Origin of the sequence: Sporosarcina contaminans, from assembly GCF_042679045.1 — a bacterium.
GTDB lineage: Bacteria > Bacillota > Bacilli > Bacillales_A > Planococcaceae > Sporosarcina > Sporosarcina contaminans.
Genome location: NZ_JBHTLT010000027.1, coordinates 1 through 57,671 on the forward strand (window position 1 = coordinate 1; position 57,671 = coordinate 57,671).

Annotated in this window: 58 protein-coding genes, 1 pseudogene, 1 riboswitch and 1 other annotated feature; of the genes and pseudogenes, 16 read left to right on the plus strand and 43 right to left on the minus strand. The window is 42.1% G+C overall.

Features of this window, described 5'->3' with window-relative positions:
* Positions 1-261 precede the first annotated feature (261 nt).
* Positions 262-477: a binding site (T-box leader), on the plus strand.
* A 65-nt stretch (positions 478-542) separates the two neighbouring features.
* Positions 543-2,207 carry an arginine--tRNA ligase gene (gene argS, locus ACFQ38_RS05360; RefSeq protein ID WP_336823534.1) on the plus strand — a complete coding sequence of 555 codons (1,665 nt, stop codon included), beginning with the start codon at positions 543-545 and terminating at the stop codon, positions 2,205-2,207.
* A 43-nt stretch (positions 2,208-2,250) separates the two neighbouring features.
* On the opposite strand, the gene ACFQ38_RS05365 is transcribed toward argS, so the two are convergent.
* The 26 genes from ACFQ38_RS05365 to ACFQ38_RS05490 all read right to left on the minus strand — a co-directional run bounded on the left by ACFQ38_RS05365 (position 2,251) and on the right by ACFQ38_RS05490 (position 26,853).
* Positions 2,251-2,883, minus strand: coding sequence for a hypothetical protein (locus ACFQ38_RS05365; RefSeq protein WP_381480030.1), 633 nt, complete (start codon positions 2,881-2,883; stop codon positions 2,251-2,253).
* Between the two features lie 153 nt (positions 2,884-3,036).
* Positions 3,037-3,212: riboswitch (cobalamin riboswitch) on the minus strand.
* A gap of 51 nt (positions 3,213-3,263) precedes the next feature.
* The gene (locus ACFQ38_RS05370; RefSeq protein ID WP_336823535.1) at positions 3,264-5,366 is read right to left on the minus strand and encodes a methyl-accepting chemotaxis protein; all 2,103 of its coding nucleotides are present in this window, start codon (positions 5,364-5,366) and stop codon (positions 3,264-3,266) included.
* Positions 5,367-5,983: 617 nt separating this feature from the next.
* A complete protein-coding gene (gene mdh, locus ACFQ38_RS05375; RefSeq protein WP_381479975.1) occupies positions 5,984-6,925 on the minus strand; it encodes a malate dehydrogenase in 942 nt (313 codons plus the stop codon).
* Positions 6,926-6,946: 21 nt separating this feature from the next.
* Positions 6,947-7,306, minus strand: a complete 360-nt coding sequence (locus ACFQ38_RS05380) for a BMC domain-containing protein (RefSeq protein ID WP_381479976.1) — start codon at positions 7,304-7,306, stop codon at positions 6,947-6,949.
* Positions 7,281-7,583, minus strand: coding sequence for a EutN/CcmL family microcompartment protein (locus tag ACFQ38_RS05385; RefSeq protein WP_336823538.1), 303 nt, complete (start codon positions 7,581-7,583; stop codon positions 7,281-7,283). The genes ACFQ38_RS05380 and ACFQ38_RS05385 overlap by 26 nt, the downstream gene beginning before the upstream one ends.
* Before the next feature lie 15 nt (positions 7,584-7,598).
* Positions 7,599-8,456, minus strand: coding sequence for a phosphate propanoyltransferase (locus ACFQ38_RS05390; RefSeq protein WP_381479977.1), 858 nt, complete (start codon positions 8,454-8,456; stop codon positions 7,599-7,601).
* A gap of 61 nt (positions 8,457-8,517) precedes the next feature.
* On the minus strand, positions 8,518-8,802 hold the full coding sequence (locus ACFQ38_RS05395; protein WP_336823540.1) for a BMC domain-containing protein: 285 nt from the start codon (positions 8,800-8,802) through the stop codon (positions 8,518-8,520).
* A gap of 21 nt (positions 8,803-8,823) precedes the next feature.
* Entirely contained in the window at positions 8,824-10,287 is a 1,464-nt protein-coding gene (locus ACFQ38_RS05400; RefSeq protein ID WP_336823575.1) for an aldehyde dehydrogenase family protein, read from the minus strand.
* 68 nt (positions 10,288-10,355) lie between these two features.
* The gene (eutL, locus tag ACFQ38_RS05405; protein WP_336823541.1) at positions 10,356-11,006 is read right to left on the minus strand and encodes an ethanolamine utilization microcompartment protein EutL; all 651 of its coding nucleotides are present in this window, start codon (positions 11,004-11,006) and stop codon (positions 10,356-10,358) included.
* Positions 11,007-11,017: 11 nt separating this feature from the next.
* Positions 11,018-12,001, minus strand: a complete 984-nt coding sequence (gene eutC, locus ACFQ38_RS05410; RefSeq protein ID WP_336823542.1) for an ethanolamine ammonia-lyase subunit EutC — start codon at positions 11,999-12,001, stop codon at positions 11,018-11,020.
* 13 nt (positions 12,002-12,014) lie between these two features.
* Entirely contained in the window at positions 12,015-13,379 is a 1,365-nt protein-coding gene (locus tag ACFQ38_RS05415) for an ethanolamine ammonia-lyase subunit EutB (protein ID WP_381479978.1), read from the minus strand.
* Positions 13,380-13,393: 14 nt separating this feature from the next.
* A complete protein-coding gene (locus ACFQ38_RS05420; RefSeq protein WP_381480031.1) occupies positions 13,394-14,809 on the minus strand; it encodes an ethanolamine ammonia-lyase reactivating factor EutA in 1,416 nt (471 codons plus the stop codon).
* A gap of 222 nt (positions 14,810-15,031) precedes the next feature.
* Positions 15,032-15,541 (minus strand): EutP/PduV family microcompartment system protein, encoded by a 510-nt coding sequence (locus ACFQ38_RS05425; RefSeq protein WP_336823544.1) that lies wholly within the window; start codon positions 15,539-15,541, stop codon positions 15,032-15,034.
* A 15-nt stretch (positions 15,542-15,556) separates the two neighbouring features.
* The gene (locus ACFQ38_RS05430; protein WP_336823545.1) at positions 15,557-15,898 is read right to left on the minus strand and encodes a BMC domain-containing protein; all 342 of its coding nucleotides are present in this window, start codon (positions 15,896-15,898) and stop codon (positions 15,557-15,559) included.
* 23 nt (positions 15,899-15,921) lie between these two features.
* A complete protein-coding gene (gene eutH, locus ACFQ38_RS05435; protein WP_336823546.1) occupies positions 15,922-17,256 on the minus strand; it encodes an ethanolamine utilization protein EutH in 1,335 nt (444 codons plus the stop codon).
* Between the two features lie 261 nt (positions 17,257-17,517).
* Positions 17,518-18,087, minus strand: a complete 570-nt coding sequence (locus ACFQ38_RS05440) for an ANTAR domain-containing response regulator (protein WP_381479980.1) — start codon at positions 18,085-18,087, stop codon at positions 17,518-17,520.
* On the minus strand, positions 18,056-19,504 hold the full coding sequence (locus tag ACFQ38_RS05445) for a sensor histidine kinase (protein WP_336823548.1): 1,449 nt from the start codon (positions 19,502-19,504) through the stop codon (positions 18,056-18,058). Before ACFQ38_RS05445 ends, ACFQ38_RS05440 begins: the two co-directional genes overlap by 32 nt.
* An 88-nt stretch (positions 19,505-19,592) precedes the next feature.
* The gene (locus tag ACFQ38_RS05450) at positions 19,593-20,990 is read right to left on the minus strand and encodes an alanine/glycine:cation symporter family protein (RefSeq protein WP_336823549.1); all 1,398 of its coding nucleotides are present in this window, start codon (positions 20,988-20,990) and stop codon (positions 19,593-19,595) included.
* A gap of 1,411 nt (positions 20,991-22,401) precedes the next feature.
* The gene (locus tag ACFQ38_RS05455) at positions 22,402-22,707 is read right to left on the minus strand and encodes a hypothetical protein (protein ID WP_381479981.1); all 306 of its coding nucleotides are present in this window, start codon (positions 22,705-22,707) and stop codon (positions 22,402-22,404) included.
* On the minus strand, positions 22,708-23,001 hold the full coding sequence (locus tag ACFQ38_RS05460) for a hypothetical protein (RefSeq protein WP_381479982.1): 294 nt from the start codon (positions 22,999-23,001) through the stop codon (positions 22,708-22,710).
* Between the two features lie 68 nt (positions 23,002-23,069).
* Positions 23,070-23,426 (minus strand): VOC family protein, encoded by a 357-nt coding sequence (locus ACFQ38_RS05465; RefSeq protein WP_381479983.1) that lies wholly within the window; start codon positions 23,424-23,426, stop codon positions 23,070-23,072.
* Positions 23,423-24,211 carry a nucleotidyltransferase domain-containing protein gene (locus tag ACFQ38_RS05470; protein WP_381479984.1) on the minus strand — a complete coding sequence of 263 codons (789 nt, stop codon included), beginning with the start codon at positions 24,209-24,211 and terminating at the stop codon, positions 23,423-23,425. Before ACFQ38_RS05470 ends, ACFQ38_RS05465 begins: the two co-directional genes overlap by 4 nt.
* A gap of 144 nt (positions 24,212-24,355) precedes the next feature.
* Entirely contained in the window at positions 24,356-24,883 is a 528-nt protein-coding gene (locus ACFQ38_RS05475) for an isochorismatase family protein (protein ID WP_336823554.1), read from the minus strand.
* A gap of 98 nt (positions 24,884-24,981) precedes the next feature.
* Positions 24,982-26,292: a serine hydrolase gene (locus ACFQ38_RS05480; RefSeq protein ID WP_381479985.1), complete on the minus strand. Its 1,311-nt coding sequence runs from the start codon at positions 26,290-26,292 to the stop codon at positions 24,982-24,984.
* Between the two features lie 28 nt (positions 26,293-26,320).
* Positions 26,321-26,623, minus strand: coding sequence for a hypothetical protein (locus ACFQ38_RS05485; protein ID WP_381479986.1), 303 nt, complete (start codon positions 26,621-26,623; stop codon positions 26,321-26,323).
* A gap of 2 nt (positions 26,624-26,625) precedes the next feature.
* Positions 26,626-26,853, minus strand: coding sequence for a helix-turn-helix transcriptional regulator (locus ACFQ38_RS05490; protein WP_336823557.1), 228 nt, complete (start codon positions 26,851-26,853; stop codon positions 26,626-26,628).
* A 261-nt stretch (positions 26,854-27,114) separates the two neighbouring features.
* On the opposite strand from ACFQ38_RS05490, the gene ACFQ38_RS05495 reads away from it, so the two are divergent.
* Together ACFQ38_RS05495 and ACFQ38_RS05500 are read left to right on the plus strand one after the other, a co-directional pair.
* Positions 27,115-27,681: a uracil-DNA glycosylase gene (locus ACFQ38_RS05495; RefSeq protein ID WP_381479987.1), complete on the plus strand. Its 567-nt coding sequence runs from the start codon at positions 27,115-27,117 to the stop codon at positions 27,679-27,681.
* Between the two features lie 888 nt (positions 27,682-28,569).
* Positions 28,570-28,896 (plus strand): hypothetical protein, encoded by a 327-nt coding sequence (locus ACFQ38_RS05500; RefSeq protein ID WP_381479989.1) that lies wholly within the window; start codon positions 28,570-28,572, stop codon positions 28,894-28,896.
* 180 nt (positions 28,897-29,076) lie between these two features.
* Here ACFQ38_RS05500 and ACFQ38_RS05505 read toward each other — a convergent pair whose 3' ends face one another.
* Positions 29,077-29,616, minus strand: coding sequence for a DinB family protein (locus ACFQ38_RS05505; protein WP_381479990.1), 540 nt, complete (start codon positions 29,614-29,616; stop codon positions 29,077-29,079).
* Positions 29,617-29,860: 244 nt separating this feature from the next.
* A complete protein-coding gene (locus tag ACFQ38_RS05510; RefSeq protein ID WP_381479991.1) occupies positions 29,861-30,394 on the minus strand; it encodes a GNAT family N-acetyltransferase in 534 nt (177 codons plus the stop codon).
* Between the two features lie 124 nt (positions 30,395-30,518).
* Between ACFQ38_RS05510 and ACFQ38_RS05515 the strand changes: the two genes are divergently transcribed.
* The 4 genes and pseudogenes from ACFQ38_RS05515 to ACFQ38_RS05530 all read left to right on the plus strand — a co-directional run bounded on the left by ACFQ38_RS05515 (position 30,519) and on the right by ACFQ38_RS05530 (position 33,956).
* A complete protein-coding gene (locus ACFQ38_RS05515; RefSeq protein ID WP_381479992.1) occupies positions 30,519-31,271 on the plus strand; it encodes a class I SAM-dependent methyltransferase in 753 nt (250 codons plus the stop codon).
* 24 nt (positions 31,272-31,295) lie between these two features.
* Positions 31,296-31,811, plus strand: a pseudogene (locus ACFQ38_RS05520) (GNAT family N-acetyltransferase).
* Between the two features lie 95 nt (positions 31,812-31,906).
* Positions 31,907-32,617, plus strand: a complete 711-nt coding sequence (locus ACFQ38_RS05525) for a hypothetical protein (protein ID WP_381479993.1) — start codon at positions 31,907-31,909, stop codon at positions 32,615-32,617.
* Positions 32,618-32,729: 112 nt separating this feature from the next.
* On the plus strand, positions 32,730-33,956 hold the full coding sequence (locus tag ACFQ38_RS05530; protein WP_381479994.1) for a TolB-like translocation protein: 1,227 nt from the start codon (positions 32,730-32,732) through the stop codon (positions 33,954-33,956).
* A 632-nt stretch (positions 33,957-34,588) separates the two neighbouring features.
* Here ACFQ38_RS05530 and ACFQ38_RS05535 read toward each other — a convergent pair.
* From ACFQ38_RS05535 to ACFQ38_RS05550, 4 genes are all read right to left on the minus strand, one after another.
* A complete protein-coding gene (locus ACFQ38_RS05535) occupies positions 34,589-35,131 on the minus strand; it encodes an HAD-IIIA family hydrolase (protein ID WP_381479995.1) in 543 nt (180 codons plus the stop codon).
* Positions 35,132-35,158: 27 nt separating this feature from the next.
* Positions 35,159-35,857 carry an SRPBCC domain-containing protein gene (locus ACFQ38_RS05540; RefSeq protein ID WP_381479997.1) on the minus strand — a complete coding sequence of 233 codons (699 nt, stop codon included), beginning with the start codon at positions 35,855-35,857 and terminating at the stop codon, positions 35,159-35,161.
* Positions 35,850-36,164, minus strand: a complete 315-nt coding sequence (locus tag ACFQ38_RS05545) for an ArsR/SmtB family transcription factor (protein WP_381479999.1) — start codon at positions 36,162-36,164, stop codon at positions 35,850-35,852. Before ACFQ38_RS05545 ends, ACFQ38_RS05540 begins: the two co-directional genes overlap by 8 nt.
* A gap of 82 nt (positions 36,165-36,246) precedes the next feature.
* Positions 36,247-36,534 (minus strand): YciI family protein, encoded by a 288-nt coding sequence (locus ACFQ38_RS05550; protein WP_381480001.1) that lies wholly within the window; start codon positions 36,532-36,534, stop codon positions 36,247-36,249.
* A gap of 463 nt (positions 36,535-36,997) precedes the next feature.
* Between ACFQ38_RS05550 and ACFQ38_RS05555 the strand changes: the two genes are divergently transcribed.
* Complete coding sequence (locus ACFQ38_RS05555; protein ID WP_381480002.1) at positions 36,998-37,675, plus strand: hypothetical protein; 678 nt, start codon at positions 36,998-37,000, stop codon at positions 37,673-37,675.
* 425 nt (positions 37,676-38,100) lie between these two features.
* On the opposite strand, the gene ACFQ38_RS05560 is transcribed toward ACFQ38_RS05555, so the two are convergent.
* Together ACFQ38_RS05560 and ACFQ38_RS05565 are read right to left on the minus strand one after the other, a co-directional pair.
* Positions 38,101-39,447, minus strand: a complete 1,347-nt coding sequence (locus ACFQ38_RS05560; protein ID WP_336823567.1) for a GntP family permease — start codon at positions 39,445-39,447, stop codon at positions 38,101-38,103.
* Positions 39,448-39,462: 15 nt separating this feature from the next.
* The gene (locus ACFQ38_RS05565) at positions 39,463-40,593 is read right to left on the minus strand and encodes a glycerate kinase (protein WP_381480003.1); all 1,131 of its coding nucleotides are present in this window, start codon (positions 40,591-40,593) and stop codon (positions 39,463-39,465) included.
* A gap of 157 nt (positions 40,594-40,750) precedes the next feature.
* On the opposite strand from ACFQ38_RS05565, the gene ACFQ38_RS05570 reads away from it, so the two are divergent.
* The gene (locus ACFQ38_RS05570; RefSeq protein WP_381480004.1) at positions 40,751-41,845 is read left to right on the plus strand and encodes a CdaR family transcriptional regulator; all 1,095 of its coding nucleotides are present in this window, start codon (positions 40,751-40,753) and stop codon (positions 41,843-41,845) included.
* A gap of 159 nt (positions 41,846-42,004) precedes the next feature.
* On the opposite strand, the gene ACFQ38_RS05575 is transcribed toward ACFQ38_RS05570, so the two are convergent.
* The 8 genes from ACFQ38_RS05575 to ACFQ38_RS05610 form a co-directional block, all read right to left on the minus strand.
* Entirely contained in the window at positions 42,005-42,238 is a 234-nt protein-coding gene (locus tag ACFQ38_RS05575; RefSeq protein ID WP_336823570.1) for a glutaredoxin family protein, read from the minus strand.
* 114 nt (positions 42,239-42,352) lie between these two features.
* Positions 42,353-43,180 carry an undecaprenyl-diphosphate phosphatase gene (locus ACFQ38_RS05580; RefSeq protein WP_336823571.1) on the minus strand — a complete coding sequence of 276 codons (828 nt, stop codon included), beginning with the start codon at positions 43,178-43,180 and terminating at the stop codon, positions 42,353-42,355.
* A 6-nt stretch (positions 43,181-43,186) separates the two neighbouring features.
* Positions 43,187-43,798 (minus strand): DedA family protein, encoded by a 612-nt coding sequence (locus ACFQ38_RS05585; protein ID WP_336823572.1) that lies wholly within the window; start codon positions 43,796-43,798, stop codon positions 43,187-43,189.
* A 637-nt stretch (positions 43,799-44,435) separates the two neighbouring features.
* Positions 44,436-45,719 carry a DUF4139 domain-containing protein gene (locus ACFQ38_RS05590; protein WP_336823573.1) on the minus strand — a complete coding sequence of 428 codons (1,284 nt, stop codon included), beginning with the start codon at positions 45,717-45,719 and terminating at the stop codon, positions 44,436-44,438.
* Positions 45,720-46,046: 327 nt separating this feature from the next.
* Entirely contained in the window at positions 46,047-47,669 is a 1,623-nt protein-coding gene (locus ACFQ38_RS05595; RefSeq protein ID WP_381480005.1) for a long-chain fatty acid--CoA ligase, read from the minus strand.
* Positions 47,670-47,789: 120 nt separating this feature from the next.
* On the minus strand, positions 47,790-48,950 hold the full coding sequence (locus ACFQ38_RS05600) for an acyl-CoA dehydrogenase family protein (RefSeq protein ID WP_381480006.1): 1,161 nt from the start codon (positions 48,948-48,950) through the stop codon (positions 47,790-47,792).
* A 13-nt stretch (positions 48,951-48,963) separates the two neighbouring features.
* Positions 48,964-49,734 carry a 3-hydroxyacyl-CoA dehydrogenase gene (locus ACFQ38_RS05605; RefSeq protein ID WP_336825522.1) on the minus strand — a complete coding sequence of 257 codons (771 nt, stop codon included), beginning with the start codon at positions 49,732-49,734 and terminating at the stop codon, positions 48,964-48,966.
* Positions 49,735-49,751: 17 nt separating this feature from the next.
* The gene (locus ACFQ38_RS05610) at positions 49,752-50,900 is read right to left on the minus strand and encodes a thiolase family protein (RefSeq protein ID WP_336825524.1); all 1,149 of its coding nucleotides are present in this window, start codon (positions 50,898-50,900) and stop codon (positions 49,752-49,754) included.
* A gap of 295 nt (positions 50,901-51,195) precedes the next feature.
* Here ACFQ38_RS05610 and ACFQ38_RS05615 point away from each other — a divergent pair, with 295 nt between their 5' ends.
* The 7 genes from ACFQ38_RS05615 to ACFQ38_RS05645 all read left to right on the plus strand — a co-directional run bounded on the left by ACFQ38_RS05615 (position 51,196) and on the right by ACFQ38_RS05645 (position 55,467).
* Positions 51,196-51,342 (plus strand): hypothetical protein, encoded by a 147-nt coding sequence (locus ACFQ38_RS05615; protein WP_381480007.1) that lies wholly within the window; start codon positions 51,196-51,198, stop codon positions 51,340-51,342.
* Positions 51,343-51,631: 289 nt separating this feature from the next.
* Positions 51,632-51,979 (plus strand): lmo0954 family membrane protein, encoded by a 348-nt coding sequence (locus ACFQ38_RS05620; protein WP_336825527.1) that lies wholly within the window; start codon positions 51,632-51,634, stop codon positions 51,977-51,979.
* Between the two features lie 13 nt (positions 51,980-51,992).
* On the plus strand, positions 51,993-52,631 hold the full coding sequence (locus ACFQ38_RS05625) for a PspA/IM30 family protein (protein WP_336825529.1): 639 nt from the start codon (positions 51,993-51,995) through the stop codon (positions 52,629-52,631).
* A 210-nt stretch (positions 52,632-52,841) separates the two neighbouring features.
* A complete protein-coding gene (locus ACFQ38_RS05630) occupies positions 52,842-53,135 on the plus strand; it encodes a hypothetical protein (RefSeq protein WP_381480008.1) in 294 nt (97 codons plus the stop codon).
* Positions 53,113-53,814: a cell wall-active antibiotics response protein LiaF gene (gene liaF / locus ACFQ38_RS05635; protein ID WP_336825531.1), complete on the plus strand. Its 702-nt coding sequence runs from the start codon at positions 53,113-53,115 to the stop codon at positions 53,812-53,814. The genes ACFQ38_RS05630 and liaF overlap by 23 nt, the downstream gene beginning before the upstream one ends.
* A complete protein-coding gene (locus tag ACFQ38_RS05640; protein WP_336825532.1) occupies positions 53,811-54,860 on the plus strand; it encodes a sensor histidine kinase in 1,050 nt (349 codons plus the stop codon). The genes liaF and ACFQ38_RS05640 overlap by 4 nt, the downstream gene beginning before the upstream one ends.
* Positions 54,835-55,467 carry a response regulator transcription factor gene (locus tag ACFQ38_RS05645; RefSeq protein ID WP_336825533.1) on the plus strand — a complete coding sequence of 211 codons (633 nt, stop codon included), beginning with the start codon at positions 54,835-54,837 and terminating at the stop codon, positions 55,465-55,467. Before ACFQ38_RS05640 ends, ACFQ38_RS05645 begins: the two co-directional genes overlap by 26 nt.
* A 153-nt stretch (positions 55,468-55,620) precedes the next feature.
* Here ACFQ38_RS05645 and ACFQ38_RS05650 read toward each other — a convergent pair whose 3' ends face one another.
* Positions 55,621-57,432: a mechanosensitive ion channel gene (locus tag ACFQ38_RS05650; protein WP_381480010.1), complete on the minus strand. Its 1,812-nt coding sequence runs from the start codon at positions 57,430-57,432 to the stop codon at positions 55,621-55,623.
* Positions 57,433-57,671 lie beyond the last annotated feature (239 nt).

Here is a 57,671-nt window from a genome sequence, read left to right on the forward strand (position 1 = left end):
CCACCTGTTCTATTTTAGGGACTTATTGGACAGCCCCTACAGTTCTTTTAAGGTTTGTAGTCATGAGATAGGTGGTTGCCCAGCTTGGCTTGAAAACGCTTGTCAGACAAGGCGCGAAGTCGAGCGAAGACCCCACCTAACAGGATCGATAAGATATATTTCATTCCGAAACCTCCCACTTTTGAAGTTAGACGGATGAATCGTGTTGAAGTTACGACAATTCCCCATTGACACTCCATTCCCAATTTGATACATTCAATTACAATATCTACGATGAAGAGAGTAATGGACGATATTCCTTTAAGCGAATCGGGGGTGGTGGAAGCCCGATGGTAAACGTTCATGAAGCGCACTTCGGAGATGCTTTTCTGAATGAAGTAGGAGAAGCCGGTGTCTCGCCGTTAGGAGAAAGGGGCCTCTATCCAAACTTATAGAGGTAATTTGAGTGGTACCGCGGAACAAGCTTTCGTCTCATTTATTTGAGACGGAGGCTTTTTATATTTAGTCCAAGAAAAGCATGACAGGTGAAAGGGGTTCATCAAATGAAAAACGATATTCTTTCAGCATTGCAAGCCGCTAGTCCAGTTACAATAACAGAGCAGATGATTGAGCGTCCCTCGCAAGCGGGGTTAGGCGATTTTGCTTTGCCAACATTTCCATTCGCAAAGGAGCTGCGTACTCCTCCAAAATTGATTGCCGAACAGATCGCTAATGCGATCAACCATCCTGCTATTCAAAGAGCAGAAGCTGTAAACGGCTACGTGAATTTATTTCTCAATCGTTCATCCATCGCCCAAAACTTGCTGGACACGATTGGAGAGCAGAAAGCTTCCTATGGTTCTTTGAATGAAGGCAACGGTGCCAATGTACCGATCGATATGTCTTCTCCTAACATTGCAAAGCCTTTTTCCATGGGGCATCTCCGATCGACTGTTATTGGCAACTCCATTGCTTTGCTGCTCGAAAAGATCGGCTATCGTCCGATTAAAATCAATCATATCGGCGACTGGGGAACTCAGTTCGGAAAACTGCTCACTGCCTACCGCAAATGGGGAAATGAAGTCGAAGTCCGCCAAGCGCCTATTAAGACACTATTGCAGCTTTACATCCGTTTCCATGAAGAAGCGGAAGAAGATCCTACCCTCAATGATGAAGGAAGAGCTGCGTTCAAAGCACTTGAAGAAGGAGACGAAGATGCACTTTCGCTTTGGGAATGGTTTAAAACGGAATCATTAAAGGAATTTCAACGCATATATGATTTGCTCGGAGTTTCTTTCGACTCAACTAACGGAGAAGCTTATTACAACGACAAAATGGAGCCTGTCGTTGAAGAGCTATCCGCTAAAGGATTGTTAGTAGAGTCCGATGGAGCATTAGTCGTGGAGCTGTCGGAAGGGATGCCGCCAAGTTTAATCAAAAAATCAGATGGCGCTACTCTCTATGCAACTCGCGATTTAGCCGCTGCATTGGAACGGAAAAAAGTGTATGATTTCACGAAAGCGATTTACGTAGTAGGAAATGAACAAAGCCTTCATTTCACCCAATTAAAGCAAGTGTTGCAAAAGATGGGCTATGACTGGGCAAATACGATTCACCATGTCTCATTCGGCTTCATATTGAAGGACGGAAAAAAGATGTCTACCCGGAAAGGAAAGATCGTTCTGTTAGAAGAAGTTCTGTCGGAAGCAATTTCGCTTGCTGAGCATACAATTGCTGAAAAAAATCCTACACTGTTCAATAAAAACGAAGTTGCACAAGCAGTTGGCGTCGGCGCAATTATTTTTAGCGATTTGAAACAGCATCGCAAGCATGACATCGAATTCAACTTAAGCAGCATGCTTCAAACCGAAGGAGAAACCGGACCTTACATTCAATATACGCATGCAAGGGCAAATTCCATTTTGCGCAAGGCTGGTATTACCGGACCGTTTACAGTTGAACAAGTGAATGACTATGAATGGGCGATTTTCAAGCTACTATATGCTTTTCCGTCTGTCGTGAAACGGGCAGCAGAAGATTTGGATCCTTCCATCGTAGCTAAATATGCAATTGACCTTTCACAATCATTCAATTCATTTTACGGAAACGTCCATATCCTTTCCGACTTGCCGTTAAAAAATTATAGAATCGCACTTGTTCAAAGCGTTGCTACTGTCCTACAGGAATCATTACGCCTTTTAGGGATGAAAGCACCAAAAGAGATGTAATTCATTATAGGGAATAGAACTTGATTTTACCCACGGTGGCGTATTAAGTTCTTTCCCAGCTGCATTTTGTCATTTGAATGCCTAATCTCCAAGCATTCAAATGATCACGCAGCAAGTCTTCCTCTCGCAGCGATATTCGGCGTGGCAATATTCGTTGTTTGAAACTTCCATTCAACCAATGCTGCTCCGGAAAACGCAAAGTCTCCTTGCATTGATTTCCACATAATCGATTCGCGCTGTCCCGATAAAAGAATGCTGGCCCACCTGAAGCTATTTGGCATTGCAAAAGATGTTTCATAAGGCTGACGGCAGATACTTCAACTTTTCGGATTATAGGGTGCTGTACGCAGGCATCATACTTCTCGTGAAATGCACCGATTTCTTTTTCATCATAAACATCTGGTAACGAAAACCCCATAACCTCCTTAATCTGTCTTAAATCAAATATAAAAAATGATCCATCCGCTTCCACTTGCCGCATAAACAAGTCAGGAATGCAGACCCCTTTCAACGGCAACTCATTCGATAGAAAGGCGAAAACATCAAGATGGAAAATGTCTATATAAAGCCGACTGAAATTACTATTCATTGCCATCATCGCCTTTTGCAATGGAGCCTCTCCAACATACTCCATATAGAGCATTGAACTGAATTCTTCCGCGGTGTGCAGTCTCATCACATTGTCTCCTCCCACTAAAAAGCGATCTGTTCCACCAATCGGGTGGAGCAGATCGCTCATATTGTTCGTAGGAAACTAAACGGAATCGGCCGAAAAAATGCCATGCCGAAAAATCCGTTCGCTCCCCCCTCTCAACCCCCGAAGAAAGTGTCGCTTCAACGATAGACGGCAGGTCTCCTGGCTTTCGCTTCATCCTTCCTCCCTGCCTTCCCGTCTTTTGACAGTGGCATTTAGGGGGAAGTCGGCGATTACAGTTGCGGGGACAGCTCCGGATTTCCGGATTCCCTATTAAACCGATTTCGGTACCGCTCTATCGTTCATATTCGTATTCTTTTACTTCATTTTACCATCAATTGACCGCAATGCAATCCTATAACTTAAGATAGTTGGAAACGACCTACGATTTCGCGCAATTCACCTGCGATTTGTTTCATTCGATTTGTAGATTCTGCAACACGTTCAAGCTCGCTTTGCTGTGTTGCGGAAGATGCGCTCACTTGCTCTGCGGAAGCCGCAGTCTCTTCAGATACTGCAGACACACTTTGAATCGAAAGAAGTGCTTGATCGCGATGTGATAGCATTTCAGCAAGCTCTGACGAAAACTCTGCAATTGCTTCACTCATTCGCTCCGTCAATTCAGCATTGCGTGCAAAGGAAGCTTCCGTGCTTGAGACCGATTCGTTTTGACCTTCCATCAATGCTAAGTTAGAAGCAACGACTTGTACAGTTTGTTGAGATTCTTCTAAAATTTCCTGTACAGTTTTTTGAATCACTTCAGTTTCTATTCTCGACTGCTCCGCCAATTTGCGAACTTCCTCGGCAACAACCGCAAACCCTTTCCCATGCTCACCGGCACGCGCCGCTTCAATGCTTGCATTCAGCGCCAACAAATTCGTCTGTGCAGTAATATCGTGGATGGAAGCAATGACTTGATCGATTGAACTAATTTTCGATGCCAATGCATCCATTTGCTGACGAACTTTTTCATTCATTTCATTCATCGAACTATTATGTTCACGCAAATTCTCTACTTCAGACATACCCGTTTCAGTTGAAGCAACCGTTTGATTCGAAAGCTCTTTCATATTTTCTGAAAGAGTGGATAATGCATTGATCTGCTCAGCTAAATCGGCCATTCTACGCCCAGTCTCTTCCGTATCCTCAGACTGCTTCGAAGCACCTTGTGCGATTTCGTTCGTCGCCAATGAAACCTCTTCACTGGAAGCGACAACTTCTTCAAACGCTTGATGTACCCTTGTCGTGGAATCATTCAATTCGATCGATGACTCACGAACTGCATGAATCGCCTCGTTCGTTTGGCGCAGCATATTATTATACGCAAGTGTGACAGCACCGATTTCATCATTGCCTACCTTGCTTTCATCGACATAATGTGTCATATCCCCTGCAGCCGCTTGTTCAATCGATGTTTGCAGCATTGAGAGTGGTCTCATCTGTTTGAAAATATACCAAGCCGTTACAGCCGCCATTAAAATTACCATTACAATACCAAAAATCACTGTCATGAGAAGGACATAATTAAAGGTTTCCATTATTTTCGACTTTTTAATAGATGTTTGCACTGTCCACGTTTCATCGATTCCTTCTAACATGATCGGTGCAAGAACATTAAACGCCATTTCGTCCAAGTTATCCGATTCGGCATATAACGAACCTACTTGCCCTTCGTCAAGCTTCGATTTCATTGCATCCCAGTCCAATAGACTACGCAAATCCGTGCCATTCAAATCCTCTGTTAAACTATTCGCTGTTATTTCACCATTATCCGTCAAGATAGTAGCGTAACCGCCTTCCGGTGCAATGGATGAGACTAAGTCAGTTAAGAATTCAACCGACAAATCTGTCGTCAATACACCGAAAAACTGACCATTCTTATCAATTAACGGTACTGAAATCGTCGTCATCGATATCGTCTGACCGCCTGCATCATACGAATACGGCTCAGTCAGCACAGCTCGTTTTGAGCTTTTAGGCACTTGATACCAGTCACCGTCTCCTTCCGTCTCATATCCTCTTACTGCTTCTATTGTAATTCCATCGCCATCTTTGTATAAGTAAGGAATGAAACGGTCTTCATCATCAAATAACCCTTTATCGGCATCATCGTCAATTGGAATGGAACCCTTTTCCAAAATCGCTGCCACACCCATTGCATCTTCATTCGATGCGAGATTGTTTTCTATGACATCTAAAACTTCTTCAGTTGTCAATTTTCCATCGGCTTGCAGTGTTTCAAAAATACGCTTCGTAGTATTCAAAATTTGATTCGTTTGACTAAATCTATTACTTATTTCTTTCGCATAAAAATTAGTATTTTCAATTGCAAATTCTTCAGCGTCATTTGAGCTCTCCTTATGAATAATAGAGCTTGTCGTAAATGTATAGGCGATAAAAAGGATCAAAAATAGACCGATAATCAGCCCCGACAATTTCCAAGCAATACTTCTCTGTTTCTTCAATTCAGTATCCTCCTACAAAACAATTCTAATCATCACAAAATCAATGCAACATAGAAATGAATGGATCTAAATCCGACTTTTACACGACGTACGAGCAGCATGCTCTTATCGAAATGCCCTATTTTACACATCAGAGCTTTTATACGTCGATCGTCTCAATGATATGTGCGCTTCAACTCTACTCACTTCCACAAATTCATAAAGGGAATTATGAGCGCAGAAAACTGCTTAAAAACGCATAATGCATCATAGAAACGCATACTACGTAAAAATTGCGCATAACTACTTCTGACACGCGCGGAAAGCAATGCAAAATCAGATACTTCTTAACTCAAAGGCGCGTGACTGTTAGTTAAGAAAAATTACCGTCATCCTACGGCATATGTACCTAAAAACAGCGAGATAAATTGCTTCAATTATCACCTTTCCTTATCCTCATTTCTTCATAAAAAATCAACAATAAAAAACTATTAATCTACTGAGAATTATACCATTTTCATAACCGAAAACATAGCTAAATACCTAAGATAATGCTATTTATAGTATTTAAGTCCTCTCAATTTTTTCGACATGCAAAAAAGCATCCCATTCACCTTTCAAGGGATGCTTTTCAAATATTATCGATTACAAATATCGATCACTAACTGTACAGATTGCGCTGACTTATCAAGCGCCTTTTTCTCTTCTTCCAATAATGGCAATTCAATCACGCTTTCAATGCCATTGCCGCCTAAAATGGTAGGCACGCCTAAATAAATATCGTGATAGCCATATTCACCTTCCAAATAAGCAATGGATGGCAAAATGCGCTTCTTGTCTTTAATGATTGCTTCAGCCATTTCAACAAGCGAAGCTGCAGGGGCGTAATACGCACTGCCGTTGCCCAATAGGGAAACGATTTCTCCCCCGCCTTTTCTCGTCCGATCGACAATTGCCTGCAAACGATCCGCAGGAATAATCTTTTCAAGCGGAATGCCTCCCGCATATGAATAGCGGACAAGCGGCACCATATCGTCTCCATGACCGCCTAAAACGAACCCAGAAATGTCTTCAACAGAGATATTCAATTCTTCCGCCACGAATGTATTAAAACGAGCTGTATCCAGTACGCCAGATTGGCCAATTACACGATTTTTAGGGAAGCCGGTTGTTTTATAGCAAACGTATGTCATCGCGTCTACCGGATTACTTAAAATAAGTACCGTGCTATCTGGAGCATAACGCTTAATTTGCTCAGATACAGCACGCATGATTTTCGCGTTTGTCGCTACTAAGTCATCCCTGCTCATACCTGGCTTTCTTGCAATTCCAGCTGTCACAATCACCATATCTGCGTCTTGAATATCTTCATAGTTGGAAGTACCAATGATTTTCGCATCAAAGTTTTGTACGGGGCCAGTTTGAAGAAGATCCAGAGCCTTCCCCTTTGTAGGGTTGACCAAATCAGGAATATCTACTAACACGACATCGCCCAACTCTTTTTGCGCAAGCATCAATGCAACTGTCGCACCAGTGTATCCTGCCCCGACAACAGCAATTTTATGTCTGCGAAAAGCCATATCCACTCATCCTTTCCGCGATTATGATTTCTTCGTTGTTTTCGGTTTTGAAGCTTTCTCAGGTTCCGCCAATTTTTCTTGCTTCTCGGCAGATTGCTGTTCAACCTTCTCATTAGGCTTCACCATTCCATAGACGGACTCATCCGGTCTTGGAATAACATGAGCGCCCAACAATTCGCCGACTCTTGCCGCAGCATCCTTGCCTGCATCTACTGCCGCTTGAACAGCACCAACATCGCCTTGCACGATAACTGTCACAATGCCGCCATCAACTTTCTCTTGGCTGACCAATGAAACATTGGATGCCTTAATCATCGCATCTGCCGCTTCAATGGAGCCGATCAAACCTTTCGTCTCAATCATCCCGATCGCTTGACTCATCGTAATCGCCCCTTTCCACTTCAGTCGAATCAATGATTCCTATGATGACCGCATCAATAGGAATCGGATTATCTTTCATAATGTAACGCGAAGAGCCTCCGCTCGTAACAAGGACATCATCACCTATGCCCGCACCAATCCGGTCTGCCGCGACAAACTGCGTCTGGTTCGGCTTTCCGAAAGCATCCAAAGGCTGAACGATTAATAACTTCAATCCTTGCAAGCCATCTTCTTTACGCGTAGCCCAAACATTACCAATCACTCTTCCCATTCGCATGCGTCATCACACCTTTTACTTAATGGAAATCACTTTTCCGATCTCTCTTGCTGTATCTTTTGCAAGTGCCGTCACAATCGTTCCTTTATCGACAACGATTTCATCTTCTTGAATGGCACGAATGTCTTCATTTGAAAGCAATTTCTTTTTGAAATAAAACGCTTTTTTCTCTGGTGGCACCTGAACTTCATTATGCGTAGCAACTACGTCATTTGAACGCTCAACACCCGGCTTTCTTAGCTTGCCGATTGTTCCTTGCGTAATAAACCCTGCATTTGCTTCGTCCGTATCTATATGCATTTCCAGTCGATAGCGCTCAGAGACTCGAATTTTCACTTGATTAAACGAGATTGGACGAATCCCTTCGACATCTATCGTAACAAAATCGCCGTCCCGCACGCCTAACCGGTCTGCGTCTTTCGGTTCCATATGAATATGGGATTGGGCGACAATTAGCCCTTCATCCAAATAAAGGCTGCCTTTCGGCCCGATCAACGTAATGCCTGCAGATCTCGCAATATTCCCGGATTCGCGAAGCGGTGGCTTGACGCCTAATTTCATAGCATCAGTCCAGCTCACTTCCACTTGGGACAATGAACGGGCAGGGCCAAGGATCCGCACTTTTTCGATGCTTCCCCTTGGACCCGCAATGACAACTGTTTCATTTGCAGCGAATTGACCCGGTTGAGACAAATCGGATCGTTTCGTCAGCTCATATCCTTTTCCAAACAGAACTTCAATATGCTCCGGTTTTAAATGCACATGGCGAGCGGAAACAGCAATTGGAATTTCATTGTTCGACAGTTTTGGCTCTTGCTTTTGAAGCTGGTCCATCACTTCTCCAACGATTCTTTCAATCAACTGCTGATCCATATTCATCCGCCTTTCAATAGCCGCCGATCATTGACGGCATTATCGTATCCGATTCTATTAATCAGTTTTCTTTAGGCAAGATCATTTCTAATTCGTTATGCGGTCTTGGGATTACGTGTACTGATAGCAATTCCCCAACACGTTGTGCAGCTGCTGCACCTGCATCTGTCGCTGCTTTAACTGCGCCTACATCACCGCGAACTAATACAGTTACGATACCGCCACCGACATGCACTTTTCCGACTAAGTTAACGCTTGCTGCTTTCACCATTGCGTCTGCTGCTTCGATCGAACCGATAAGACCTTTCGTTTCTACCATTCCTAATGCTGTACCTTCTCTATTCATGTTTGTTTCCTCCTAATAGGTTTATTTAGATAATTGTTTAACAATCTCACTCACTAAGTTTTTGACCATTTCAGGGTCGATTGAATCTTTTGTATCCACTTGGCCCATTACATGAGAAACGACTTGATCTTCTACAGATGCAGAAGTTTCTGTATGTCTTGGCAACTGGACATCTTTAATGCCATACGCCATGCGTTTCGTGTTCATTAGATGTCTTGCTGTAACGTTGTCCGAAACAATATTGCCACCGAACGAACCGCAGCCCAATGTAAGCGACGGCATAAGGCCTGTCGTTCCGCCAACTGCACCGACAGAAGACATCGTATTGACTAAAATTCTTGAAACCGGCATTTCAAGTGCGAATTCACGTGCAATCGAGTCCGTTTCTGTATGAATGGACAAGGAATGCCCTTTTCCTCCGTTTTCCAATAAACCGTGGCAAAGCTCCTTCGCATGCGCCAAGTCTTCCGCTACGTAAAGAGCGAAGACCGGTGATAGCTTCTCAAGAGAGAATGGCACGTCTTTACCGATTTTCGTTTCCATCCCGACGATAATGCGTGTATTTTCTGGAATGGAGATGCCAGCCATTTTCGCTATCGTTTGCGGGCTTCGGCCAACAATTTTCGGATTCACTTTTCCTGGAGCTGGGGAAACAACTTTTTCCATAATTGCTTTTTCTTCGTCAGACAGTATATACGCACCATTTTTCTTCAACTCGCGTTTTACTAAGTCCAAGACATGTTTGTCAACAACCATCGCTTGTTCAGTTGCACAAATTGTTCCGTAGTCAAAGGACTTACTGTTGACGATATCTTCCACAGCTTTGTCGATCTTAGCAGAGCGTTCAATGTAAACCGGGACATTTCCAGGTCCAACCCCATAAGCAGGTTTTCCTGAGCTGTATGCCGCTTTTACTAAAGCGCCTCCGCCTGTCGCCAAAATTAAGTTAATATCTTTATGCTTCATCAATTGCTGCGTAGCTTCCATAGAGGACATTGTCAAACATTGAATTAGACCTTCCGGAGCTCCTGCCGCAACTGCTGCTGCATCACAAACTTTCAATGCTTCATGCGTGCAGTTCACCGCGTATGGATGCGGGCTGACAACAATTGCATTTCTTGTTTTCAATGAAATCAACGTTTTGAAAAAAGCAGTAGACGTCGGGTTTGTTGTTGGGATAATCGCTGCCACGACACCGAATGGTGCAGCAATTTCTACCACTTTATTAATTTTGTCTTCACTAATGACACCGACAGTTTTCAAGTCTTTAATGCTTTCATAAACATCTCTTGAACCGACTTCGTTTTTAATTTTCTTATGGGCTGCAACACCCATTCCTGTTTCCGCTACAGCTAATTCACCAAGTCGAGCGGATTCCTTAAATGCTGCGTCTGCGACGGCTTTAACGATTTTATCCACTTGTTCTTGAGAATAACTCATGAATTTCTGCTGAGCTTCTTTTGCAGTTTTTACTGCTGTGCGCATTTCTTGCAGTGCCAATAAATCAGCATCGATTGCTTGTACCAAATCGATCACTCCTTCCTTCGCTCTGGTCAGTAACTGATCGGGTTCCTGGCCATGTTCATAACAGCTTCCCTAAAAGCGTCTGTCGCCGCTTGGCAAGAAGACTGGCTGCCCGTCAGCAGTCCGCCGCCAAAGTTCGTTTCAGACGGTGGGGAAAAGAATTCACACAATGTTACATCTGCCGCTTTCATGGCGGCATCTATGCCGACAATCGCTTCCATCGGCGGGGCGATTAAGTAAGATAGAGACTGCCCGACCGGAATACCTGCCACCTCAGCCAAGTAGCTTCCACAGCTTGAAACAGTGTGTGCATAAAGCACATGATCCGGATTGCCATTGATCGCCTCAAAATACGCGTCATGTTCCACAACGATGCGTATCGCATCTAGACCGCTTTTCACTTCTTCAGGAGAGGGACCCGCAATGACGCCGATGAACTCTCCCGATAATGGACCGGAAGCATGTGCAGATCCGGCATAAAAACTTTTTGCATAGACGACTTCGACATCAGCTTTCTTTGTTGCTTCGTCGATAGCTGTATAGCCAACATCATCAATCGTCATCGTGACCAATCCGATGCTCCGTTGATATGGTTTCAACTCAAACTTCTTGGCAAGACCTTCATCCACATTCGGAATGACTTGCATCGCCAAAATGTCAGCTTGAATCTTTCCAGTCATTTGCAAACCTCCTATCCTTCTTTTTTCACTAAGGAAACGCCGCTCGCTTCATATTTCAGCACTTTTTGGATGACAGTACCTAAGTATGCACCCGCCTCAACCGGAGGAATGCCTCCTTTATGAATATTCGAGATGACCATCCGATCCGCTTCGATCGTGCCGATCCGGGGCTTATAGCATAGATAGGCACTTAAAGATTCTGCGGAGACCAACCCTGGGCGTTCTCCAATTAACATGACAACAACGTCCGGCTGTAGCATCTCTCCGATCTCATCCATAAGGGCAACCCTCCCCTTATCAATATAGAAAGGAGTACCTACTTCAATGTTCAAGTTGGCAAGGGATTGCTGCAAAGATAAAAAGACGTCTTTCAAGTTCTCTTCAATTGCTTTTGCACTCAAACCGTTTGACGCGACAATTTGGACAGTTGGGGCATGCTTGCATTTTTCTTTCACAATCGCTTTAGAGTCATCGGACAACCTTCTGCCTAAATCGGGGCGTCTAATATATTCCTCTTTATCCTTTACTTTTGAATGGACTTGGAAAAGATTCAATTGCTGCAGCAAATCGTCTGGCACTTCACCATAAACCGCGTCAACCGCAGCTGCATGATCCAATCTGAATTGCAGCCATGCATTCGTTTTCGGACGGGAACCGGCCCGGCCGACACCAACTCTTGCAGGAGTTTTCTTCCGCAACTCTTCAAGATTTACATGTTCTGCAGGTTGTTCTTTTCGAGCTACCTTGCACGAATCGTTTGTATTCACAGTTTTAACGGCTGGCGCTGCTACGTTCTTTTCTGCCGTATTGTGGAAAGTGACTTTTCCATCAGGTACTCTGTCTGCGGATTTTGTTTCGACCGATTGCCCTGCAGGTCTATCCGAGAACAATTTCACAGGCATTTCCCTATCGCTTGGGCTGGATTGCCCTTGCTTAGCCGTCTGTAATTTCTCGACAACCATCTTCGTAATTTGTTCAACTAACTGTTCATTCACAACCATCCACCTCCTATCGGTCGAAAATCGTCAAGTCGCCTGCGCGGGCGCTCAGACGGCCATCCTCGTAGATGCCCATTTTTTCAAGCCATTTCAAATAGTCCGGTGCGGGCGTTTTGCCCATTGTTCTTAAAAGTGTAGCAACATCATGATAGCTCATCGATTGATAGTTCAGCATGACGTCATCGCCCATCGGTGCAGCAATAATGAAATTCACGCCTGCCGCAGTTAGCAATACGCCTAAGTCTTCAATATCATTTTGATCCGCTTTTATATGGTTCGTATAGCAAATGTCTACACCCATCGGAATGCCATGCATTTTGCCCATGAAATGGTCTTCCAACCCAGCACGGATCACCTGTTTGCTGTTATACAAATACTCTGGCCCAATAAAACCAACGACCGTGTTGACGATGTATGGGTCATAGTGTCGTGCGAAGCCATAATTCCGCGATTCCAATGTAACTTGGTCGATTCCGTAATGTGCCTCTGCTGAAAGCTCAGAACCCTGGCCTGTTTCGAAGTACATTACTTGCGGCCCTGTACCAGTGCCTTCCTTCATCGCTAAGTCTTTTGCTTCCGCAATCAATTCCGCAGATATTCCGAATGAGCGATTAGCTGCTTCTGTTCCTGCAATGCTTTGGAAAACCATATCTGCAGGCGCACCTTGCTGGATCGCTTTCATCTGTGTCGTTACGTGTGCCAACACACAGTTTTGTGTCGGAATTTCCCATTCGTTAATGAATTCTTTCGTTGCATTCAAAACACGTTTGACACTCTCGACTGAGTCATCTACCGGGTTGACACCGATCACCGCATCCCCAATTCCATATGATAATCCTTCCTTTAGAGAAGTGATGATGCCGTCGATGTTATCCGTCGGATGATTCGGCTGGAGCCTAGAGGAAAGTGTTCCTTTTTGCCCGATCGTAATATTGCAAGTAGACAGGATTTCAATTTTATTTGCCGCATGGACTAAGTCCAAATTCGACATAAGCTTCGCAACCGCCGCGATCGTTTCAGATGTTAATCCTCTGCTTAATCGCTTCAGCTCTCGGTCACCTGTATCGTTGCTCAAAATATATTCGCGCAGTTCCGCAATGCTCCAGTTTTTGATTTCATTGTAAACTCTTTCGTTTATATCGCCTTCAATAATTTGCGATACTTCATCATTCTCAATTGGAATGAGTGGGTTGTTCCGAATATCGCTTACCAAAAGCTCACTGACAACCGCTTTGGCAGCAATTCTTTCTTGAACGGTTTCAGCGGCAATTCCCGCCAAACGATCTCCCGATTTTTCCTCATTCGCTTTCGCCATTACTTCTTTCAGGTCTTTGAACACATAGCGTTCTCCACCCAAAACTGTTGATAAATTCAATTGCAACCCCTCCTTTACGCCGAGTGGAATGTCAGCGTTTTCACGACTACCGGCACAACTCCTGAATCAAGTGACTTGCCGATGTCTATGTAATCGCCTGTTTCGACGTCGATTTGATCGATGCAAATGATACTTTGCCTAACATTCATCGCCGTCAATGTTTGCCCGATCACTTTTGCATGATCGGTTTGCACACATAGGATAATCGGCTGATCAGGGTCTGGTCGGCTTTCCATCATTTGAATAATAGCCTTTGCCAATGCTTGGATATCTTTGAAGCCCATATAAGGCAGCTCTGAAATATACAGCGCAAAATTTTGCCCTTCTTCAGTCGAGTCATATAGTGCAATCGCATGCTGGATCGCTTCGTCTAACCGATTCAATCCTTCCTGCAAGTCATGATGAAAACTATATTGATAAATAGGCACATTTTTTAAGGGCAGTTCATGTGATGCAACTTGGATCGTCGCGCCGCTAATTTCTGTCGTTTGAGTTCCTGCACCTAAAACAGTCGCCCGCACTGTCTCAATCGGCTCCTGCCACTGAAAAGCTTTAAGCATCTCGTTGTTCATCAATGAATTCGCCAGACGGATACCAATGTCATCATAATGAGCAACTTGTTCGTGTTCCGCTTCGTGGCGATACATACATTCCGAAATGCCGCCCGAAAAAACAATTGTATCGACATCTTCTTGCCAATTCGGCAAATGGCCTAATAATAGCACTTCGTCTTCTGGACGAGCTTGACGATTCAAGATACGCGCAAGAGACCCTGCCATGAATTCCGTCGTAAACTGAACAGCCGTTTCGTTAATCGGCTCTCCTGCCTCCAAACTGATGTCATACGATTCGAGAAGCCTTTTAACAGGAGGGGAGATAGATGAAACCCGGCCATTATTAAATTCGATGAGCCTACCACCGATATGCATCGTACAAGTGCCTAACAACTGTTTATCTTTATAAACAGCAATATTTGCTGTCCCACCGCCGATATCGATATTGGCAATCACTTTCCCGCTCTTTCCAGAAGATTCGTAGGCTCCAGAGCCCTTTGCGGCAATGATTCCTTCTAAATCTGGACCCGCAGTAGCAACTAAGAAATCCCCCGCCTCACTCGACAAATGATGCAGCATTTCACTTGCATTTCGCTTTGTCGCTGTTTCACCTGTTATGATGACAGCCCCTGTCTCGATTTGCGAAGGAAGGATGCCCGCCAGCTCATATTGTGAACGGATAATCTCTTCGATCCCTTCCACATCGATCGTAGAATAATCTTTTAAAGGCGTCCTGAATACTGGACTTTTATAAAGAATTTCTTTGTCCACAATTTCAATCCTCGGAACATGGGTCGTTCCAGCTGTATTCATCAATGAAAAGCGGCTAATGATCAACTTCGTTGTACTTGTGCCAATATCAATTCCGGCACTCATGATTGATTCATGTTTTTTACTGAAATTGTCCAAGGATTACACCTCGTTTCCCCATAATCACTTCCCGCAGTTTCATAAGTAGAACAGGCATAGGAAGAGAAAAAAAGACACCTTTACAACTCGAAGTGCCACATGGGCCCTTCAAGGAGTAAAGGCGTCTTTGCCGATTTTCATGAACTTGTATGACTTCAATATATCAAACTTACAAAGTTGTGTAAAGTCCTAAAGGCTGTTGCTACCAATGAATTTCAATTGCTCATCAGACGCTTCTGTCACATACTTTTGCAGCTCCGCCATATTATTTATTTTTATCAATTCCTTAAGATGATTGATCCCAGTGCCGGCTACAGAAGATGTAATAACGATCGGCCCCCTATGGATCACATCTTGCAACATGCGTACAGCGCGCTCAACATCTGCATCGGGATGATCACTCTTCGTCACAACCCCGATCGGTAGCTTCGGAATCCCCGAACTAAATCCCGGCGGAAAAATTGTTTTGCTATTAGTTGCATCTTGCAAATAAAAGATATGAGTCACTTCTAACGCTGTCGCCATAATGTTCTTATAGAATAACGGATTCTCCGTATATTCTCCAGGCGTGTCCACAATCCAATCATTGTAGACAAGTGCCTGTGTTTTAACAGCATCCGTTTGTTTGTCTAATAAAGCATTGGTCAGCGTAGATTTGCCCGCTCCGACAGCTCCGATCAACATCGCTTTGTTTTGCATGGCATGTACACATCCTTACGATTTCGTAATTGGTGATGGCGTATATCCCAACATTTCAGCCAAAAATCGATTGATTTCCTCCATCGCCATTTCGACCTCAGAAACACTGCCAACGATGACTAAACTTCCTGTAAATCTATCTAAGAAACCTAATTTCACATTTGCTGATTTAGTAGCCAAATCACCAGCAATAATAACCGTTTCACTTGGCGTACACGTCATAATTCCAAGCGCACCCGCTTCTTGAATGCCTAATTTCTGAAACATATCTGGATCAGGATTGGCGATAAGATGACTAAGCGTCAGTTGTTTCCCCGGTACAAATTCCTGTATAAACCGTTTCTTCTCTTCGCTCATACTTACACTTCCTTTATCCTATTTTAAGAGTTCGTCAATACTGCCTCGTTTTCTTTTACTTCTTTGTTAACGGGCTCCTCAACATTTTCCTCTTCTTGGCGTTCAGCATTTACTTCCTTTTTATCATCTTCAAGATATTCTCCTGGTCGAATGACTCCTTCTTCACGATCCTTTGCTTCAAGTTTCAATGCAGTCGGAACGGAAAGCTTGTACGCAATAGCAATCGCACAAATTCCGGCAATCAATTTACCCAAGATAACCGGTAGAATGATCGTTGGCTGGAAGTTTGCCGTAAAGGATAAATGGTCTCCTAAAAGGAATGCCGCACAAACCGCAAAGGCAATATTTATTACTTTATCTTTTGGCTTCATATCGCGAACTAATGAGAACATCGCCAAAATATTCGCCATAGTTGCCAAAATCCCTGCACTACCCGCAGAAGATAAGCCTAATTTGCGGCCAGCCGCTTCCAACGGTTTTGCACCGTATTTACGCAGCAAGTAAACCATCGGAAACGCACCAGCTAACATTATACCGATATTACCAGCTGTTTCAAGCGCGCGAAACTGGTCTTCCTCGTCTGCCATAATTGGATCGAAGCCCCAAGCGCCGAACAAAGAAGAAAATACTCCTGTGAAAACTTCGACAATTGAGAATACAAGAACTAACTTAATGGCAGCATCCATTACACGTCCAAAAATCATAAAGATGTTAATCATAGCACGCGGGAAGAATTTCAATCCCAATGCAATTAGCACTACAAATATGATCAAAGGTAATAAATTAATTAAGATTTGCAAAAAGCTAATCGTGAATGCATGATTCGAAGCTGCTGTTGTACTAATGACTTCACGGACATCCGTGTTGAAAATTAAAATTAATGATGAAGCAATGAAAGCCCCGATCGGAATTGTCAATACACCCGACATGACCCCTAATGCCATATATTTATGGTCGCGCTTATCTAACATCGCAAGTCCCATCGGTATGGAGAAGACGATTGTCGCACCAGACATGAATCCTACAACTAAAGCCATAACCCAACCTTCATAGGAGGTTTTTAGCGCATCAGCTAAATGATACCCACCCATATCCGATGCAAGAATTGTTGTAGCTGCAATAGCAGGGTCTGCTCCTATCGAATCAAAGATTGGACCGATAAATTTACTAATGAACCAAGTTAAATATGGAATAGATGCCATAATACCCGCCGCTGGCACAAAAATATGTCCAACTGCATGAATACCGGACATGAACTCTTTACCAAGTCCTTCATCCGGATTTTTAATTGCGGCAAATGCCCCTAAAACCGCACAGATCATAATGATCCAAACTATGACCGTTCCGATCATTTCCATTCAACTTTCCCCCTTTTTATAAGAATAACGAAAGGCTATTTTCAAAGAAAACGTAATATTTCCCTACACTTCACCACCTTTCCATTTCTTTGAAAAATCAACAGAATTTCTATCGAAAAACAGCAAAAAGACGCCTAAAGAAGACTTCTCTTTAAGCGCCTTTGCTTATGAATTATTCACTTCTATCAAAACTTAATTGTTTTATAAATGGATCCTTATTAAATACAAGAAATGAACTTCTTGGTTTGATCGGCCAGCCATTCACTTATATGATTCAATAATTTCTTTGGCAACCGACTCCATTGTCATTTGCCGAGACATACTATCGTCTCTCATTTTCTTGAAAGCGTCTTGCTCGGAAAGCTGTTCCGCATCCATCAACATCCCTTTTGCACGCTCAACAAGCTTTCTTTTTTCGACTTGCTCCTTTGCACGCCGAATATCCGTCTTGAGCCGCTTCGCCTTATCGGCTTGATGGAGAGCTACTTCCACCGCTGGAATTAAGTTCACCTCAGAAATCGGCTTGACTAAATAACCTACAATATTGTCCTGCTGCGCCTGTTCAATGAATTCCCTTTGGCTATAGGCTGTTATAATTAAAATTGGCAAATCCAATTGGCTGCCAATTATTTGGCTCGCCTTTAAACCGTTGATCTTCGGCATTTTTATATCCATCAATAAAAGGTCCGGTCTATGTTGGAACGCTAGTTCAATTGCACGGTCTCCATCTCCAGCTTCAGCAACGACTTCATAGCCGTGATCTTCCAATGTCATTTTGAGGTCCATGCGGATAATCGATTCATCTTCCGCTATCAATATCCTCTTTTTCATGAAAAATCTCCACCTCCGGACTTACAGGAAATATGATGACCGCATGCGTACCTTTCTTTGTCGGTGCATAATGAAAATCTCCATTTAAATCATTCGTGACCAAATTCCTAATGATTTCCATCCCTAATGATGACTTTGGATCATTCATACCAACGCCGTTGTCGGTAATATGTAACTCCAAAAATTTTTCATTAGAGAAAAAGTCTACTTGAATCTGGCCTTCATCCCCATGACGAAAAGCATGTTTCAAAGAATTTTGTATTAACTCATTGACAATGAGTGCGATTGAAACCGCTTTCCGTGAGGTAGTTATAATTTTATTGCCATTCGGCTGAATAATCAAGTCTAGTTTTAGCTCCGTTTCATTGATTACCATTGCCGTGCAAATTTTTCTCGTCAACTCTACTATATTTACATCGTCATCATCGGCATGCTCTTTAGCTAAAATAAGTTCATATACAGAAGAAATGCTATAAATCCGATTCAAAGTATCTTCTAAAGAGGATTTGCTTTCCTCGGGCACACCTTGCCGCATTTGTAATCGCAACAGGCTTGCAACAGTTTGCAAATTATTTTTCACACGATGATGGATCTCTTGGATGACGACCGATTTCATCATCAATTCCTTCTCTTTCATCCGCAGCTCTGTCAAATCCTGTATAATGAGCAACGTTTCCTTTGTCTTATCCTTTTTGCTCATCCGGATTTTTTTCACAACGAGGCTTTTCCCGTCAATTGTCAAATCAAAAACGAAGACATCTTCCTGCTGATCATACACCGGTTTTAAAAATGGCATCATTTCAATAATATTCCGGTTTAACGCTTGGTCCGTGTGCCCCATTTCAGAAATGAATTTCAAACCGACAGGATTCGCGTAAATAAGACGATTTTGCTGATCGGTTAATATTAGCATCTCCATAAGCAAATCCGTAACAACATGCATGCCCGACTCGTTCGTCTCATCGGAAACATCGGGAACTATGGAGATATTATCTTTCTGCTGAAAAACGGCAGACTCGACTTCCTTCTCCTGTATAAGCACCCCAATCACTTTATCGCTCTTATTTTTAATAGGAACAACAGTTTGATCGACCGACTTTCCTTCTTGCGTAACAGCCTGATGAATGATTGATTTTTCACCTTTCCGATAGCTATAAAACACACCCGGCTCAAAAGATTCAAAAACGATTTTCCCGACAACCGAATTTTCATAAATTGTATGCTCGGATTGCGGGAACGCTTCTGCAACAACGATTGCATGATCGTTATTTTTTATTTTACAATCAATGAACATGTAAGATTCAGATAAATCCGCATAGAGCTGCAAAGTTGCAGCCACTTCTTTCAAAGTTTCAATATCTTCATCGTTCAAATCTGTGTAAAGGACGCAAAGTTGCTCCAAAGTTGAAGTTTTCATCTTACCCACATCCCAGACCTTTAAATAGACAGACTATTCTACAATCACTTCAAATATTATTATACAGAGGGACTTACAACTTTACAAATCAATCTTTCTCCTCTTCCCAGCATTCCGCCCCTTTTAAATTCGGCATGGCGCTTGCTTTAAATACCGGGTTTTTCCCTTGTTTTCGTTGCAATGTAAAATCATCCAACACCTTAAATGCAACCTTGCCTAACAGTACAATGACTATTAAATTCAGCACCGCCATCATCCCCATGAACAAATCGGCCATATTCCAAACGATATCAACTTTCGCCATTGCACCAAACATCACCATGACAAGCACTAAGACACGATAGATCGTCATCCAAGATTTATGCGCTTTAATAAATTCAATATTTGTTTCCCCATAATAATAATTACCTACAATGGAACTGAAACCGAAAAACGTAATCGCAACCGCGACAAAATATGGTGCCCAAGATCCGACATGCACCGCCATTGAAGCTTGCGTCAACAGGATTCCGCTAGACTCACCAGTGTCATACAATCCTGCAAGAATAATGATGAATGCAGTAGCAGAACAAATAACAATCGTATCGAAAAACACACCTAAGCTTTGAACGAGCCCTTGTTTTGCAGGATGCGTAACATTTGCAGTAGCAGCCGCATTCGGTACACTCCCCATCCCAGCCTCATTTGAGAACAATCCACGGCGTACACCTTGCATGATTGCTGCACCAATACCGCCCCCGACCATTTCCTTAATGCCGAAAGCATGTTCAAAAATGAGCGCAATCATCCCCGGGATTTCCTTAATATTCACAATGACTACAAACGCAGCTATAAGCAGATAAAACACTGCCATAATCGGAACAATCGCTTGGGTAACTTTAACAATCCGCTTCACACCGCCAAAAATAATAAACGCTGTCAAAACAACTAATAGTAGACCAACTACCCAAAATGGCAAATGGAATACATCATGAAAAGACTGGCTAATTGTATTGGATTGAACCGCATTGAAAATAAACCCAAAGCAAAGCGTTAATAAAATCGCAAACACGATACCTAATTTTCTCGTACCAAGCGCTTTCTCCATATAATAAGCAGGTCCACCTCGGAACGTATCGCCATCGCGCACTTTATACACTTGAGCAAGTGTACTTTCAACAAAAGCCGTCGCCATTCCGACAACTGCAATGACCCACATCCAAAATACCGCGCCCGGCCCACCTACACCAATTGCCAAAGCGACACCTGTCACATTTCCCGTACCGACACGGGAAGCCGCACTAATCGTAAACGCCTGAAAAGCAGAAACCCCGTCACCGCCCTCCTTTTTCTCAACAATCAATCTAAACATCTCTCGGAACAAACGGATCTGCACAAACTTAGTTCGAAATGTAAAATATAAACCGATTGCTATTAGTAAACCAATTAGTATGTACGTCCAAATAAAATCATTCAACGGCCCTACAAGCCATTCCAAAATCTTCACACATAACACTCCTTCTATCAAAAATGAATCCTTATCTCACCTTTACCCTCAATTCTACCAAAATTACCACGTCAAATAAAAAACGCCGAGCCAATAGGCGCCCGAGCGGCAAAATCTTTTATAGGTTAGCACCTGAACTTTGTAATCGGTTTCACTTTAAAGCATGAGATTCAATTCCAAACACAAATTTGATTGTAACCTCTCCCAACCAATTTTGCACGATGTATTGATATTTTTCTAATGGAGAGTGCGGACGGTAGGGGTAACTCTTTACCTAAAAAGACACTTTATCCATTACCATTTATCTCTTCAAACTGATATAGCCGCACTCCGACTCTCAGCAAATCATAGAGTTTATTGTTTACCACCGATTTGAGATGATTTACCACCGTTGTGCCATTTCCCTATCCAAAAAAGCGCACTTCTCTTGTGCGCTTCAGACTGTAGACAAAGTATTTTTTCACTTTGTCTACAGTCTTTTAAAGGTTTTTAGTTATGGGATAAGTGTTTGCCCAGCTTGGCTTGAAAACGCTTGCCAGACAAGGCGCGAAGTCGAGCGAAGACCCGAATAGAACTTAAGGTTCATGAGGGGACGAGCGAGACGAGCAACGCAGTATGCGAGCGTTTGTCAACAAGCTGAAGCGCACTTCTCTTGTGCGCTTTTCACACTTCCATAGTGTATGTACGATTCCGATAGGTTTCTACCGCTTTCAACTGCATTGATGTTAAAATACGATAAGCTGTTTGTTGTCATTCAATTAGTAGAAACGCTCGACAATCTTTATTTCTATCCTACCAGGAAATAATAGAAACCAATCACGGATAGCTTTCAGACTGTAGACAAAGTATCTTTTTACTTTGTCTACAGTCCTTTTAAGGTTTGTAGTCATGAGATAAGTGTTTGCCCAGCTTGGCTTGAAAACGCTTGTCACGTGGAAGGCAGTCTAAGTGCGCGACGTCCGCAGTGCCTTAATTTCCGCAAAGGGCGCGTAAATACGGCAAATCGAACCCTTCGCCGTTCGATTGACTGCATGACCTGCATCGTGCAGGCCCGCGCGAAGTCGAGCGAAGACCCGAATAGAACTATAGGTTCATGAGGGGACGAGCGAAGGACAGGCAACCTAAAACCGCTGCATCCTGCAGCAACGGTTGCATGACCAGCGTCCTACTGGCCCCAACGCAGTATGCGAGCGTTTGTCAACAAGCTGAAACCAATCACGGATAGCTTGCATATATGCACAGCGGTTTGTACTACCGCACGCCCGACAGAGACAGCCTTTCTATTTTTCCATGCCAATAAAGCCACAAATAGGGCAAATGACACCGCTTCGAATGTCGCTATGTTGTATAGAGTACATTTCACAAAAAGATGGGGGTATGTACGGTCGATGACTCTTGCTAATCCGAGAAGCTAACGTTTCAAATTCACGATCGTCCAACTTTGGGGGGCTGGTTGGAATCGATCGAACAAAAGATGGAACAATGTTAGGAAACAAAATGGGGGTTTTTGAATGATTTGCTTCAATGCGCTGCTTTGCATAAGCAGCATGACAGCACTATAAACCGGTATAGACACGCCTCTCTTATGCAGCCAATCACGGTAGAGTTCGCAGTTTTGCTGCAATTGAGCGACAGGGCTTTGAAAGCCATTTACTTGGCCCGTTTCTGTCGTCCGTATTAGCTGTGGCGGATTCTCAACTAACGTTAACTCGACCACTCAATTTTTCACTTCAAACAGCACAGCATATGCCGGGGTGATCAAAAATGTTTCGACTTGAAAATATGTACTCGAGACAAGTGATAGATCATGGAAAATTCCATGTTTCATTGAAAAATACCGATCAAATACTTTATCCAATTCCTGCTCGACGCCAAAGCCCGCTTGTACGGCCGCAAGTTTCGTTTGAATAATAGGCATCGCTACGTGGCTGACCGGCAATCGTCTTACTGCCGCTTCCAATCCTTCTAACAATTGAGGCGCCTTTCTTCTTTTGTGAATGAACCAAATCATCCCTTTCCTATTCAATTAGCTTAATAGTAGCCTTACATATTCACCCAAAAACCAGATGATACGGACAATCATTTCACGAGTTGCATATACTCCCATACATTACCAAAAGGGTCTCTAAAGATAATATACTTGCCAGGTGGACAGTCCGCAGGTCCCCCGATAATTAGTTCCACATTATGCTCTTTCAGAACTGCAAGGGATTGATGAATATCATCCGTTTTCAGCGTAAGCACAACTCCTGACGTGGATGCATTATCGGTTGCTATTTCCGATTCCTCAATTACAATCGGCAACTCACCGTGGACCAACGTAAATAGTTTTGGACCGTACTGCTTATTCACTTCAAACCCTAATACATTCTTATAAAATTCAATCGCCTTTTCCACATTTGGAACGCAAATGCTAATTGCACATACTTGCGTCATTTCACTTCTACTCCTTTTCCTTTAAACTCATCAATCATCATTTTTAGAAATTTCATCTGCTCATTTTCCACGTCCCACTGCTGCCCTATCCATTCATATTCCCGATGGAGCATCCTGCTGATCAACACCGCCGCCTGTCCGTGCTTCTTTGGCGTAATGCATTCCATAATCTCCTTCAAATCCAAAACAACGGACTCCGGCAATGAACGTTCAACCGTTTTCAATCCCAATACCGCACGTTCCGGCGCATATCGATAGAGCAGCACCCTTGCCAAATGATGCTCGACATTCTTCAGCATCTTCACAGCCCAAATGTCGTTTCCACGCGCCGCAGATTGTCTATACTGGTATAAAAACCAGCCCACATCCATAACATTATCCCGATATTGCTGCTCCGTCAGCATTAATCCTTGCGTTTCCTCAAACTCATCCAACAACCGATGCGGATCATACACTACCTTGAAATAGTCGCCGCCGACAAACGTTTCTTTTGTCACCGTGAACAAATCAATATGCAATAAATCATCGAACACAGCAATTATTTGAGGAGCAACGATAAAAATATCATCCGATAGAATTACGTCGCGGTATGCCCTTAAATGTAACAGCCGATTAGAAAGAAACCTCTCCTTGTTTTCTTCCTTCACTAAGCAATATAGATCGATATCCGAATGTTCGTCATGCTCCCCTCTCCCCATCGATCCCTTTAGGAAAATGGCCTGTACAAGCGGATCACTCTTTAAACTTTCACTAATTTTTTCTACGGCTAATTCTTGTTGCAGCACAATGCTCCCTCCATTGGTAAAGCTCATTCTCTGTTAAACTTTTCATGTAATGCGATTGAAAGTCGGATTCAATAGTTTTCCATACAGAAAATTGGGACTTATTCCGATATGAAACACCTAAAACCGCCATTCATACAACTTCGTTTACTTGTAGTTTTCCACATACTCCTCATAATCCAAAACCTCAATGGCATCAGACCAATGCAGAACTGTTCCGACAAAATCCCTTATATCCAATCCCGGCATTTCATAGGATTCCGCTGTATTTGCTGTACCGGTCGCGTCTTCGATAAATGTTACTTGATAGCCACGATCAAAAGCAGAAATCGCCGTGAACATACAGCAAAACTCCGTATTGAACCCTATTATGAACACATGCTCCACACATAGTTTGTCCAGCGTCTCTGACAGTCCTGTTTCAAAAAAAGCGCTTGGCGTCCGTTTCTCGACAATCGTTTCTGCATATGCCTTCAATGAATGATGCAATTCGGAACCTACCGCTCCCTCAAAAAGAGAGCTCTCTTGTTCTTTATCTAAATGCCTCACAAAAATGATCGGTTTTTCCTTCTTTTTGAAATCCTCGATAACCAACTTCATCAATGACAGTTCACTCTTGAAATCGCCACTTTCCACGATTCCATTTTGCACGTCTATAACCAATAATGCTTCCATATATCCCCTCCCCTTTCTACATAAATAATTCGCCACCAATAGCAAATACCCTTTAAGAAAGCCATCATCAACTTAAAATTGACGATGGCTCCTTGACATTATGATTCGGAAAGTTTCTTCTGGACCTTCAGACGGTAATTATCGCTACCAAGTAATTTAGACTCGAAAGAATTTAAATTTAGAGCAAGCTGAAGTTGTTGCCATCTACTTAGATTATCAGTTAGAAAAACGATTTCTATTTTTTTACCATTATGGTCTTCCGCATACAATGCATCATTCAGAATGAATGCTGTCGAACCACCTTTTGCTCCTAAATGAGCAAAACGTTCGTGATTTCCTTCATTTATTTCCATTGGCCATTCAAGTAAATCTCTAATTGTTTGATTTGCAATTGATGGGAGTTCATTATTGGATATTACCGCCAATAATTTTCCGTAATCATTTGCCGAAGCCCCAATTAGGCGATCCGACCATACTCTTTGCAAATCGAGAGGCATATTAAACATATAATCTTCTATCTTGAGAGTGCCATCTTTCAGTTTTCCACTTAATTCCTTGGCTATATCCCGATACGTTTCGATCGGCATTTTTTCAAGCTCTTCTATTAATTTTTTCTCATCCTTCGTCTCGTTTTTCAGATAGTCTGGAATTAATAGCGCACTTACAATTGGATAAATATCTTCATGTTGCGTAAGTCCAAGCAATTTTGCACGTTCATTAATGGAACTGATGCCAATCAAATCGATTAAGTACTCTGTATTGGCATTAGAGCTATATGTGATCATCCCTTTTGCCACATCATGCAGCGTTACTTGATTATTAGCAACTTTCCCAGCACTTTCCATTGCTTTTAACCATTCTTCATGTGCATTTCCATCAGTGCCTTTATAGTAGTATCGGCTTAAATCATTTAGTGACACATACTGATCTTTATTCAATGTTCCTTCATCAATTTGCATCGCATATTCGACAGCTATTAACATTTTCACTGTGCTCGCTAAAGGACGGACAACATCCGATTGATAGGCAACGATTTCCTTACTATTTTCCGCAACATAAAGGGAGCTTGTTTCCGGATGATCCTTTAAATGATTCAGCACATAATCTGGATTGTCCCGCAATACGACATAACCTACGATTCCAATAACGAGTATGATTGCTCCATAAATCATTAATCGTTTCTTTGTATATGTTTTTTTATCGAATAAAATCATTGCAATGGCACCCACTATAAAAGCAAATAAAAAATTTACATGAAAAATGATAACCGCAATGATAATACCTATAACAATCAAAATAGTTATGATAGCACCACGTATCTTTTCTTGTGTCCTATTTTCTTTTTGAATAAAAGGCAAAAGTGTAAAGAGTATGATTCCTAACAACCCAATCCAAGCAAATATCGTCATCGAAAACCTTCCTCTCTAAAATTGTTAATTAATATTTTCTCTTTAATACGGTTAAAATACTTGCATGGAGAATCATTAACCCTGTAATGAGAAACCAAATGACTGTTTTATATGTTCCGTAGTCTATATGATCAACGAATCGATCATATAACTCTATTAAAAACCAGCCAAGGGGCATTAATGGAAAAACAATGCCATATGATTTATTTGAAATACTTTTCCCGCGTTCATCTTTATACTCTTCTCCCATTTCAAATCTCAGTGAGATAAATACGGCGATAAAGAAAATGATTACATATACAATACGTAAAATTGCTAAGAAAATGTCCAAATTTATTCCTCCTCCAGTTCATATTGAAAAACTTCGTGTAAATCAACACCAAACAGCAAAGCAATATCAAAGGCTAATTTCAAAGACGGATTATATCTATTTTTTTCAAGTGAAATGACGGTCTGTCTACTAACTCCTAATCGGTCAGCAACCTCTCGTTGAGATAAACCTCTCTCAGCTCTTAAGACAACTATTCTATTACGAATTTTTCTTTCGTTATTTAACGGCATTGTTCTTCACCTCTTATAGCTTCATAGTAAAGTATTTTTAACAAATAGTAAAGTATTTTTAACCTTTGGTATAAAATATATTACTAACTGTTTATAATGATGAATATTTTGGATCGTTCAATAACTTCCATGCTTCAATTAGTCGAAGGACTTCGATGGTATTATTCGAATGAAGAGCAATTTTAGTTCGTTTTAAATAACTCAATCTCCTGCATAACTCTACTCATAAAGGGTAATTTACATTGATAGGAGGCTGATTTCATGGAACCATTTTGCCCGATTGTTTGGCCAGAAGATCCAACGCAGGTGAATGAAAAAAACTGTGAACTTTGCGGTTTGTACCGCCAGGGGACGAGGATGGTTTGGGGTGAAGGGAATCCTGAAGCTCCGATCACAGTAATACTTGATAATCCCGGGGCGCGAGAAGATCGAGAAGGCAACTCATTCGTTTGCGGTACGAGACAAACATTGCAAAAAGCTGTGCATGAAGTTGGCTTGAAGCCTGAGCAGCTATACGTCACCTATATTCTAAAAAGAAAGCCTGTCCGGGCGTACGATAAAGAAGCAGCTCGTCAAATTTGCATGCAAACGCATTTGTTCGGCCAACTACGCCAACAAAACCCTACTCTCATTCTTTGTTTAGGAAACGTGGCGGTTCAATCGTTCTTCCAAAATGCGGAAATCGATGTAAAACGCTTAAGAGGAAGCTTCCATGACGTGTTAGGATATCAGACAACCGTCTCCTATCATCCTTTGGCCGTGAGGAGGCGTCCTAATTTATATCCTTTATTCATAGAAGATTTAACCCTCATCGCAGACAAATTATAGGAAATGACCGACAAATCCTCAAACGATTATGCATCGAGCATACATAAGAAAAAGGTTATAATCAGCCGGTAATGGAGCATGAGAAAGATATGGCGCGAACGAGGGAAAAACGATGCTACCGAAACAAATGGCCACCAGCAGTACGGATGGAAGAAGTGCGTATATAGTACTGACCGACCTTTTCCGTAAAAACTATACAAGTTTTTTCAGAGCAGGCGAATGAATTAAAGAAAATCACATAGTATGGGAGGTAATTTAGATGAAATAATCGCATATAGAAATTAACATTCCAAGGCGAAAACGCCAAGTAACCGAAACAAAGTAAAAGAGGAGATTTCGAAGGAATTGACCAAGCTCGGCAACTTGAAGCCAAAGCACGAGTCGTTGACGGCAAATCAAATGGAAAAGATCAAAAGAGTATAGCTTTATTTAGCATAGAAAATTGCTTTAACGTGCTGCAAATACTTTAGATCCTGCGGGATTTGTTTCCCCGCAGGATCCACTTAAAATGCTCACTCCATTTATCCCTTGATGGGAATGGTGACATCGTCCCATGTGAATGAAAATAGGGTTTTAAAGAAAGCGACATAATTTTTCCATAGTTTTACCACGGACTAACTTTACTTACATTGGAAAACCTCCTTTTGCTTTACAAACCCGTAGCCTGCCCATTAGGTTCCTCATTAAGTTCGTTCGACTTGTTTTAACTTGTTATAACTTCTCTTAACCAATCTCCTTGTCAAGTTTTGCTTGTACATCTTCAATTACACTTACTACAAGTAGTCGATATTTCCCTTTTTTGCACGACAAAAGTTTAAACTTAGTTTATTATGCTTTAATAGTTTCCAATATGTTAATATTTAGATATCAATTAACAGGAGGAGTTTTATGGTTGTAGATTATTTTGGTGTGAAGATTTTCTCTTTTTTCACGATACTATTTTTATCACAAGCTATATTAATGATCATATTTAAACAAAAGAAACAAACTGTCTCCCTTATTTTTAATTATATTTTATTAATTGGAATAAATTATTTTGTATTTACTTGGAAAGATTCTTTACTTGATGAATCTTATAATTATAGGACATGGTTATGGGGTGTGTTAGGGCTGTCATATATTATGGTTGCTATTAATACCTATTTATTCCTAAAATCCAAAAAAAAGAAAAGTACTAATACAAAAAAGAAGAACAATCATTTGTTGAAGCTCTGAACGGGTAACTGAAATCTTATCCCAGATCACTTCGTCCACTTTTTGAACCAATTGAGCGAGTTCTTCCGGTGATAATTCTTCTCCGCTTTCCCGTTCGATCCATATTCACCCACCTATCTACACGCTATAAACCTCACAGAAAAAAGCTAACAGAATGCATAATTGTCAGTCCTTCATGTTTCATACTAATTTTTCCGAAGCGCTCATCAATTTCTTAATCAACCGAATTTGCCCACGATGATTCAGTTCATCCTCATATACATGGAACCATTTGAAATATTTATTCATAGGATGCCCTCCCCAATACGGGGCTGTTTCGAATAGCCATGAATCAGGCAATGTCTTGAATGTATCGATTGTCTTATTACGCGTTTGTTTTAGCTCTTCAAGGTAGTATTCAATTGGATTTCCTTTAATTTGTTCCCTTGCTGCATCGCCTAGTTCCAATGCGGGATTGAGCATTTGGATATCCTCTTCTGTGAAATCTCGGTTTTCAAATGTATCAATTTGATATGCTTTTTCAACTGAAGCCATATGGGCTAACAGCATGCCGATAGAGTTCGCCTCGTCGTTAATGAGGAAATCCAGTTGCTCCACCGTTAAGTCTTTCACTTCCGCCAATGTTGTCACCCGAACATATTCCATCATGGATGCCAATTTGCTAAATTCCAAGCTTAAGCCATCTTTTTGATCGATTACGTATAACCCTTGATTGTCCATAATCATTTCTCCCTCTGTTTAAATCCGTTTCTATAATCATTAATTTAGATTCTAACTTCTTTTGAAGTATAGTGATCCATTGAGGACTATTCAAATCATTTTCAACCCACCGTACGAAGCAGATCAGCAAAAGTAATTACGTTATGGAGCATTACAAACATAGAAGGAATCGCATCGACCTCCTTTTCTGTCACGTATAATTACTATGGTAACCTTCTATAAAGCTTGGCTATCTATAAGTCCTTTATTTTGTAACCGTAATATCGTTTGATTCATTCGTACTTCCTTCCTCATGAAGCTTCTGGAATTTACTATGTCCGTCCGCTGTCGTTCCGATCAGAGAATATCCATTCCTTTCATAGTACGCACACAACTTAGGGTTATGCGCAACGCAATCAAGCCTAATGGTGTTCTTTAAATTTTCATCTACCCAATTTAAAATTTCTTTTCCAATCCCATTTTTCATATATTGAGGTCGGACAGCCAATCGATGGAGATAGAGAGCTTCAGGATCATCTTCAGTTCCCCAAACATGCTGATCCCACTCACTTTTCTGTGAGTAGAGCGTAACAGTGGCAATAATTTCATCGTCATGACAGGCGACATAAGTGTCTCCATTAATGACCGCCTCTGTTATCTCCTCATCCTCTCCGCCTTCCAATAAAAACCCCCATTGGTTGATGTCATTATTTCGCAGCCAACTAGCGACTTCTTTTAGTAAATCAATGATGGTAGCTACTTCTTTCTCTTCCGCCTTGCGAATTTTATAAGTTTTCATTACTCATCCCCCATTCCAATTATGAATTCTCTATACGGTTGGTAAATTCCTTTATTTCAAATGAAGGAGAAGTTCGTTTCATTGTCGAATGTATATTCCCATACGGATTTCTGGAGGGATGAAAATGAGGAATGATTCACTATTGATCAATAAAAAAAGTTGGGATGAGGTGGCACATCGTTTTTTCGGGCGGAATCCATTGCCAGAATACGGACCGCTTGCGCCTCGAGAAGAAGATTTGAATTTACTTGGCGATGTAGCTGGCCTAAAGGTATTGGATATTGGCTGCGGAAGCGGGCATTCCTTGCAATATATGGATTCTCATGATGCTGCGGAACTATGGGGAGTGGACCTTTCAAAGACACAAATTGAAACGGCAAAGGAATTGTTGAAGAACAGCAAAGCGCCTGTTCATTTATTCGAATCGCCAATGGAGGAAAACCCTGACCTGCCTCTTGCCTATTTTGATATCGCCTATTCCATTTATGCGTTAGGTTGGACGACCGATTTGCGTCAGACGCTCACAAATGTGCATAACTATTTGAAACCGGGCGGCATTTTCGTTTTCAGCTGGGAGCATCCATTGCACAGCCGGGCAATCTTGATGGGTGAAGATTTTCATTTCAATAAATCCTATCACAAAGAAGGTGCCTATGATCACGAAGCTTGGCATGCGCCCGCGATTATGCAGCAGTTTAAAGTGAGTACATATATTAATACATTGATTGAATGTGGATTTGAAATCGAAAAAGTTGTCGAGGATGTTTCATTGACGGAAGAGGACCGGGAAAGACATGCGAATCGATGGTATTCGTATGAGAAAGCGAAGATGATGCCGACGACTTTGATTATAAAGAGTCGAAAGAAAGACAGATAAGGTGCGGATGAAGGAAGAATTTCATTGGATATAACACTTGAAGCGCTACCTATCAATGATGCGGAGAGTTTATTTGAGTTTGAACTTGAAAATAGAGCTTTTTTTGAGGAAATGGTTCCTTCACGAGGAGATGATTATTATAACTTTGAGGTTTTCAAAAGCAGGCATCAGGCTTTATTAGACGAGCATGCCCAAGGCGATTCGTATTTCTATCTAATCAAAAATAACAATAGTTCTATCCTCGGAAGAATAGATGTAATCGATATTGATGAAACACAATAAACGGGTCATGTTGGGTATAGGGTAGGGCAAAGATATATCGGGAAAGGCATTGCTAGCAAAGCACTAAAGTTGTTACTAAAGGCCGCAAGCGAGATAGGGTTATCTACCATTCAAGCGAAGACGACAACTAATAACAAAGCGTCTCAAATTGTTTTAGAGAAAAACGGATTTAAGCTTCTAGCCACTCCTCATGAAGAATTTGAATTTGCGGGGCAAAAGGTGCAATTCCTACACTACGTTTGGAGTGATTCAAAATGAGAGAATTTATCGGCCTACCTTTTGCTTGAAGAAACTTGTTATGATTCGTAACGAAATGCCCGAATCTCCGTCTTATGGAAAAAGGGGCGATGTCATTGAAGAAAACGCGTATGCTGACTTTCATTTTGATTTTGCTATTCTTGTCGGGTTGCCGGCTATCAGCTTTTGGTGGTCAGGTTGTAATTGATTGGGTTGATTTTATCCATTTTGACGGAAAAGAATACAACGGAATCCACTCCGGAGTTTTAGCCGACAAAAGTTTTATCGGGAACAAGATTGGCACGGTCAAATTTAAAGTGGCGGACAATGTGAAAAATCCTAGTTATAAGATCAGAGACGGTGATGCCGCCTTCCATGAGAAGGGAACTGAGATATTTCAAATAAAGGATCATCCGCATTTAATAGCCGTCAAGGATGATCGCGCCATCAATGGATATCGAGTTTACTTTTCAAGAGATGATGATATTGAATACCAATGGAATTTCAAAGATATGCCCATCGAAAAAGTCGAAAGGATCGAGATTTATCAAACTGATTCTCCAGCAGGCAATAAATTGATTTCTAAATTGACAAAGAGCGATGATATCAATAGTTTCCTTCAATTATTAGTGGACAGCGAAGAAAATCCTAATTTCCAGCCAACCAGAGGAAGCGGAGATCCTATTTTTTATGAAATGTTTTTTTATACTGATGAGCCAATTGCGTATAAATATTATATGCAATTCGATGGTGAAACTTATTATTGGAGCCCATGGGATACGTCGATCTTATCAGATGAGATACAAACGTTTATTGGTGGTAACTAAACCTTCAAATAACTGGCACATATCCATAACATGGATTCGCGCCTTTTTGATTGAAGGATAGCTGTTAGCAATGTGGGCAACATAACACGTAAATCTTTCAGGAAGGATAGACGTGAAAATGCGGATTTTATTACTAGTCACTCTGATCTGTTTTCATTTTTCAACAATCGCAAGTGCAGACGCTCCCTTAACAGCTGCCTTTATCCGTGATCATCAGTTATGGATCAAAAAGGACGGGCAAGAAATACAACTTACGAAGGACCGTTATGTATACGCCCCGAAATGGTCATATGACGGTCGATTCATTGGCTATATTGATGGTGATGCAAAGGGAGAGAAGTCGGATTTATTCATTTACGACATGAAGGAAAAAGAAAGCTACCAGCACTATGTTAATTCGGTCACGTCGGACTTTAAATGGGCTCCGAATAAAAATCAAATAGCTTACACAGATCATGGTCTATTAAACGTGACCAAAATGAGGAATGGTCGACCGTATGGATTTGAAAATGTTTCATTAGGCGTTAGCGGCTTTGAATGGTTTCCGAACGGTAAAGAATTTATTGTCTCCTCTTCGTCCAACTTACTTCCAACTGGTTGGAGTCCTATCCCACTCTTTAGAATCCCAGTAGATGCAAATCTTGATAAAGATAAAATGAAACCTTTTTATACGATTCAAACTGAAATTCCTGACTTATTTGGGGTGGATGCCGATTATTTCAAGTGGAGTTCTGACGGGAAATGGGTTAGCTTTTTAGTGATTCCTACCGCCTCTTGGTCCATGGATAGCAATACATTGAGTGTTTTATCATCACAAGGAAAAAAATTTCAAGCAGTGGGGAAAATGTTAGGATTTCAAGATTGGTTTAAATGGGCACCTTCTGTTAATGAATTGGCCTATATATCCGGCGAGGGAAGGTTTTTTGTCGAAAACAAGAGAATGATGATTGCAGAAATCCCGATATTTAAAGAACAAAAAGAATATACACCTAAAGGATTTGTTGACCTTGATTTGGAATGGTACTCCAAGGATTCAGTGATTGTAGCGCGTGCGATAGAAAATAAGGAATGGAAAGTAGGACCTGTCCCAACTATGTTCACTTCCCTTTACACCATAAACATAAGAACAGGAGAACAAAAACAAATCACATTTCCAGGGAAGAATGAACTCGACGAAAACCCTCAAGTTGTCGGACCTTACCTCACTTGGTTGCGGAAGACAGCTGGACAAGCTAATGGTGATGTATGGGTGAAAAATACGTTGAATGGCCAAGAGCACATATGGCTTGAAAATGTGAATTATGCTCCAATCTTTTTTACATCGAAGCAAAATCCTTAAGGGTTGAAAGATCATCGGTACGTTAGATGTACTACCGACTTCATTAAGTTTATAATTTCCCCTGCCATTGAAGAATTTTTATCGCGAATTTCCTTTGCTATATATATTATGTTCATTTTCAACTTGAATTTCTTTCACAGTATCCGCGATCTCGAAATCGTAAAAATGAAAGTTGTGGAAATCAAAGTTGTGGAAATCAAAGTAGATGCCTTTGCCGCCATATTGAATAACTTACGCTTTGCCATCGAATGTCATTTTATTATGGGCTGGCCGAATATCAATTTTATAAATTTTTTTCGATGGTCTTCATTTACAAACCTAATATCGAGAGTATCGTTCATCTTCAAAGAACCTTCCGAATTCATGTGCAAATGAAATTGGTGGCTCCATTTGTGGCAACTCTACTTTACATTGGAAATGGGTTTCAAATTCTTTCACTGCTTCTCTTACGGATTTGTATCCTACTTCTTCATACCCTTCTCCGAAAGAAGATGGTGGATTGTTCAGCTGCATAAATTCCTTTAGTTGAAAGAAAAATAATAATAGCAGGCATAAAAAGATGAAGTTTCTTAGTCATTTTATCAAGATGAAGGTTGCTAATTGCAGGAAAAGCATACGAATAAAAAAGCACCCTAATTTGGATGCTCTTCCTGTTGAAGCAGCCAATTCACCGCATCCAACAAATTGTCAGCCACATAATCCGGCGTTATGTTATCCCATGTATGCCGATACTGAGTTAAAGAGCTTTCGCCCCACCCTGTCAAACATAGAATTTTTATCGCGCCGACTGCGTGAGCGGCCAACATATCTGTAGACCCTACATCACCGACGAAAGCCGTTTTTGAAAGATCTACTCCATGTTTTTTCGCAGCTTCCCGAAGTAATCCCGGTCTTGGTTTACGGCAATTACATCCTTCCGTGGAGCCATGCGGACAGATGAAAGCATCATCAAAGCCAAACGCCATAAATTCATCATAAAAGTCCTCAGTCCTCGCCTCTCCTTTACTGATCCTATGCTGGTTTGTACAGGCGAACGCCTTAATATTACGTTCCTTTAATAAGTTGAGAGCTTCTTTGCTAAAAGGATATGGAGTGAAGTCTTTCGGATGAATGAAATGTCCAGTTCCACCTATTGTTCCATCGCGGTCAATAAAGACTGCTTGCAACGTATCCATTTGGCACACCCTTTCAAATGACTTCCTCTACTGCACCGTCTGCCCATATGGGACAGTCATTAACTCCAACTCAATCTGTTGGCCATTCCTCATTACGGAAAGCATGATCTTTTTGTTAGGCTCTGTTTCTGAAACGATCAATTCTACATCGTCATAGGATGTGGTTTCATGACTGCCGACATGAGTTATAACATCACCAACTTCAACTATCCCGTCTGCAGGAGTATACGGTTGAACTTCGACCACTTTTGCCCCAGGAATGCCGCATGGATTCGTCCGGTGCGAAATGCCAATCCAGCTTCTCCAAAAGTGCGAGCGCAAATCTTCATTTTCTTCATGGACACTTTTTAAATTTCTCATGAACTGGTACGTGCCAAACGCCATATTATCTGCTTGCATCATTTCGCAATCCCCCGACCATATGCCCGTATATTCAATCGCCACAACAGATCCACCATCTTGCGGCATAATTGTCCATATCGTCAGTTCCTTATCTTCTCCTTCAATAACAAGCTTCCGATTCATTTCAAATTCAACAATCGTTCCGACATAGCTGACGCCCCAACCGTAGTCAAGGCTTACCGTTCCACCAATCCGGATGTCAAGCTCACACTTTCGCGTTTCCCAACGATTCCGTTCTTCTGGTACAGTCAGAGCTTTCCAAACTTTCTCAGGCGAAGCTTTTATAAAAATTTCCCGTTTTACTGAATCAATAACTTTATCCATCGTTTTCACCCTCCAAATAGGATTTCAGCTTTGCCAATTTGTTGTCTAAAATAACTCCCATTTCCTCTTGAAGCTTTTCATAATGATGAGTAAAATTGTCTTCTTTCAAACTGTAAATACGGTACTTTCCCTCTCTCCTTTCCGAAATTAAGTCCTCATCTAACAAGATTGCCAAATGTTTTTTTAAGGCAGGCTGTGAAATGGTAAATCGATTAACCAATTCAGACTGCGTATATTCATCCCGAGACAATAGAGCTAGTATTTTTCTGCGAGTGGGATCTGCAATTGCCCGATAAATATCCATCATGTATAAGCCTCCCTGACTTATAACCATTAGGTTATATGAAAAGCATAGCATATTATAATTTTAAAAGTACACAAAAATCAGATTATTGATTAAAAATCCCTTCCAACGGCTCCCACGGATAAATGGTCGCTTCAAATTTCTCCTCTATTACCGCGGGATCATTTTCAGCAAACCTTTGCGCCTCTTCCAAGCTATCCACTTCAAGAATAATCAGTCCGCCCGTATGATCCATGAACGGTCCACCCGCAATGAGAATTCCTTGTGCCAAGGCTTTCCTTACATACTCACGGTGTGGGACAAGCCCTTGTTCCCAATGCGGCTTCCCCTCTTTCCAAGCCTTGCCTGTAGTGAAATGAATGACAAACTTCATACAAACCCCTCCTTTATCTTTGAGTCTACCATTAATGATCCAAGCTATGTATGAGATTAAAGGTTTGATTAACATCTCTATCTTTTTCGGCAATAACAATCCCCTTATCTATTTGATAAGGGGGTTCGGGTTTAAGGTGTAATAAAAACCGTTTTCATAGATGCACCATAGGTGTCGTTGCGCCAAAAACTTCATCCGTCAATCTAATCGTCTTCCCATTTGTCAGTTGTGGTACAGCGTACAATGTGGTCCATGCTCACTATACGTTTTGCTTTCTTCGGATAACGTTCTCCCGTCGAGTTGTTCGATGTAATAGTATAGAGCCAATCCCGTGATTTAATTGGAAAGACTTCCCTGAGAAAACGCTGAGGAAATTCTCACCAATCTCTCATTTATTTCACAGCGTTCTTTAAAATAGCGGAGGTAAGATAAATCCATACCAAGAACAAGGGAGATAAAAAACATGAAAAAACTTTTCGCAACTACATTGAGTGCAGTACTATTAACAACAGGCGGCTTCGGCGCAGCAAACGCCCTTCACACAGATAAGGTAGAGGCAGCTACACCAAAATATGAATCTACATATGCAAACCACGATGCACGTTATCAATCGAGCATCACAGCAAATGAACTTAAACAGCTACCCGAATACGCAACTGTCGCTTCTAAAATCAATGTGAACGGATTGACAGCAAAAGTGACGGAAAACAATTCGAATAAACGTATCATCCTATTCACTGATGCGCGTGGACAAGGCAAATACAAATCCATCTTTGTGAAAAAGACGAACAGCTTGAAAGTCATCGATTTCCGCGGAGGCGAAATCTTCTTCGGTACAGTGAAGTTAGCTGAAGCTGTGCCGGGAACTTCAACCGAATCAACTCCCGAAGCAACGAAACCAGAAAGCAAGCCGGTTACGGACCAAAATAGTACTCTTGCTGAATATGCAAAGCTTTCTTCCGTAGTAAATGTGAAGAATTTCAACATGCAAGTCGTTGAAGACAATGCAAGCAAACGCATCATTACCTTGAAAGACCAAAACGGACGTGTACAGTACAAATCAATCTTCATGAAACGTACAAACATGTTGAAAGTCATTAATACGAGAGGCGGACAAGTCTTTTACGGTTCTGTGAAATAAAATTTTCTTTAGGCAAACAGCCGCATCGGACAATTTCGATGCGGTTTTTTTGCTGATGAATTAAGGGGAAAGAGACTGAGCTGATGACGAAGCATATACGGTGGGTGACGGTTGCCGTTTAGTTACTTGGGTTTTTATTCACGTTAGGTGATGCGGTGGCTATCTCTTTTACGATCGATCATGCTGCTATTATCGCGTATGTTATAGACAAGGGAGATTTATATGCGGAAGAACCCTGTACATGCAGCTTTTCAAGCTTCTATAATGGGGACGACACGGTCGATCGGAAAGGATAATCATACTCGATGTTTTTCTTACCACCGATTCGACCATATCTATCACCCCCACCTCCAAGGATTTACAGCGATGATGAGACATCACCATACTAAAAACGCTGACTCTCCTGACAATCACCGTTTCTTCTATTATACAAGTATCATCCAAAGCAGCATCGTAACGACAATCGTTGTAACGCCTTGCAGCAAAGTCGCCATCGTCTGTGCTTTGTAGGCGTCTGTCACTTTCATGCCGCTGAATTCAGTGACGACCCAGAAGAAGCTGTCGTTGACGTGGCTGACCGTCATGGCACCTGCCCCTACTGCCATGACGACAAGCGCGAGCGGGATGGCGCCTTCAATTCCCATCACCGGCAATAACGGAGCAATAAGTGTTGAAGCAATGACCAATGCCGCCGTGGAAGAGCCTTGTGCTGTCTTTAACGCTGCGGCAATGAAGAATGGAATGAGCAGGAAGAAAGCACCGTTTGCCATTGATTCGAAATTCATGTCACTAATTAATTCGGCAACGCCAGAATTAGAGATGACTTTTCCGAATGCACCGCCCGCGCCGGTAATCAGTAAGATTGGCGCTGCCTCTTTCAATCCATCCCCGATCCAGGACGTCAAGGTCTCTTCATTCCATTTCGGCAATAAAAGGAATGCAGCAAATACGCCAAAGAGCAAAGCGACTGTCGGAGCTCCTAAAAACTGCAGGAAATTAGACATGCCACCTTCATCCATCGTTAACTTTGCTACAGAGCCGATCCCAATAAGAACAATCGGCAGGACGATTGGCAAAAACGCTTTGAAGGTTGATGGCATTTTACCAAACGATTTGACGATCTCATCATAATCAAGTCCTTCATCTACTGTATCTTCTGGAACAGAAATTGTCGTTCCAACTTTGACCGCCCATAAATATCCGACAATTACTGCCGGAATAGCAACAATCAGCCCGATAAGGATGAGCATACCTAAATAATTTTCAGCTCCGATATTTCCGGCAGCCGCAATCGGACCGGGCGTTGGAGGAACTAACGTATGCGTAGCGTAAAGCCCTGTTGCAAGCGCTACCGCCATCGATGCAATCGCTACTTTCGCCCGCTTTGCTAAAGCTTTTTTCAAACTGGATAAAATGATGAAGCCCGAATCACAAAAGACCGGTATCGACACAATATATCCAATGAGCGACATCGCCAATTGGGGCCTTTTTTCGCCAATTAACCTCAAAACAACTTCTGCCATTCGATAAGCAGCACCCGACTTTTCTAAAATGACGCCGATAATTGTTCCAGCTACAATGACGAGCCCGATATTTTTCATTAACCCGCCAAAACCATCATTCACATTTTCCACAACTGTCAAGAGCGGCATGCCCGAAGTGATGCCTACAAAAAATGCACCGAATAGCAACGATAAAAACGGATGGACCTTAAATACCGCTGTGAACACGACAATTAAAATGACACTTAGCAAAATCATGAACAACAACATTCCCTACACCCCTTTTCATTGATAGATGACTCGTTCCATCACTTTCTTAGTCCTCTCTTTTAAATGAACAAAAGCTTCTTCCATTCCATCTTCTCGAGAAATGCCTCCATCCACAATCGCATGAATTTCCGTAAAATATGGAGCTACCTCACTTCGGCTTTCTTCATCGATCATTCCGGAAATAAGAATTGCCGGCTTGCCTTTTTCCCGTGCAGCTTGAGCAATCCCAATAGGTGTCTTTCCAGACAACGTTTGCATGTCTGTCTTCCCTTCCCCCGTCAAAACAAGATCAGCATCGTCCAAATACCTGTCAAATTCGATCGCCTCTAACACTACGTCAATCCCCTGCCGCATCACACAATTGAAAAACGCTTGGAACGCTCCCCCTGCTCCACCCGCGGCACCTGCTCCTTCTTTATTGTGGAGAGCAATGCCCGTCTCTTTTTCGATCAAATCTGCAAAACGCTGCAAACTCCGATCCAATAATGCAATGTCTTTCTCTGTTGCACCTTTTTGCGGTCCGAAAACTGCAGAAGCCCCGTTAGGTCCGACAAGAGGATTGCTAACATCGCATGCAACTGTGAATTCACACTGTGCAATACGGGGATCCCAATTTTCCATATGAATTGAAGCGATTTTCTGTAAAGCACCTCCCCCTTTTGAAAGCTCTTCCCCTTTTTGATTCAAAAATCGAATGCCAAGCGCTTGCAGCAAGCCTGCTCCGCCATCGTTCGTCGCACTTCCGCCAAGACCGATAATAAAGTTTCGATAACCTGCATCCATTGCATGAGCAATCAGCATGCCGGTGCCATATGATGATGCGACAATCGGATCCAATTCATCCGTATGTAAACGAGTAAGACCTGACGCTTCGGCAATTTCAATGACACACGTTTTACCATCTCCAAGCACTCCGTACGATGCCATTACCGCCCTGCCAAGAGGATCCTCCACGCTAACATCGACAAATCTTCCACCTGTCGCGTCAACAAGGCTTTGCATCGTTCCTTCTCCGCCATCCGCCGCCGGCAAAAGGATTGTTTCAATTGCCGGATCTACCTCGCGAATCCCCTCCCTCATCGCACGGGCTGCTTCAATTGCTGTCAAACTGCCTTTGAATGAGTCTGGAGCTATAATGACCTTCATCTGAAACACCTCTCTACTAATCGCATTCTATGGTGAATGAACATCAAATCTTCCTAACTATATTAAATTATATGATAATTCTTGAGAAAGACAGTATACTTTAAGTATAAATATGACTTGAAATTTACAATGAAATTTATGCATGGAGGATAATTTATTGATTACAAAGCAATTGGCAGAGGAGATTGTTCATCAGACAATGGTCCGTTTAAATAAAAACATCAACATTATGGATACGAACGGAATGATTTTATTTTCAGGAGAGACAGAGCGTATCAATCGGATTCATGAAGGAGCAGTCCATGTTATGCAAACCGGGCAGCCGCTTTGGATAACTGAAGAGAATATAGAGGATTGGCATGGTACAAAAATCGGTGCGAATTTGCCGATTCGTTTTAAAAATGATTTGGTCGGTGTCGTTGGAATCACTGGTAAAGCTAACGAATTAAAAGACGTCGCAACACTCGTCCAATTGACGACCGAAATGATGGTGCATCAGTCACTCATAACATCTGAGGCAGAATGGAAACGAAAAATAAAAGAATTAGTCTTTGAAGAATTGACGAGTGACAAAACGTTTTCCCCGCTCGTCGTTGAGAGGCTCTCCTTATTGGAGTTCAAAATGGAAGGACCATATTTAATAGTATTCATTCAAACGAAAAACTTACCGCCTTCACCTCAAAGAATGATCGAGCAGCTGGAGGAAATTTTTGAGCGAAACACCGCTCTCATCGGTTATTCAAAATTCAATGAGCTGTTTCTACTTCTGTCGGACGTGAATCCTACCGTTTTAGAAATGAAATTAAAGAAAATCCTGCACCTTTTCCAAAATGATGAAACCGTTAAAATTGGCATAGGACTCATCGCAGAAGAATTAATGGGGATCCCCGATTCTTACCGATCCGCCAAACAAGCAATCCGCTACGGGCATGATGCACAGGAAATTGTTTATTATACAGATATTGAATTGAGATCTTTGCTGCAAGAAACGTCCATTGAAAGCCGCAGCCACTTCTCCAACAGAATCTTGTCGGGATTAAATGAACAGATGATCATAACATTACAATGCTATTACGACAACAATCAATCCGTCCTTTTAACTGCTGATCGACTCAGAACTCATCGACACACAGTAACGAATCGACTTAGAAAAATCAAAGAAATGGCCGGGTTAGACCCTACAAACTTTCATGATGCAGTCTTATTTTACATTGCACTTCTGTTCATTAAAACAACGCCTCCAACGACTTAATCATTGGAGGCGTTGCTTATTGCATCCATTGCATACAAACAAGGAATACCCCGGTCAGCAGCATTGCAATATGCCCGATGCATATTTGTGGAAACCTTTCTTTCTCATCATCAAACATATTACATGTCTTGCAAGTAAAGAATCGCTTATTCAACAATCTCAACCTTTTAATGCTTCCTGAACGGCAGCCGGGTTAAACCCTAAAATCCACTTGCCGTTCAATTTCGTTTGTGGAACGCCCATTTGGCCAGTCTCCTCGACTAACTTGCGTTGCGCTTCTTCGTCCTCCTGCACATTCACTTCAGTAAATGGAATGTTTTGCTCTTCCAAATAGTCTTTCATCATATTGCAATACGGGCATGTGCTTGTCGTATAAACAGTTGCTGTAGCCATTAAGCATCACTCCTTTTTTATTCTTACTGATACTATACCTTCAACAACATGTAACACAAAACAAATTGTTTTATAAGAAAAAAAGACCCCTTCTATTAAGAAGGAGCCCATTGATTACAAGTAAACGATTGCCGCTAATACAAGCGCCAATATAATACGATAAATGGCAAACGGCACTAATTTAATGCGCGAAATCAGCTTCAAGAAAAAGCGGATTGATAGTAATGAAAAGACGAACGCGCTTAAAAACCCGACAATATAAAAGGAAATATGGTCCATCGACATATACTCCCAGTTTTTCACGACGGAAACAAGACTCGCCCCCGCCATAATTGGCACTGCCATAATGAATGTAAAATCCGCAGCAGTTCTATGGTTCATTCCAAAAAGAACACCGCCCGAAATAGTAGCACCCGAACGAGAAAATCCTGGCCATAACGATAGACATTGCACCATTCCGACCGTCAATGCCTGTTTATATGTAATTTGGTCCAAAGATTGCACTTTCGGCTTTTTAGGGCCAAAACGGTCTGCCACAAGCATTAAAATCGCTCCCGCAATCAAAGCAAAAATTACTGTCTTGACGCCAAACAAGTAATCGTCGATTAAGTCTTTCAGCGCAAAGCCGAAAACGACAGCGGGCAGCATGCCAATGATGACATGCATTAAATTAAAACTCTCACTCATCTTTTGACCATCAACTTTATACAATCCGACTAAGCTGAAGAGCCGCTTCCAAAATACAACAACAACCGCCAAAATCGAACCTAATTGAATGACAATTTTAAATGTAATGGCAGGGTATTTCCCTAAAAATTCTTCCGTTTTCAACCACATATCATCAACGATAATAAGATGTCCGGTTGAAGAAACAGGGGCAAACTCCGTCATCCCCTCAACAAATCCTAAAATCAACGCTTTCAATAATTCAAATAAATCCATAGTTCACTAAGCTCTCTTTCTGCGGAAACGGATGTACCAAATTACAGCCGCCAAACCGCTAATTGCCAACACGCCATACGCAACGGTTGAATAAATATCCATATAATGAACAATGACTTCCCAATTATCGCCAACCGCAAATCCTGCGTAAACGAGTATGGTATTCCAAATAAGGCTTCCGATAGTCGTCAGCAAAATAAATAAGAAGAAATTCATATTAGCCATTCCCGCTGGAACTGAAATAAGGCTTCGCACAAGCGGCACTAAACGACAGAAAAACACAGTCCATGGTCCATATCGGTCAAACCATTTTTCCGCCCTCCGAATATCCTTTTTCGTTAAACGAAGTACAGAACCCCATCGCTCTACAATTTTCTCTAATCTGTTCACATCTACAAACAAGCCAATACTGTACAACACCATCGCACCTACTACCGAACCCGCTGTAGCGGCCAAAACAACACCAGTCTTCGTCATATTTGTAAAGGTCGTTGCAAATCCGCTGAACGTTAAAATAACCTCAGACGGAATTGGGGGAAAAACATTTTCAATTAATAATAACAAACAAACGCCAAAATACCCATACTCTCCTAAAATTTCCCCAATCCAATTGTCCATCAAGCTCTCCCTATCCATTGTAATAAAAGCGGCAACTATCCGCAATTAGCCAAAGCCTCTAAACCGATAGGACGCCTCCCTTATACGTTAAGTTGCACGTTTACATAATTGAGTGTACGTCCAAAAAAACACAAATATGATCACAACTTATGTGGATAACTCCCCCGTACCCTTACTTATTCACAATGTATTGTGGGTAAAACAGTTAATATGTTCATAATTTCCGAAAAGACAAACTCTTTGTACAAGTTATCCACATGTGAATAAACATTATCCCTTCCAATTGACATTCCCAAGCTATTTACATTACTACAGAACACTATTACACCTCGAAAAAAAATCTTACCACGCCAACCCACTACTCGGAAACGCACAATGCCACTCACACCACTCATAAACACATCCAAAAACTCATAAATCCATCCAGACACTCATAAACCCATTTAAAAACGCATAATTCACTCACACCACTCATAAATTCACCTAACTCACGCATAACCCACACAAAAAACTCATAAATTTCTCCACATCACTCATAAACTCATCCAGAAACCCATAAATCACTCGCACACAAAAATGCCCACCATCCAGATTCATCAATCTGAACAGTAGGCAATCTATCAAAGTAAACTCTCCATCAGAAACCGATTGATCTTCTCGCCGAGCGCTCATGTCGAATTGTAAATTTCACAGTCTCTTCCTGATTTACAGGCACATGAACAGGTAAGATAATTTTATCGCGTTTTTTCTCCCATTCATGCGTTGATTCATCTACAGTCCATAGATGGCCGGGTACTTCTTGCCGAACCATCGCCTCGACAGGAATCTCCTTCGTATTGCAAATTTTGTATTCGTATTCTGTATATTCGTATCCACCCTCCTTATATTTTCCTGACTTCTTGCTTTGCACCTCAATATCGCAAGCCTCTCCCGATTTTAAGCGAACTTTTTGACCGACTTCTGTATGTGAGATGCGATGTTCTCCTATAAATTCAGCACTGCCGTCATCTGGATTTGTACGGTACATTTTAAATATACCTTCCGGTAGATCGTAGCCTAAACCATTTTCGGCCGTGTTGTCGAATTCAATGTAAATATCTGGATTATCGGTTTGAACATTAATTTCATAAATGATCCTTGCCTTAGAGCCATTTGAAGAAAGAAGCCGGAGCTGTTTCTCCTGTCCATCTTCAAGAGTAACCGGATTTGGAAACGTGTATGTGTGGAAATTTGAATAGGTTTCCGTTTTATTTTGTTTTTTAGATGATAATTCCGAGCTTTTTTCATCCGTCAGATTCCCTGCTTTATTCAACTTCCCTGAAATTAGACGTAATTTCGCATCCGAAAAATCAGCACCCGAATAATTCGACATCGTTAGCCAACCAGAAAGATCAAAGCTGTCGCCGTTTAATGAAATAACATAATCAGCTTTCCACGAAACGCCATCCGTCAAATAGGAAACACATACTTCTTTTTTCCTTTGATCAGACATTTTCCAAACCAATGTTGGAATAAGGTGTAAGTCATCTTCAAGATTTGGAAAACGTAATTCACCTTTCGGGTTCACAACGATTTCCTTCGTCTCTACATCTTGCATAATAAGAGGACCGCTCATGCGCAAAAGCGTGTAAGGACGGTCCGCTTTTGAATACGAATCACGAACTAATAACTGACGCCCTATATATTTCTCGAATAACTTGCGTTCATCTACCAAATCATATGCATATTCAAGCTCTTCTACTTCAATTCCTTCTACAATGATTGAATCATGCTCCAACCGGCGAGCAACGTTCTCAAAATGGACGATGCCATCCTTGTCGATCGGGGGAAGCTGTCGACTGTCTTTCACCAAAGCAAATCCGTCGCTATAGACCGTTATGGAACAAGTATCTGTTTCCGTTCTCATGACTTTCTTCGACAATTTTAGTACCTCCTATTCAATTAATGTCATCATAACCTGTTCTTTAGCATTTCCACTTTTGTTACATCTATCTCCGCTATTCCCTCTTCTCCAAAAAATAAAGCTCTCCGTTTAAAAACGGAAAGCTTTCTATCACTAAACTTTATATTAATTGCATGAAATATCCTTCACATTAAGCTGTTCTTCCTTACTCATACCCACAAGCAATCTAATTGTATGTCAACAAAATATCTCTTAGGTGACCATATTGCAAAACCAGAGAAGAAACAACTAACCGTTTCTTCTCTGGTTCCATTTACAAGGTATTTTGAAATAAGCTGAAATGAATCAAATCCCTAATTCCTGCCCTTTCATCTGTTCACGAAGCGCAGCTTTCAAAAACTTGCCGACAGATGTTTTTGGAATTTCATCAACAAATACGACTTGATCCGGCACCCACCATTTTACAAATTGACCTTCCAAGTAGTTGAGCAGCTCTTCCTTTTTAGCGTCATCCGCTACTTTCCCTTCTTTCAGCACGACACAGGCAAGCGGTCGTTCAGACCATTTTTCATGTGGCACTGCGATGACCGCCGCTTCAAACACATCTTCATGCGTCATTAAAGCATTTTCAAGGTCTACAGATGAAATCCATTCTCCTCCGCTCTTAATTAAATCTTTCGTGCGGTCGGTCAATTTCAAATAACCAAACTCTGTCATGACCGCAATATCCCCCGTATAGAGCCAACCATCTTTAAACGCTTCAGCAGTTCGTTCATCCTTATAATATTCGCTTGCAATCCACGGTCCACGGATTGTCAATTCACCCATCGTTTTGCCGTCCCATGGAACTTCTCCGTTTTCATTGACAACTCGGACTTCAAGGCCAGGCATAATAAGCCCTTGTAATGCACGGATGTCTACCTTTTCATCCATCGTCAATTCTTCCATGCCTGACGTGAAGACGGATAGACTGACGAGCGGAGAAGTTTCAGTCATTCCATAACCAACGATAAACGGCACGCCATGCCTTTCCTCAAACGCTCGGATCAACCCTTTTGGCGAAGCCGAACCACCACAGACGATTGCCCGTAATGAAGAAAGGTCCCTCGGATTCTCATCTTGTTCCTTCAATACAGCAAGCCAAATTGTCGGTACACCCGCTGTAATCGTCACTTTCTCTTTTTCAATTAAATCCAACAGTAGCTGCGGAGTGAAACCTGGTCCAGGCAATACTTGTGTTGAGCCGAAAAAGACCGCTGCAAATGGCATACCCCAAGCATTTACGTGGAACATCGGCACAACTGGCATGACAACATCAGATTCCTTCATGCCCATCGCATCCGCGAGCCCTAATGCATAACTGTGCAGGACGATGCCGCGATGGCTATATACGACACCTTTCGGATTGCCGGTCGTTGCAGATGTATAGCACATTCCCGCTGGCGCGTTTTCATCCAAATCTTCCGGGTACTCGAATTGATCGGAAGCTTCCTCTAACAACGCTTCATACGAATAGACATTTTCCAACGACGTTTCGGGAATTTCCTTGCTATCTCCCATAATGATATAATGCTTCACAGTCTTCAAAAGTGGAGCAAGCTTTTCAAGATGCGGAAATAAATTATCATCCACGAGTAAGATTTCATCTTCCGCATGATTAATGACATAAGCAATATGCTCCGGAGATAGGCGGATATTCACCATATGAAGCACTGCCCCTGTGCTCGGCACGCCGAAATACGCCTCAAGATGGCGGTGATGGTTCCAGCCAAACGTACCGACTTTCATTCCCTTTGTCATTCCCAACTTTGTTAAAGCATTTGACAGTTTCCGTGTCCGCTTCGCAAAATCACGGTACGGAATTCGGTGAATCGTATCTGGGCCAGTCCTTGAGATAATCAGTTTATCCGGAAAAAATTGCTCAGCCCTTTTAATGAAAGAAGATAGTAACAATGGTGTTTGCATCATATTAACCGCTCCCCTTTTGATTGCTATATTTTGTAAAGCATGTACAACCACTCACTAATTGCCAGCAACGCAGGCCTTCTCCCTGTCAGACCAATCCAAGTTATGCATGGCCATAGCCATTTATTCCCCATCATTCAGCCCTAAATTTTTGGCAATGATCACCTTCATAATCTCATTCGTTCCAGCGTAGATGGATGAAACGGGAATATCTCGATATCTTCTTGCAATCTTATACTCTTCCATATAACCATAGCCGCCATGCAACTGCATACATTCCATAGAAATATCCCGCGCCGTCTCAGTAATCCAATACTTCGCCATAGACACTTTCGTAACGACATCTTTGCCTGCTAAATGGTCCTCAATCAGCGATTCCAGAAAAGTTTTCCCTAATTCAATTTTCGTTGCCATCTCGGCAATTTTAAACTGTGTATTTTGAAATGTTGCGATTGGCTTTCCAAATGCTTTTCGTGACTTCACATAATCGATCGTCAATTCAAGCATATCTTCCGCCGCAGTCTGAGCTGCAATCGCAACAACCAACCTCTCTTGCTGAAGCTTCTCCATTAAATAACGGAATCCTTTTCCTTCCTCCCCTATTAAATTCTCTACTGGAACTCTGCAATCCTCAAAATACAGCTCTGCAGTATCTTGCGAATGCATGCCGACCTTGTCCAACTTTCTTCCTTTTGTAAAACCCGGGGTCCCTTCCTCTATGATGAGCAAGCTGACGCCCTTATGCTTCGGCTGTGCTTTCGGGTCTGTCTTGACAGCGACTAAAAACAAATTTCCGTTCACACCATTTGTAATGAACGTCTTTTGCCCGTTCACAATATAATAATCGCCGTCTTTCAACGCAGTCGTTTGGATATTGGCCAAATCCGACCCTGTACCAGGCTCCGTCATTGCTACAGCTGTGATGAAATCTGCTGTAATGCACCCAGGCAGCCATTTTTCCTTTTGCTCTTCTGTTCCATACGCCTCAATATAAGGAACGACGATGTCATTATGCAAACCAACGCCTGTCAACCCCGCGCCGACCCGCTCCATCTCTTCCCCGATAATGACGCCGTAACTAAAATCCAAGCCAAGTCCCCCATACTTTTCTTCGACTTGCGGACAGAGAAAGCCCATTTCACCCAATTTCCTCCAAAACTCAACCGGAACGAGCCTTTTTTTCTCCCATTCCTCATAATTAGGGATCGCTTCTTTCGCCAAAAATTTCTTTAGTGTGCTGCGAAATAATTCATGCTCATCCGTTTCATATCGATAGCGAGCCATTTTCTAATCCCCCTTATTTCGGCTGCATCCGAATTGCGCCATCCAATCGGATTACTTCGCCATTCAATAATGGATTCGTTACGATGCTTTCGACCAATTTCGCATATTCTTCCGGCCTTCCGAGCCGATTCGGGAATAATGTCAACGCCTCCAAAGATGCCCTTGCCTGCTCAGGCAGACCTCCGAACAATGGCGTTTCAACAAGCCCGGGTGCAATTGTCATCACACGGATGCCATATGGCGCAAATTCCCGCGCAATCGGCAACGTCATTCCGACAACTCCCCCTTTCGATGCACTGTAAGCCGCTTGCCCGATTTGTCCCTCGAAAGCAGCTACCGAAGCTGTGTTGACAATAACCCCACGCTCGCCGTCCGAATTCGGCTCATTTTTTTGCATCGCAGCGCCTGCTACTCGAATGACATTGAATGTGCCCGTCAAATTTACACGAATCACTTGCTCAAACCGCTCAAGCGCCATTGGACCACCCTTCGATACGACTTTCCCCGGTGTAGCTATGCCCGCACAGTTGACGAGTGCATTGACTGAATCCCACTTATCTACTACCTTTTTCACATTCCGCTCCACTTCCTCAGCGTTCGCAACGTCTGTTTTCAGAAAGTAAGCATGTTCATCACCCAATTCAGACAACAACACAGCGCCTCTCTCTTCATTCATATCAAATATGGCTGCTTTTCCGCCGTTGGCAACAATGCGTCTTACTGTCGCTTCTCCAAGACCGGAAGCTCCACCCGTTACAATTGCGATCACTTCATTGATTTCCATCTCATAGCCCCCATTTTTCATAAACGTTCAACAATTGTCGCGTTCGCCATTCCCATTCCTTCGCAAATGGCAAGCAAACCATATCGACCGCCCGTTCTTTGCAATTCATTGATCATCGATACAAGCAACTTCGTGCCTGTTGCGCCGAGCGGATGGCCTAATGCAATAGCTCCCCCGTTCGGATTCAGTTTTTCAGGATCTGCGTTCGTTTCTTTCAGCCATGCGAGCGGGACAGGCGCAAATGCTTCATTGACCTCATATGTATCCATATCTTCAATTGTCAGCCCCGCCTTCACTAAAACCTTTCGAGTCGCTTCAATCGGACCAGTCAGCATTAATGTCGGATCCGAACCGACTACAGAGCGCGCAACAATGCGGGCGATCGGCCTTGCACCTAACTCATCCGCTTTTTCTCGAGACATGAGCAATACTGCAGAAGCTCCGTCACTCATCTGGCTTGCATTGCCAGCTGTAATGACGCCATTTTCATCGAACACTGTCCGCAATCCAGCAAGTGCTTCCGGTGTCGAATCAGGGCGTGGACCTTCATCTGTTGCAATGACTTTTACCTCGCCATCTTCACGGACAACTTGTACAGGAACGATTTCCTCTGCAAACTTGCCTTCTTCGATGGCCCGGATCGCCCTCTGATGACTTTCATATGCATAGTTGTCCAACTCTTCCCTGCTAAACCCCCATTGTTTTGCAATACGTTCCGCAGAAAGTCCTTGATTAATAATTTCATATTGCTCAGTCAACTTGCTGCTTGGCTTTGCATCGCCGATATTCGAAAACATAGGCGCCCTTGTCATACTTTCAACCCCACCAGCAATGATGATATCCATATCACCTGACAAAATTGCCTGTGCAGCAAAATGGACAGCTTGCTGACTCGAACCGCATTGCCGGTCAATCGTTACACCCGGCACATGGATCGGAAAACCCGCAATTAAAGCAGCTGTCCGCGCAATATTGCCGCCCTGCTCACCCGATTGCGTTACACAGCCTAAAATGACATCCTCCACTTTACCCTTTTCTATTCCCGCCCGCTTCACCAATTCATCTATGACAACTGCAGCCAATTCATCCGGCCGATATAAAGAAAAACTGCCCTTTCTTCTGCAAACAGCCGACCGAACCCCTTCCACTATAACAACTTCTCTCATACCCTCACCCTATTCTCTGAATTAAATGACATTTCTTATATATTGTCATTTTACATGAAAGCGCTATCAAAATCTACTAATCATTGAGTGCGAAAGTGCTATATTTAGCGAACAAGAATCGAGATAATTGATGTTTAACGTAATTAGAATTATTTGTATGCACAGCTCGCTGCGGCGACGCTTTCGCTCGATTATGCACATGGAACGATCAATGTATCTATGCTACTGATCTTGTATATTTGGAACGATCAAACAACCGTCGGTAGTAACCGATTGTGCAGGCATAACAATCGATGTGATACAGCAACCGCTTGATTTCAACCCGCCCGAGCTCGATTATGTACATCAACCGATCGAATATATACCTGCCCCCGATGTGGAGGCACCATCGATCGATTATGCAGGCGGCATGATGATCGATTGCTTCAACCGATTGGTATAATGGGCCAACCGCCCGATTTTACCTCGCATGCGCCCGATTTCACACTTGAACCGCTTGAACCATCAACGTTACCGATGGATCATGCAGGAGAAACGCTTGTTAACCTGTAAACCGCTTAATCCACAGCCATAACCGATTGAAAGAATATGCAGGCCACCCGATCTCTCGTCTACTCCCCCAAAAATATAGACATACGTCTCAAGTCTTAGTGTAAAATCCGTTCTCCGCCCGTTTGGAGATAAAAGAAAACAACGTATGCTATAGATACATTGAAGGGAGGAACAACAATATGAAGAAATTTGGTCTCGCAATTATCGGCATAGTGGCAGCGATCGTTGTTCTTACGAATATTGGATCGATGATCGGTCTTGCCATTTCCGCCTTAATTGCATTTGCAGGTTTACATTATTACAGAAAGAGCGATTCAACGTTTCTTAAACTGTTCTGGGGCACTGTCCTCGTCATCGGATTATTGACGGCAGTTACGAACATTCCAGCATTCATCGGCATTATTGCATTGTTGGGTGTTTACTATGTATGGCGCAAATGGAATGACACAGAAAGTGAAAAAATCATTACTCAATCTGACGATCCATTCGTTAACTTTGAACGCCAATGGGATGAATTGACAAAATAAGGAGGAATTCAATATGAACTCACTTTGGAATCGATTAAAGTACACAATTCAAGCAGATTTACACACAGTTCTTGACAATAAAGAAAACAAAAACCCTATCGCAATGTTGAATCAATACATTCGCGAAGCGGAAAAACAGACTTCTTCTGTAGGCAAACTGCTTGAGCGTCAAATTAAACTGAAAGAAGAACTTCAAAAAGAATTGGCAGAAGCCGATGCTATGGCTGATAAACGCAGAAAGCAGCTTGAAATTGCAAAAAATGCGGGAGAAGAAGATCTATCTGCTTTCGCACAAGATGAAGTTGACGCTTACGAACGCAGAAGCATGGAAATCACCAAAAGCATTACTGAAACTACGAACGAACTAATTGTGTTAGAACGGAAATTTGAAGAGATGAAGCATAAAGTGAAAGACATGAAAGTGCGACAGCTGCAATTAATGGGCAAAGAGAACGTTACGCGAGCCCATCGCCGGATGGATAAATTCATTTCCCCAGAGCGTGGAGACAAGCCAATGGCTGGCACGGAAGAAATGAAAACGTATATCGAAAACTTAGGCGGTGAGACTACAAAAGAATACGAAAGTTCTTCAATGGAACTTCGTTTAGAAGCACTTGAGAAAAATGCCGCAAAACAAGACGAAGTAGTGTAAAATCGAATCAGGCCCATATTATGATGCATAGTTAGATACCCTTACATGCGATCCGTGACTAAACAGACGTATAATCTCTGTATCCAAGCACGGACCGCATGTTTACTGGCGTAAAACAAGGTTTTATTGACGTGGCATGATGTTCTTCTGGCGTAGGACGCGATTTTATTGGCGTAATATGTAGCTTTTCTGGCGCGAAATGTGGCTTTATTGGCGCAGAAAATGCTTTTACTGGCGCAAAGCTCATTTTACTGGCGCTACATGCAGCTTTGCGTAGAAAATGCTTTGACGCTACATATGTTTTTCTATCGTAATACTAGATTTATTGGAGCGACAAGCTGTTTTATTGTCGTAGAACATGAGTTTCTCAGTGCACCACACAATTTTTCCGGCGCAGAATACTTTTTAACGGTACACCATCAGCATCCAATTGTGACCTATCACCTTACGCTCATTCCGACATCAAGAAGGGGGATTTTAAATGAAACAGTCAAATACAAATAAAATAACCTTTTGGCTGATCGCTTTTTTGTTGATCATTTTTTTCGAATCCGTTTTTTTAGCGAACGGCAATATCATTTTCCTCCTTTTAGGTGCCGGACTCACTTATTACGGTTTTAAAAAACGCTCCAAATGGATGACGTTTACAGGACTCTTTTTTGTATTTATGGCACTTATTACACTATGGAGCCTTCGCCTGCTCATATTCGCTGGTCTTGTCTATCTGCTAATCAATATGTGGAAAGGCATTCCTGCTGAAACGATTATGCGGCCATTAAAGGATTTCCAAGCGCCAACACCGAATGGCATATGGAAAAATAAATTGTTTTCCGTCCAAACATCACCGTTTTCTTCCTATGAATGGGAAGACATTCACATACAAGGATTTTTCGGAGATATTTCCGTTGATGCGACTGAAACCGTATTGCCGAAAGGCACTTCTCTTATTGCCATACGTCAAGGTTTCGGGCGAATAAAAATAGACTTGCCTTATGAAATTCCAGTGCGCATCCATTACACAACACTTTTAGGAGAGGCAAAAATTTTTGATATAAGCCCGAAGCGAATGATCAATGAAACACTTCATTACAAAGATGGCTATGACCACCCGAATTATGACGGTGCAGAGTTAATTATTTCCCTATCGACTTGGATTGGAGATATTGAGGTGACGCGGAAATGAAAGCATTATTTGGACGCGGCATCTCTTTATCTATCCTTTTCATAAGCATTACAGCTGTTTATTTTTATCTTTTATTAGATTTGCCGCTAAAAGAAAGCTATACCGTTTTTTATCAAATTGAGTATGCGAACGTCCCTCTTGGCATATGGATTGTCGTAACCTCTTTCTTATTAGGTTGGATCATCGCTTTTTGGATGGGTGCAATTGGCCGTTCAAAAGAGAATGCTTTTGAAAAACAGCTTACGAGTTTGATTGAGACCGAGCAAGTTTTACAAACAAATAAGACGCTTTCTCCGAGAATCGACCGAACGCTAGAAAACGTCTCAAATGTGCTCATCACTCAAAGAAAGAGTTTACAGAGGATTACAGATGAAAGGGCAGAAGCACAAGATAAGCTTATTCAAGAACGGCTCGTACAAGAACGGCAACGACTTGCAAGGGAGTTGCATGATTCTGTTTCGCAGCAGCTATTTGCAGCTTCAATGCTGTTGTCAGCCATTACGGAACAAAGTGATGAATCGGAGCAAAATTACCGGCCATTGCTTCAAGTAGAAAGGATGGTACAGCAGGCGCAGCTTGAAATGCGGGCTTTGCTCCTTCACTTGCGGCCAGCAGCTTTGAACAACAAATCACTAACCGATGGATTGGAAGAGCTTTTAATCGAATTAAAAGAGAAAGTCAACTTCAATATCCGGTTCCGTTTGGAAGATGTGACTTTGTCAAAAGGAGCAGAAGACCATCTTTTCCGCATTGCACAAGAGACCTTGTCGAATACATTGCGACATGCGCAAGCGACAGAAGTTGAAATATTATTTGTCGAACGCGATGGATTGGCCATTTTACGCATACAAGACAACGGCGTCGGCTTTAAAGATGGTGACAGCAAAGGCGGCTCATACGGATTGCAAAATGTGAAGGAACGCGCAATTGAAATTGGCGGCACTTGCAAAATTGTTTCCGTCCCCTCACAAGGAACGATCGTTGAAGTAAAATTGCCTGCTAAGAAAGGAGAGGAAGTCGATGATTCGGATATTGTTGGCGGATGATCATGAAATGGTGCGAATTGGCGTATCTGCCTATTTAAGCACGCAACAGGATATGGAAGTAGTTGGAGAAGCGACGAACGGCCGTGAAGCTGTTCAAAAAGCGTTGGAATTAAAACCCGACATCATATTAATGGATATGGTCATGCCGGAAATGAACGGCGCCGAAGCTACTGCAGAAATTATTAAACAGTGGCCCGAAGCGAAAATTATGGTTATTACAAGCTTCTTAGACGATGATAAAGTGTATCCAGCCTTGGAAGCAGGTGCGATCAGCTACATATTAAAAACATCAAATGCCAAAAGGATCGCTGAAGCCATCCGGGAAACTTTGAGCGGCAAAACGGTTTTGGAGCCTGAAGTGACGAGCAAAATGATGCAAAAAATGCGTTCAGGCAATGACCGGCAGCCTCATGAGGAATTGACCGATCGCGAGTTGGAGATCTTGCTTTTATTAGCACAAGGGAAATCAAATCAGGAAATCGCCGACGAGCTGTTCATCGCTTTAAAAACAGTCAAAACCCATGTAAGCAACCTATTGTCAAAATTAGAAGTGCAAGATCGGACGCAAGCCGTCATTTACGCATTTCAGAACAAATTAGTGCAATGAAAGGGCTGCTTTCTTTATAGTTCCTTGGTCATAATTGCAGCGTAATTGCTGAACATTGCTGCATAATCACCGAACATCGGTGCATTCCCCTTCCACATTAGTGCATAAGAAAAAAGGCGAGGAATTTTTTTCCTCACCTTTCTTATTCCTATTTTATTGTTTATCCCTATCAATATCATTCCCTCGGTCTTCATCGTAAGGATAACGTTCACCAGGTTCAGGTGTGTTGAATCCGTCGTCTGTATTGGATACTGTAGGGTCATTATCTTTAAATGCATCAGTCATATTTGAATCAGCCGGATCAGCCAATGGCAGTTCATCTGAGGAAGAAGTTTCATAGTCTTGTTTATTCGGGTATTGATCCCCATTATATTGTTTTTGTTCCCGAACTGCTTCGTCCATTGCTCGTTTTGTTTTGTCTGCTGTTTGACGCCCATTCTGCTTCATTTCACCTTTCGTCTGTTCCCAATTCTCTTTGGAAACGTCCGCCTCTTGCAAACTGCTTTCCATTTTGGATAAATAGCGGGATGCATGTTCCTTCCCTCCTAAACCGAATGCAAGTCCGAAAGCTAGCGCCACTCCGCCAAGGGTAAGTATGAAGGCAGCGTTAATAATTGCGGGCGCAATGCCTAATTGGCTGAGCGCCATAAAGAAGGCAAATGCCAAGATTGCGTATTTCGCTACATAACGCAATATGTGCGGGCTGCCGCTTTTCGTCGTCAAAATGCTGCCGACAAATTTTTCAGCCAAGTTCGATAGGTAGAATCCTACCGCTAAAATGATCAAAGCAGCGATTACCATCGGCAAGTATGCAAAGATACCTGTTGCCAAAGTGACCATGAAATGCAAGTTCAACACTTGCAAAGCCTCTACTGCAAATAGCAAAATGACAATCACTTGGACAATCGTTCCGATCATTTGGGAAAGCGTCGGCATTGTAATGCCTGTTTGTTTAACTCCCATCTTGCCGAATAAAGAATTGATTCCCAAGTTGTCCAATAGTGAGACGATAATCCCTTTAATCCACTTCGCTAACAATACGCCGACTAAAACAAGGAAAATGGCTACCGCAATTTTTGGCAGCATCGTCATCATATCATTCAGCATTGCGATCGCAGGCTGTGAAATCCCTTCAATGTCTAACACTTCCAAAGCTGAAATCGTTACAGGCAACATAATGAGGATGAACACAATTGTTCCGACTACACTCGAAACGCTCGTCCCCTTCACGTACGAAGAAAGCTTCAACTTATGAGCCGCACGATCAACACCAACCGATTCCAATAGCTTCGTTAAAATATTGCGCACAATTTTTGCAACGAGCCAGCCTACTAAGAAAATAAGCACGGCTGCGACCAATTTAGGAATGAAATGGACAATGCTTGATAGCATGCCTTCAAACGGACCGCTAATGCCACTTAATCCTAATGCGTGCAAGACAGCAGGAATGAAAATAAGCAAAATAACGTAAAACGAAATATTTGCCGCTGTCTCAACCCATTTCGATTGATCCACCTCTTTAGGTGAGGCCCCTGCTTTTGCAACATACTTATTCAAGTTTAGTTTTTTGCCTACCGTCAATAGTACCTTCTTAACGATTAACGCCAATACCCAAGCAAGCAATAAAATAAGCCCAGCTTTTAATATACTAAGAACCGCACCGCCAATTCCGGAGTACATCGTCATGAAAGGAGCAGCTATCATGGAAGCATTCATGATGTTAAAGAAGAGCAGGAAGGCCAAGAGAAGTATTCCATAGAAGAAGACCTTTCCGATGATTTTCTCCATATTCCATTTTGATTCTTCTACATCCAACCTTTCATTGACACGCGACTTCTTCAGCCTTTTCCGGACAGCATTTTCAACTGCCTTCGCAATGAAAAAGCCGACCAGCAAGACAAGCAAGCCAATGATCAGCTCGGGAAGCCAACTAAAAATATTCGACAAATACAAGTCTCTAAACATTGCAGCGTCCTCCATTCATTTACAATCTTACTTCGACTATTCCTACAAATGGACTGAGCTAAACCTATTTGTCTATAAAGTTGGCAAGCGATTCATATAAGGGATTTCATAATCAATTTACTTTTTATGACTTCTCACCAATAAAAGTATACCTCTCAAGAAAAACATTGCCGAACATACAACTAAAAAGGTCCCCTGGAGAGAAAAAAACGTGTTGAAATGCCTCTCTGCTAGACTCA

What these genes read in the sequence shown, in the direction of transcription:
- ACFQ38_RS05580 (WP_336823571.1), bottom strand. Translation starts at nt 43,180, where the DNA reads ATGGATTTATTTGAATTATTGAAAGCGTTGATTTTAGGATTTGTTGAG.
- ACFQ38_RS05575 (WP_336823570.1), bottom strand. Translation starts at nt 42,238, where the DNA reads ATGGCTACAGCAACTGTTTATACGACAAGCACATGCCCGTATTGCAAT.
- ACFQ38_RS05600 (WP_381480006.1), bottom strand. Translation starts at nt 48,950, where the DNA reads ATGGCTCGCTATCGATATGAAACGGATGAGCATGAATTATTTCGCAGC.
- ACFQ38_RS05490 (WP_336823557.1), bottom strand. Translation starts at nt 26,853, where the DNA reads ATGCCGTTAAATAACGAAAGAAAAATTCGTAATAGAATAGTTGTCTTA.
- ACFQ38_RS05645 (WP_336825533.1), top strand. Translation starts at nt 54,835, where the DNA reads ATGATTCGGATATTGTTGGCGGATGATCATGAAATGGTGCGAATTGGC.
- ACFQ38_RS05605 (WP_336825522.1), bottom strand. Translation starts at nt 49,734, where the DNA reads ATGGAAATCAATGAAGTGATCGCAATTGTAACGGGTGGAGCTTCCGGT.
- ACFQ38_RS05620 (WP_336825527.1), top strand. Translation starts at nt 51,632, where the DNA reads ATGAAGAAATTTGGTCTCGCAATTATCGGCATAGTGGCAGCGATCGTT.
- ACFQ38_RS05535 (WP_381479995.1), bottom strand. Translation starts at nt 35,131, where the DNA reads ATGGATACGTTGCAAGCAGTCTTTATTGACCGCGATGGAACAATAGGT.
- argS (WP_336823534.1), top strand. Translation starts at nt 543, where the DNA reads ATGAAAAACGATATTCTTTCAGCATTGCAAGCCGCTAGTCCAGTTACA.
- ACFQ38_RS05365 (WP_381480030.1), bottom strand. Translation starts at nt 2,883, where the DNA reads ATGAGACTGCACACCGCGGAAGAATTCAGTTCAATGCTCTATATGGAG.
- ACFQ38_RS05480 (WP_381479985.1), bottom strand. Translation starts at nt 26,292, where the DNA reads ATGACGATATTTGCTTGGATTGGGTTGTTAGGAATCATACTCTTTACA.
- ACFQ38_RS05430 (WP_336823545.1), bottom strand. Translation starts at nt 15,898, where the DNA reads ATGAGCGAAGAGAAGAAACGGTTTATACAGGAATTTGTACCGGGGAAA.
- ACFQ38_RS05625 (WP_336825529.1), top strand. Translation starts at nt 51,993, where the DNA reads ATGAACTCACTTTGGAATCGATTAAAGTACACAATTCAAGCAGATTTA.
- mdh (WP_381479975.1), bottom strand. Translation starts at nt 6,925, where the DNA reads ATGGCTTTTCGCAGACATAAAATTGCTGTTGTCGGGGCAGGATACACT.
- ACFQ38_RS05420 (WP_381480031.1), bottom strand. Translation starts at nt 14,809, where the DNA reads ATGAGTGCCGGAATTGATATTGGCACAAGTACAACGAAGTTGATCATT.
- ACFQ38_RS05595 (WP_381480005.1), bottom strand. Translation starts at nt 47,669, where the DNA reads ATGATGCAAACACCATTGTTACTATCTTCTTTCATTAAAAGGGCTGAG.
- ACFQ38_RS05385 (WP_336823538.1), bottom strand. Translation starts at nt 7,583, where the DNA reads ATGCGAATGGGAAGAGTGATTGGTAATGTTTGGGCTACGCGTAAAGAA.
- eutL (WP_336823541.1), bottom strand. Translation starts at nt 11,006, where the DNA reads ATGACTGGAAAGATTCAAGCTGACATTTTGGCGATGCAAGTCATTCCG.
- ACFQ38_RS05425 (WP_336823544.1), bottom strand. Translation starts at nt 15,541, where the DNA reads ATGCAAAACAAAGCGATGTTGATCGGAGCTGTCGGAGCGGGCAAATCT.
- ACFQ38_RS05395 (WP_336823540.1), bottom strand. Translation starts at nt 8,802, where the DNA reads ATGAATAGAGAAGGTACAGCATTAGGAATGGTAGAAACGAAAGGTCTT.
- ACFQ38_RS05585 (WP_336823572.1), bottom strand. Translation starts at nt 43,798, where the DNA reads ATGGACAATTGGATTGGGGAAATTTTAGGAGAGTATGGGTATTTTGGC.
- ACFQ38_RS05445 (WP_336823548.1), bottom strand. Translation starts at nt 19,504, where the DNA reads ATGAAAACTTCAACTTTGGAGCAACTTTGCGTCCTTTACACAGATTTG.
- ACFQ38_RS05565 (WP_381480003.1), bottom strand. Translation starts at nt 40,593, where the DNA reads ATGAAGGTCATTATAGCTCCAGACTCATTCAAAGGCAGTTTGACAGCA.
- ACFQ38_RS05515 (WP_381479992.1), top strand. Translation starts at nt 30,519, where the DNA reads ATGAGGAATGATTCACTATTGATCAATAAAAAAAGTTGGGATGAGGTG.
- ACFQ38_RS05640 (WP_336825532.1), top strand. Translation starts at nt 53,811, where the DNA reads ATGAAAGCATTATTTGGACGCGGCATCTCTTTATCTATCCTTTTCATA.
- ACFQ38_RS05505 (WP_381479990.1), bottom strand. Translation starts at nt 29,616, where the DNA reads ATGGACAATCAAGGGTTATACGTAATCGATCAAAAAGATGGCTTAAGC.
- ACFQ38_RS05460 (WP_381479982.1), bottom strand. Translation starts at nt 23,001, where the DNA reads ATGATTTGGTTCATTCACAAAAGAAGAAAGGCGCCTCAATTGTTAGAA.
- ACFQ38_RS05560 (WP_336823567.1), bottom strand. Translation starts at nt 39,447, where the DNA reads ATGTTGTTGTTCATGATTTTGCTAAGTGTCATTTTAATTGTCGTGTTC.
- eutH (WP_336823546.1), bottom strand. Translation starts at nt 17,256, where the DNA reads ATGGAAATGATCGGAACGGTCATAGTTTGGATCATTATGATCTGTGCG.
- ACFQ38_RS05510 (WP_381479991.1), bottom strand. Translation starts at nt 30,394, where the DNA reads ATGAAAACTTATAAAATTCGCAAGGCGGAAGAGAAAGAAGTAGCTACC.
- ACFQ38_RS05540 (WP_381479997.1), bottom strand. Translation starts at nt 35,857, where the DNA reads ATGGATAAAGTTATTGATTCAGTAAAACGGGAAATTTTTATAAAAGCT.
- ACFQ38_RS05500 (WP_381479989.1), top strand. Translation starts at nt 28,570, where the DNA reads ATGGTTGTAGATTATTTTGGTGTGAAGATTTTCTCTTTTTTCACGATA.
- ACFQ38_RS05610 (WP_336825524.1), bottom strand. Translation starts at nt 50,900, where the DNA reads ATGAGAGAAGTTGTTATAGTGGAAGGGGTTCGGTCGGCTGTTTGCAGA.
- ACFQ38_RS05390 (WP_381479977.1), bottom strand. Translation starts at nt 8,456, where the DNA reads ATGGATCAGCAGTTGATTGAAAGAATCGTTGGAGAAGTGATGGACCAG.
- ACFQ38_RS05400 (WP_336823575.1), bottom strand. Translation starts at nt 10,287, where the DNA reads ATGCGCACAGCAGTAAAAACTGCAAAAGAAGCTCAGCAGAAATTCATG.
- ACFQ38_RS05545 (WP_381479999.1), bottom strand. Translation starts at nt 36,164, where the DNA reads ATGATGGATATTTATCGGGCAATTGCAGATCCCACTCGCAGAAAAATA.
- ACFQ38_RS05650 (WP_381480010.1), bottom strand. Translation starts at nt 57,432, where the DNA reads ATGTTTAGAGACTTGTATTTGTCGAATATTTTTAGTTGGCTTCCCGAG.
- ACFQ38_RS05555 (WP_381480002.1), top strand. Translation starts at nt 36,998, where the DNA reads ATGAAAAAACTTTTCGCAACTACATTGAGTGCAGTACTATTAACAACA.
- liaF (WP_336825531.1), top strand. Translation starts at nt 53,113, where the DNA reads ATGAAACAGTCAAATACAAATAAAATAACCTTTTGGCTGATCGCTTTT.
- ACFQ38_RS05550 (WP_381480001.1), bottom strand. Translation starts at nt 36,534, where the DNA reads ATGAAGTTTGTCATTCATTTCACTACAGGCAAGGCTTGGAAAGAGGGG.
- ACFQ38_RS05475 (WP_336823554.1), bottom strand. Translation starts at nt 24,883, where the DNA reads ATGGAAGCATTATTGGTTATAGACGTGCAAAATGGAATCGTGGAAAGT.
- ACFQ38_RS05440 (WP_381479980.1), bottom strand. Translation starts at nt 18,087, where the DNA reads ATGAAAAAGAGGATATTGATAGCGGAAGATGAATCGATTATCCGCATG.
- ACFQ38_RS05465 (WP_381479983.1), bottom strand. Translation starts at nt 23,426, where the DNA reads ATGACGCAAGTATGTGCAATTAGCATTTGCGTTCCAAATGTGGAAAAG.
- ACFQ38_RS05380 (WP_381479976.1), bottom strand. Translation starts at nt 7,306, where the DNA reads ATGAGTCAAGCGATCGGGATGATTGAGACGAAAGGTTTGATCGGCTCC.
- ACFQ38_RS05495 (WP_381479987.1), top strand. Translation starts at nt 27,115, where the DNA reads ATGGAACCATTTTGCCCGATTGTTTGGCCAGAAGATCCAACGCAGGTG.